The organism is Kocuria sp. APC 4018 (genome assembly GCF_030407675.1).
GTDB lineage: Bacteria > Actinomycetota > Actinomycetes > Actinomycetales > Micrococcaceae > Kocuria > Kocuria rhizophila.
Genome location: NZ_JASDCY010000016.1, coordinates 1 through 48,283 on the forward strand (window position 1 = coordinate 1; position 48,283 = coordinate 48,283).

The 48,283-nt window shown below is 70.6% G+C and carries 45 protein-coding genes; 17 read left to right on the forward strand and 28 right to left on the reverse strand.

The genetic code is table 11. The features are described 5' to 3' along the window. Window positions 1–295 precede the first annotated feature (295 nt). Both QL985_RS04640 and QL985_RS04645 read left to right on the forward strand, forming a co-directional pair. A complete protein-coding gene (locus QL985_RS04640; RefSeq protein ID WP_158217867.1) occupies window positions 296–469 on the forward strand; it encodes a hypothetical protein in 174 nt (57 codons plus the stop codon). Window positions 470–591: 122 nt separating this feature from the next. Then, window positions 592–1,320, forward strand: coding sequence for a hypothetical protein (locus QL985_RS04645; RefSeq protein ID WP_191873221.1), 729 nt, complete (start codon window positions 592–594; stop codon window positions 1,318–1,320). Between the two features lie 103 nt (window positions 1,321–1,423). On the opposite strand, the gene QL985_RS04650 is transcribed toward QL985_RS04645, so the two are convergent. The 8 genes from QL985_RS04650 to QL985_RS04685 all read right to left on the reverse strand — a co-directional run bounded on the left by QL985_RS04650 (window position 1,424) and on the right by QL985_RS04685 (window position 11,203). Then, window positions 1,424–3,454 (reverse strand): ATP-binding cassette domain-containing protein, encoded by a 2,031-nt coding sequence (locus QL985_RS04650; RefSeq protein WP_259906255.1) that lies wholly within the window; start codon window positions 3,452–3,454, stop codon window positions 1,424–1,426. A 32-nt stretch (window positions 3,455–3,486) separates the two neighbouring features. Continuing rightward, on the reverse strand, window positions 3,487–4,503 hold the full coding sequence (locus QL985_RS04655) for an ABC transporter permease (protein WP_235586562.1): 1,017 nt from the start codon (window positions 4,501–4,503) through the stop codon (window positions 3,487–3,489). Next, window positions 4,500–5,456: an ABC transporter permease gene (locus QL985_RS04660; protein ID WP_019310593.1), complete on the reverse strand. Its 957-nt coding sequence runs from the start codon at window positions 5,454–5,456 to the stop codon at window positions 4,500–4,502. The genes QL985_RS04655 and QL985_RS04660 overlap by 4 nt, the downstream gene beginning before the upstream one ends. A gap of 4 nt (window positions 5,457–5,460) precedes the next feature. After that, window positions 5,461–7,119 (reverse strand): ABC transporter substrate-binding protein, encoded by a 1,659-nt coding sequence (locus QL985_RS04665; RefSeq protein ID WP_259906251.1) that lies wholly within the window; start codon window positions 7,117–7,119, stop codon window positions 5,461–5,463. 565 nt (window positions 7,120–7,684) lie between these two features. After that, window positions 7,685–8,581, reverse strand: coding sequence for a glycerophosphodiester phosphodiesterase family protein (locus QL985_RS04670; RefSeq protein WP_259906249.1), 897 nt, complete (start codon window positions 8,579–8,581; stop codon window positions 7,685–7,687). Beyond that, window positions 8,574–9,593 (reverse strand): HAD family hydrolase, encoded by a 1,020-nt coding sequence (locus tag QL985_RS04675; RefSeq protein WP_259906247.1) that lies wholly within the window; start codon window positions 9,591–9,593, stop codon window positions 8,574–8,576. The genes QL985_RS04670 and QL985_RS04675 overlap by 8 nt, the downstream gene beginning before the upstream one ends. A gap of 5 nt (window positions 9,594–9,598) precedes the next feature. Further along, the gene (locus QL985_RS04680; protein WP_259906246.1) at window positions 9,599–10,120 is read right to left on the reverse strand and encodes a YbhB/YbcL family Raf kinase inhibitor-like protein; all 522 of its coding nucleotides are present in this window, start codon (window positions 10,118–10,120) and stop codon (window positions 9,599–9,601) included. A gap of 150 nt (window positions 10,121–10,270) precedes the next feature. After that, window positions 10,271–11,203 (reverse strand): carbohydrate kinase, encoded by a 933-nt coding sequence (locus QL985_RS04685; RefSeq protein WP_259906245.1) that lies wholly within the window; start codon window positions 11,201–11,203, stop codon window positions 10,271–10,273. Window positions 11,204–11,426: 223 nt separating this feature from the next. Between QL985_RS04685 and QL985_RS04690 the strand changes: the two genes are divergently transcribed. After that, entirely contained in the window at window positions 11,427–12,842 is a 1,416-nt protein-coding gene (locus tag QL985_RS04690) for a glyceraldehyde-3-phosphate dehydrogenase (RefSeq protein ID WP_100205747.1), read from the forward strand. 181 nt (window positions 12,843–13,023) lie between these two features. On the opposite strand, the gene QL985_RS04695 is transcribed toward QL985_RS04690, so the two are convergent. The 3 genes from QL985_RS04695 to QL985_RS04705 form a co-directional block, all read right to left on the reverse strand. Next, a complete protein-coding gene (locus QL985_RS04695; RefSeq protein ID WP_039101006.1) occupies window positions 13,024–14,397 on the reverse strand; it encodes a M18 family aminopeptidase in 1,374 nt (457 codons plus the stop codon). A 1-nt stretch (window position 14,398) separates the two neighbouring features. After that, the gene (locus tag QL985_RS04700) at window positions 14,399–15,553 is read right to left on the reverse strand and encodes a type II CAAX endopeptidase family protein (protein WP_039101005.1); all 1,155 of its coding nucleotides are present in this window, start codon (window positions 15,551–15,553) and stop codon (window positions 14,399–14,401) included. A 313-nt stretch (window positions 15,554–15,866) separates the two neighbouring features. Further along, entirely contained in the window at window positions 15,867–16,601 is a 735-nt protein-coding gene (locus QL985_RS04705; protein ID WP_019310603.1) for a glutamine amidotransferase, read from the reverse strand. A 120-nt stretch (window positions 16,602–16,721) separates the two neighbouring features. Between QL985_RS04705 and rfbA the strand changes: the two genes are divergently transcribed. Then, a complete protein-coding gene (gene rfbA, locus QL985_RS04710) occupies window positions 16,722–17,612 on the forward strand; it encodes a glucose-1-phosphate thymidylyltransferase RfbA (protein WP_039101004.1) in 891 nt (296 codons plus the stop codon). Between the two features lie 232 nt (window positions 17,613–17,844). Here the strand turns inward: rfbA and QL985_RS04715 are convergent, their stop codons facing one another. Next, complete coding sequence (locus tag QL985_RS04715; RefSeq protein WP_144802791.1) at window positions 17,845–18,606, reverse strand: IclR family transcriptional regulator; 762 nt, start codon at window positions 18,604–18,606, stop codon at window positions 17,845–17,847. A gap of 218 nt (window positions 18,607–18,824) precedes the next feature. Here QL985_RS04715 and aceB point away from each other — a divergent pair, with 218 nt between their 5' ends. Beyond that, window positions 18,825–20,432 carry a malate synthase A gene (gene aceB / locus QL985_RS04720; protein WP_144802794.1) on the forward strand — a complete coding sequence of 536 codons (1,608 nt, stop codon included), beginning with the start codon at window positions 18,825–18,827 and terminating at the stop codon, window positions 20,430–20,432. A gap of 87 nt (window positions 20,433–20,519) precedes the next feature. Here aceB and QL985_RS04725 read toward each other — a convergent pair whose 3' ends face one another. The 3 genes from QL985_RS04725 to QL985_RS04735 all read right to left on the reverse strand — a co-directional run bounded on the left by QL985_RS04725 (window position 20,520) and on the right by QL985_RS04735 (window position 22,640). Next, a complete protein-coding gene (locus QL985_RS04725; RefSeq protein WP_039101085.1) occupies window positions 20,520–21,080 on the reverse strand; it encodes a GNAT family protein in 561 nt (186 codons plus the stop codon). A gap of 92 nt (window positions 21,081–21,172) precedes the next feature. Beyond that, a complete protein-coding gene (locus QL985_RS04730) occupies window positions 21,173–22,219 on the reverse strand; it encodes an NAD(P)-dependent alcohol dehydrogenase (protein ID WP_144802798.1) in 1,047 nt (348 codons plus the stop codon). A 121-nt stretch (window positions 22,220–22,340) separates the two neighbouring features. Continuing rightward, window positions 22,341–22,640 (reverse strand): metalloregulator ArsR/SmtB family transcription factor, encoded by a 300-nt coding sequence (locus tag QL985_RS04735; protein WP_052239242.1) that lies wholly within the window; start codon window positions 22,638–22,640, stop codon window positions 22,341–22,343. Window positions 22,641–22,715: 75 nt separating this feature from the next. Between QL985_RS04735 and QL985_RS04740 the strand changes: the two genes are divergently transcribed. The 6 genes from QL985_RS04740 (at window position 22,716) to allB (ending at window position 29,572) form a co-directional block, all read left to right on the forward strand. Beyond that, entirely contained in the window at window positions 22,716–24,008 is a 1,293-nt protein-coding gene (locus QL985_RS04740) for an FAD-dependent oxidoreductase (protein WP_039100999.1), read from the forward strand. Beyond that, window positions 23,998–25,062 carry an ACR3 family arsenite efflux transporter gene (gene arsB / locus QL985_RS04745; protein WP_052239241.1) on the forward strand — a complete coding sequence of 355 codons (1,065 nt, stop codon included), beginning with the start codon at window positions 23,998–24,000 and terminating at the stop codon, window positions 25,060–25,062. The genes QL985_RS04740 and arsB overlap by 11 nt, the downstream gene beginning before the upstream one ends. Then, window positions 25,059–25,472, forward strand: a complete 414-nt coding sequence (locus QL985_RS04750) for an arsenate reductase ArsC (RefSeq protein ID WP_019310611.1) — start codon at window positions 25,059–25,061, stop codon at window positions 25,470–25,472. The genes arsB and QL985_RS04750 overlap by 4 nt, the downstream gene beginning before the upstream one ends. Window positions 25,473–25,669: 197 nt before the next feature. After that, window positions 25,670–26,455 carry a TIM barrel protein gene (locus QL985_RS04755; RefSeq protein ID WP_019310612.1) on the forward strand — a complete coding sequence of 262 codons (786 nt, stop codon included), beginning with the start codon at window positions 25,670–25,672 and terminating at the stop codon, window positions 26,453–26,455. A gap of 193 nt (window positions 26,456–26,648) precedes the next feature. Next, window positions 26,649–27,779 carry a glycerate kinase gene (locus QL985_RS04760; protein WP_019310613.1) on the forward strand — a complete coding sequence of 377 codons (1,131 nt, stop codon included), beginning with the start codon at window positions 26,649–26,651 and terminating at the stop codon, window positions 27,777–27,779. A 473-nt stretch (window positions 27,780–28,252) separates the two neighbouring features. Beyond that, window positions 28,253–29,572 (forward strand): allantoinase AllB, encoded by a 1,320-nt coding sequence (allB, locus tag QL985_RS04765; RefSeq protein ID WP_029603401.1) that lies wholly within the window; start codon window positions 28,253–28,255, stop codon window positions 29,570–29,572. Between the two features lie 82 nt (window positions 29,573–29,654). On the opposite strand, the gene QL985_RS04770 is transcribed toward allB, so the two are convergent. Beyond that, window positions 29,655–30,212: a DUF664 domain-containing protein gene (locus QL985_RS04770; RefSeq protein ID WP_019310615.1), complete on the reverse strand. Its 558-nt coding sequence runs from the start codon at window positions 30,210–30,212 to the stop codon at window positions 29,655–29,657. 94 nt (window positions 30,213–30,306) lie between these two features. Between QL985_RS04770 and QL985_RS04775 the strand changes: the two genes are divergently transcribed. Beyond that, on the forward strand, window positions 30,307–31,263 hold the full coding sequence (locus tag QL985_RS04775; RefSeq protein WP_019310616.1) for a transcriptional regulator: 957 nt from the start codon (window positions 30,307–30,309) through the stop codon (window positions 31,261–31,263). A gap of 74 nt (window positions 31,264–31,337) precedes the next feature. Here the strand turns inward: QL985_RS04775 and QL985_RS04780 are convergent, their stop codons facing one another. Further along, window positions 31,338–31,718, reverse strand: a complete 381-nt coding sequence (locus tag QL985_RS04780) for a VOC family protein (RefSeq protein WP_029603403.1) — start codon at window positions 31,716–31,718, stop codon at window positions 31,338–31,340. Between the two features lie 284 nt (window positions 31,719–32,002). Here QL985_RS04780 and QL985_RS04785 point away from each other — a divergent pair, with 284 nt between their 5' ends. Together QL985_RS04785 and QL985_RS04790 are read left to right on the forward strand one after the other, a co-directional pair. Then, window positions 32,003–32,209, forward strand: a complete 207-nt coding sequence (locus QL985_RS04785; RefSeq protein ID WP_124109525.1) for a hypothetical protein — start codon at window positions 32,003–32,005, stop codon at window positions 32,207–32,209. A gap of 88 nt (window positions 32,210–32,297) precedes the next feature. Then, window positions 32,298–33,149 carry a class I SAM-dependent methyltransferase gene (locus tag QL985_RS04790; protein WP_019310619.1) on the forward strand — a complete coding sequence of 284 codons (852 nt, stop codon included), beginning with the start codon at window positions 32,298–32,300 and terminating at the stop codon, window positions 33,147–33,149. A gap of 26 nt (window positions 33,150–33,175) precedes the next feature. Here QL985_RS04790 and QL985_RS04795 read toward each other — a convergent pair whose 3' ends face one another. The 3 genes from QL985_RS04795 to QL985_RS04805 all read right to left on the reverse strand — a co-directional run bounded on the left by QL985_RS04795 (window position 33,176) and on the right by QL985_RS04805 (window position 36,983). Next, on the reverse strand, window positions 33,176–34,015 hold the full coding sequence (locus QL985_RS04795) for a nucleotidyl transferase AbiEii/AbiGii toxin family protein (RefSeq protein ID WP_223110546.1): 840 nt from the start codon (window positions 34,013–34,015) through the stop codon (window positions 33,176–33,178). An 80-nt stretch (window positions 34,016–34,095) separates the two neighbouring features. Next, complete coding sequence (locus tag QL985_RS04800; RefSeq protein ID WP_019310621.1) at window positions 34,096–34,830, reverse strand: type IV toxin-antitoxin system AbiEi family antitoxin domain-containing protein; 735 nt, start codon at window positions 34,828–34,830, stop codon at window positions 34,096–34,098. A gap of 218 nt (window positions 34,831–35,048) precedes the next feature. Continuing rightward, the gene (locus QL985_RS04805; RefSeq protein WP_019310622.1) at window positions 35,049–36,983 is read right to left on the reverse strand and encodes a primary-amine oxidase; all 1,935 of its coding nucleotides are present in this window, start codon (window positions 36,981–36,983) and stop codon (window positions 35,049–35,051) included. 210 nt (window positions 36,984–37,193) lie between these two features. On the opposite strand from QL985_RS04805, the gene QL985_RS04810 reads away from it, so the two are divergent. Both QL985_RS04810 and QL985_RS04815 read left to right on the forward strand, forming a co-directional pair. Beyond that, on the forward strand, window positions 37,194–37,823 hold the full coding sequence (locus tag QL985_RS04810) for a TetR/AcrR family transcriptional regulator (RefSeq protein ID WP_039100963.1): 630 nt from the start codon (window positions 37,194–37,196) through the stop codon (window positions 37,821–37,823). A gap of 9 nt (window positions 37,824–37,832) precedes the next feature. Then, window positions 37,833–38,789 (forward strand): hypothetical protein, encoded by a 957-nt coding sequence (locus QL985_RS04815; protein ID WP_019310624.1) that lies wholly within the window; start codon window positions 37,833–37,835, stop codon window positions 38,787–38,789. Window positions 38,790–38,896: 107 nt separating this feature from the next. Here QL985_RS04815 and QL985_RS04820 read toward each other — a convergent pair whose 3' ends face one another. Genes QL985_RS04820 through QL985_RS04835 form a run of 4 tightly spaced genes read right to left on the reverse strand, consistent with a single transcriptional unit; the run spans window position 38,897 to window position 42,888 of the window. Then, the gene (locus QL985_RS04820) at window positions 38,897–40,042 is read right to left on the reverse strand and encodes a glycine betaine ABC transporter substrate-binding protein (RefSeq protein ID WP_259906117.1); all 1,146 of its coding nucleotides are present in this window, start codon (window positions 40,040–40,042) and stop codon (window positions 38,897–38,899) included. Next, window positions 40,039–40,818: an ABC transporter permease gene (locus QL985_RS04825; protein WP_183085932.1), complete on the reverse strand. Its 780-nt coding sequence runs from the start codon at window positions 40,816–40,818 to the stop codon at window positions 40,039–40,041. Before QL985_RS04825 ends, QL985_RS04820 begins: the two co-directional genes overlap by 4 nt. Continuing rightward, window positions 40,815–42,254, reverse strand: coding sequence for an ABC transporter ATP-binding protein (locus tag QL985_RS04830; RefSeq protein ID WP_100205740.1), 1,440 nt, complete (start codon window positions 42,252–42,254; stop codon window positions 40,815–40,817). Before QL985_RS04830 ends, QL985_RS04825 begins: the two co-directional genes overlap by 4 nt. Beyond that, window positions 42,247–42,888 carry an ABC transporter permease gene (locus tag QL985_RS04835; RefSeq protein ID WP_019310628.1) on the reverse strand — a complete coding sequence of 214 codons (642 nt, stop codon included), beginning with the start codon at window positions 42,886–42,888 and terminating at the stop codon, window positions 42,247–42,249. The genes QL985_RS04830 and QL985_RS04835 overlap by 8 nt, the downstream gene beginning before the upstream one ends. Before the next feature lie 353 nt (window positions 42,889–43,241). On the opposite strand from QL985_RS04835, the gene QL985_RS04840 reads away from it, so the two are divergent. Continuing rightward, a complete protein-coding gene (locus QL985_RS04840; RefSeq protein WP_019310629.1) occupies window positions 43,242–43,796 on the forward strand; it encodes a type 1 glutamine amidotransferase domain-containing protein in 555 nt (184 codons plus the stop codon). An 87-nt stretch (window positions 43,797–43,883) separates the two neighbouring features. On the opposite strand, the gene QL985_RS04845 is transcribed toward QL985_RS04840, so the two are convergent. The 4 genes from QL985_RS04845 to QL985_RS04860 form a co-directional block, all read right to left on the reverse strand. Further along, complete coding sequence (locus QL985_RS04845; RefSeq protein ID WP_259906118.1) at window positions 43,884–44,978, reverse strand: alanine--glyoxylate aminotransferase family protein; 1,095 nt, start codon at window positions 44,976–44,978, stop codon at window positions 43,884–43,886. A 238-nt stretch (window positions 44,979–45,216) separates the two neighbouring features. Then, entirely contained in the window at window positions 45,217–46,410 is a 1,194-nt protein-coding gene (locus tag QL985_RS04850; protein WP_259906119.1) for a HipA domain-containing protein, read from the reverse strand. Beyond that, entirely contained in the window at window positions 46,407–46,604 is a 198-nt protein-coding gene (locus tag QL985_RS04855; RefSeq protein WP_019310632.1) for a helix-turn-helix transcriptional regulator, read from the reverse strand. The genes QL985_RS04850 and QL985_RS04855 overlap by 4 nt, the downstream gene beginning before the upstream one ends. 129 nt (window positions 46,605–46,733) lie before the next feature. Continuing rightward, window positions 46,734–47,957 carry an MFS transporter gene (locus QL985_RS04860; RefSeq protein WP_259906120.1) on the reverse strand — a complete coding sequence of 408 codons (1,224 nt, stop codon included), beginning with the start codon at window positions 47,955–47,957 and terminating at the stop codon, window positions 46,734–46,736. Between the last annotated feature and the right edge of the window lie 326 nt (window positions 47,958–48,283).

Below are 48,283 nucleotides of genomic sequence, written 5' to 3' on the forward strand. Positions count from 1 at the left end.
GAGCGGGAGCGTCTGAGGAGAGGATCTGACGGCGGATCGCGCCGAAACCCCGTCAGAACCTCTCCTCACGCGTTTCCTTCGGTGGAACACGGAAAGGCCCTCCATGAGCGACGAGTATCCTCCCCGGCGTGTGCTGGCCCATTTCCACGCGGCCGCCCGAGACGGTCAACGGGACGACAGTGCTCCCCACGTCTTCGGAGCCTGGGCCTCCGGGACCAGCCTGGCGGTGGTCTATGCCCATCCAGACTGCTGGGGGCGAGTCCTCGGACTTCTCCGAGCGTGGCCTCCCCACTACATGGACGACGATCCAGCCACCAACGGTGGGGGCATCTACACCGAGATCATGGAACCTCCGGGGCGGGCCGTTGACGACGCCTGCCAGGACGAGCACGGGATCTGGTGGATGGGGGATCTGCCGGACCGGAGCACCCCGACGGTGCCCGATGCCTCAGCTTTCGGGTGGCGCTGATCCCCTGAGGTACCGGGGGGCCCTGACTGTCGGGGCACAGCTTTCTGCGGCCGCGGTCTCTTGACGGTCTCGAACAACCCGTTGCTCTTGCCCCCTGCCCCTCGGCCGGACATGATCGGCCCATGGCCACGCTTGCAGTGCACTACGACCTCGACGCCGCGCAGCTCCCTGATCTTCCGGGCGACGACGACATGACGGGGCTGATGATCGACCACACCGAGCTGCTCGGGTGGAATCAGGGTTTCGATCCGGAGGACCGGGACTCCTGGACGTGTCAGGTCAACGAGGTGACCCGGGTCAGCAGTGCCACCGGGCTCACGTACTCGATCCAGGTGAGCCTTCCCCACGACCGGTCGGTCCGTGCCCCGTGGGCGGGCATCGCCACGTGCGCGGACACGTTGCTGGGGCGGTGGGACCTCGGAGACCCTGCGGGGTTCTCGTTCGCATTCGATGCGGCGGACACGGCGCTCCGGCAACCCACGGGTCCTGAGTTCTTCGACCATGTGCCCGCCTCACCGGAGGTCTCCGTGGGCGTCAGTCTCTTCGCGGCGCTGGAGCGGCCCGGCGGCGTCGATCTGCTCGGCACCCTGCTGGCCGAGGCGCGCGACCTGATGATCGGGCCGTCCTCACCGCAACGAACAGGGGTGACGCTGGAAACGGGCGCCGCACCGCTCCCCGAGTTCCAGGGCACCCCCTGGAAGCACGTGGCAACCGTGGACACCCGGCTCCGAGAATGGAGCCCGCTTGTGGTCGGAGCACTGGCCAGCACGGTCATGTTCACAGCGCAGGAGCTGCGAGTGCCGGGCCCCCTGATGGTGCACCTGCACAGGAGCATCACCCCCACGGCGTGAGGTTCCGCCGCTCGGGGAGGCGGCAGCGTGTGACGAGAGGATCTGACCCCGGATCGCGCCGAAACCCCGTCAGAACCTCTCCCCACGCGTCACGGGCGTCGGGTCAGCTCGCGTCCTCCAGCGTGGGCACGTGGCGCAGCAGTGCCTTGGTGTAGTCGTGCTCCGGGTGGCGCAGCACCGTGTCCGTGGGCCCGTAGTCCACCAGCTTGCCCTTCTCCAGCACCGCCAGCTTGTGCGAGATGTGCCGGGCCAGCGCGATGTTGTGGGTCACGAACAGCATGGCCAGCCCGCGCTCGTGCTGCAGCTCGCGCAGCAGCTCGATCACGGAGGCCTGCACGGACACGTCCAGCGCGGAGGTGATCTCGTCGCACACCAGCAGCGAGGGTGCGTTCACGAGCGCCCGCGCCACCGCGGCGCGCTGCCGCTCACCGCCCGAAAGCTCACCGGGCCGGCGGTCGATGTAGCTGCGCCCGAGCCGCACCGCGTCCAGCGCGTCCGCGACGGCCTCCCGCCGCTGCGCCCGGGACATCCCGCCCGTCATCTGCAGCGGAACCTGCAGCGAGTCGCCGATGCTGCGCCGTGGGTTCAGGGACGAGAACGGCGACTGGAACACGTACTGGATCCGCCGGCGCTGCTCGCTGGTGCGGCGCCGGGTGCTCGGTGCCAGCACCTCCCCGTCCAGCAGCACCTCCCCGGTGTAGCCGTCGTTGAGACCGGCCACGCTGCGGGACAGCGTGGTCTTCCCGGACCCCGACTCCCCGAGCAGCATGGTGGTCTGCCCGGCCTCCAGGTCCAGGTTGATCCCGTCCAGGATCACCGCGGACCCGTACGCCATCCGCAGGTTCCGCACGCTCACCACGGGTGCGTCCTGCCCACTCCCGCCGACGACGCCGCCCGCGCCCCGTGCGCGCACCACCGCACCGGTTCGGGGGTGGCCGGCACTGGCCGTCGCCGCGGGCGTCGACCCGGCAGCCGGTTCGTGCCCACCGCTCGCACGGGACTCGGGAGGTACCGCGGCCGCGGACCCGCTGTGGTCGTCGGACGCCCGGTCGGCACCCCGCAGGGAAGCCGCCGTACTGTACGGCTCCTCCGGTGCACCCGCCCGGTCCGAGGCGGGGCGGGACCCGGCCGGAGCCGGGGCATCCGGGGGCGCCGCGGCGTCGTCGTCCGCAGTGGGGGTGGGAGTGCCGGGTGCGGACGCAGCGGCCTGACCGGGAGCGGCCCTGCCGCGGTCCCACGGGGCACGCACCGAGGCCTCCGGGCTCACCGCGGGGCCACCACCCATGTCCCGGGCGCCGCGCATGTCCGGCACGGCGTCCAGGAGAGTGCGCGTGTACGGGTGCTCGGGGCGGTGGAGGACGCGCTCGGCGGGGCCGTGCTCCACGATCTGGCCGTGGAGCATGACCGCCACGTCGTTGGCCACCTGCGCCACCACGGCGAGGTCGTGGGTGATGTAGAGCCCCGCGACGTCGTGCTTGGTGGTCAGCTGGTAGATGGTCTTGAGCACGAGGTCCTGCGTGGCCACGTCCAGGCCCGTGGTGGGCTCGTCCAGGATGATCACGGCGGGACGGCACGCGAACGCCATGGCGATGCCGATGCGCTGCTGCTGACCGCCCGAGAGCTCGTGCGGGAACCGGCGCTGGTAGGCGCGGTCACCCGGCAGACCCACCTCGGAGAGCACCTCGCTCACGCGGGCGTTGCGCTCGTCGGCGTTGCGGCCGAACTCGTGGGCGCGCAGCACTTCGTGGATCTGCTCGCCCACGCGCAGGGAGCCGTTCAGGGACAGCGCAGGATCCTGCGGGACGTAGGCGATCGTGCCGCCGCGCAGCCGCCGCATCTTCTTCTCGGACAGCGTGAGCAGGTCCACGGCGTTGCGGTGGAAGCGCGAGGCACCTTCCTCGAGCCGCACCGTGCCGCCGCGCAGCTCCAGACCGGAGCGGAGGTGGTTCATGCACGCGAGCGCGGCGGTGGTCTTGCCGGACCCGGACTCGCCCACGAGCGCGAGGATCCGGCCCGGGTGCAGGGTGAAACTGACGTCGTCCAGGATGAGGTCCCCGCCGGTGACCCCGAGGTCCAGGTGGGACATGGTGATCGCGGTGTCCACGGTGGCACGGGGAACGGTGGTGTCGCGCATCCGGTTCCGTGCGTTGTGCTCCGACCTTCTCATCAGGCGCCCTTCTTCGCGGTGGTGCGGACACGGCCCGCGGAGGCAGTGGCCACGGCGTCGGCCAGCAGGTTGGTGCCCACGGTGAGCACGGCGATCGCGATCACGGGCAGGAGCACTCCCCACGGCTGCAGGGACAGCGCGATCCGGTTCTCGTTGATCATCAGGCCCCAGTCCGGGGTGGGTGGCTGCATGCCGAGTCCCAGGAACGACAGGGAGGCCACCGCACCGATGGAGTACGTGAGCCGCAGCCCCACCTCCACCATGAGCGGACCCATGATGTTGGGGACCACGTCGCGGCCCAGGATCTTCCACTGCGGCACCGCGTACATCTGCGAGGCGAGCACGTAGTCCTCCGCCACCACGCCGGCGGTGGCGGAGCGGATCACGCGGGCCACGCGCGGCGCGTGGGTGATGCCGATGACGAGCACCAGCACCCACCCCTGCGGTCCCAGCACCGTGATGGCCAGCAGCGCGAACACGAGCTGCGGGATGGCCAGCAGCACGTCCCCGGAGCGCATGATCACGGCGTCCAGCCAGCCGCGGCGGAACGCGGCGAGCATGCCCAGCACCGCGCCGATTCCCACGCCCAGCACGGTGGCCAGCGCCGAGTACAGCAGCAGCCGCCAGCCGCCCTCCAGGAACCGGGAGAGCACGTCCCGGCCCAGGTTGTCGGTGCCGAACACACCGGGCTGGAACGGCTTGCCCGCGAACGAGTTGGGGCCGTACCCGGTCCACGCGGGCACCACGAAGGGCCCGAGCAGCGCCACGAGCAGCACGAGGCCCGTGAGCAGGAAGCCCAGCTTGGCCGTGGGCTGCTGCGCCACACGGCGCGCGAAGGACACGGGCCGCGCGTCCCCGCGGGACTCGGAGTGCCCGAAGTCCGCAGCCGCACCGCCGTCCGGTGCGCCGGCGCCCCCGGGCGTCACGGCAGGGTCTGCGGCCACGGCGACGTCGTTCGCGGCCGTGGTGCCGCCGGTCTCCTGGGGCGGGACACCCGCCCTGTTCTGCGCGCTCATGAGCGGGACTCCGTCCGCAGCTTGGGGTTGGCGAGGATGCCGATGACGTCCGCGATGAGGTTCACGACCACGTAGAACGCGGCGATGATCATGGACAGGGCCTGGACCACCTGGACGTCGCGGTTGTTCACGGCGTCCACCATGGCCTGGCCCAGTCCGGGGAAGCGGAAGAGGTACTCGACCACCACGATGCCCCCGGCCAGCCACGCGAGCTGCATGGCCACCACCTGGGCCACGGGGCCGATCGCGTGGGGCAGGGCGTGCTTGAAGATCACCTGGCGCTCCGGCAGGCCCTTGAGCCGGGCCATCTCCACGTACCCGGAGTCCAGGACGTCGATCATGGTGGTGCGGGTCATGCGGATCATGTACGGCACCACCACGAGCACCAGGGTCAGGGACGGCAGGACCAGCTGCAGCGGGTAGTCCCACACCTGCATCCCCGGGGCCGCCATGGTCACGGAGGGCAGCAGGGTGAACACCGTGGTGGAGAGCAGGGTGGTGAGGATGACACCGATCACGAACTCCGGCAGCGCCGCGAGCACCAGGGAGAAGCCGGTGAGCGCCTGGTCCGAGGCCCGGCCCTCGCGCATCGCGGACCACGTGCCGAGCAGCAGGCCCACGGGGATCGCGATCACGGCGGCGATGACCATGAGCACCATGGAGGCGGAGACCTTGCTGGCGAGCAGCTCGTTCACCGAACCGCCCGTGGCAGCCGAGGTTCCGAGGTCTCCCACGAACAGCCCGCCCAGCCACGTGAGGTAGCGGGTGTACCACGGGTCGTTGAGCTGCAGCTGCTCGCGCAGCGCGGCCAGCCGCTCCGGGGTGGCCTGCTGACCCAGGATCGCCTGTGCGGGATCACCGGGGAGCATGAGGGTGAACGCGAACACCAGCAGGGACACGGCCAGCAGCACGAAGACCGAGACTGCCAGCCGTTTGAGGATCATGGCGGCCATGCGATCACTTCCTTTCCTGGTCGATCCACAGGTGGCGCATGTGGAACCCGCACACCGGCATGCCGATGCGGTGCGCGAACCCACCGCCCACGTAGTTCTGGTAGGCGTCCGCCTGGTTGAAGAACCCCCAGGCGATGTACCCGCCCTCGTCGTGCAGCTGCTTCTGGGCCTTGGCGATCAGCTGGTTGCGCTTCTTCTCGTCCATGGTGGCGCGCGCCTTCGCGTAGAGCTCCGTGAACCCGGGGTCCGCCCAGTGGGTCTCGTTGAACGGGGCCTTCTCCACGGTGCCCTGGGCCGTCTGCGAGAGGAAGTTGCGGGTGTACCAGAAGTCCTGGGAGAAGGGGTACTGCAGGTACCCGTCGCCGAAGAACGTGGTGCTGTCCACGCGGCGCAGCGTGACGGTGATCCCGGCGTCCGCGGCCTGCTCCACGAAGACCTGGGCGGCCTCCACGGCGCCGGACTGGATGGGCGCGGTGACGAGCTCGACATCCAGCCCGTCCGGGTGCCCGGCGTCCGCGAGCAGCTTCCTGGCCTTCGCGATGTCCCGGGTGCGCTGCTCGAGTTTGGGCGTCCCGGGGTCGAACGGGGCGTACATGTCGTTGGCCACGGTGCCGTGGCCGGAGAACACCTGCTCCACCATCTGCTCACGGTCCACCACCAGCCGGAACGCCTGCCGGACGCGGGGGTCGTCGAACGGTGCGACGTCCACACGCATGGTGAACGGCAGCCAGTTGCCGGTCTCGGAGAGCACGGTGTGCAGCCGCGGGTCCGTGTTGACCACATCCACCAGTGCGAGCGGCAGCTGGCCCACCACGTCCACCTGCGTGGAGAGCAGCGCGTTGACCAGGGCGTCCGGGTCGTTGAAGTTCAGCAGGTGGATCTCGTCCACGTACGGCGGCTCGGTCCAGTAGTCGGCGTTGCGCTTGAGCACGGTGAGCTGCCCCGGCTCGAAGTCCCCCAGGGTGAACGGCCCCGTGCCCACCGGCTTGTCGGGGTCGTAGTCCGCGGGCACGATGCCCATGGAGTTCTGGGACAGGGAGTCCAGCAGGGTGGAGTCCGGCTGCTCCAGCTCGAAGCGCACCGTGCGCTCGCCCACGGCCACCACGCGCTTGAGCTCCGCGAGCGAGGACGCGCCGGTCTTGGGGTCCTTCGGATCGGTGATCCGCTCGAACGTGGCGACCACGTCCTGCGGGGTCAGCGGACGGCCGTCGTGGAAGCGCACGCCCTCGCGCAGCCGGAACTCCCACGTCCGCCCGCCCTTGAGCGGACGCGCGGACTCGGCGAGACCGGGCACGGTCTTGTAGTCGGGGTCGAACTCGTAGAGACGGTCGTACAGCCCCATCACGCGGCCGCCGTCCGCGGTGACCACCGGGGCGTGGGCGTCCAGGCTGTCGGACGCGCCGCCGCCGGTCATCCCGATCCGCAGGATGCCCCCGCGCTGCGGTTCTCCCGAGGCCTGGGCCACGGCCGCTCCGGGCTGCCCCTCGCCGCTGCCACAGCCCGCCAGGGCCAACGACGCCGCCGCGGCGCCCAGTCCCATGAACCCGCGCCGGCTCAGCCCGGAGCGGACGCCGTGGTGCGGCCCGTCCGGTCCTGGACGGTGCACGCGGCTCTCGGGATCAGGTCCTCCGGAGGGGAGCGCGGACGGTGGCACAGGGTTCATGGTTCCTCGCAGGCTGAGTGGTCGCGGGCGGGATGGTCGCGGGCACGCGGAACGACGCGCGGCGTCGCAGGCAGTGCGGACGCGCACCCGCGGGCACGGGCGGCGTCGAGGCGGCGTGGGCCCAGCTACGGGATCTTGCTCAGGCGCGGGGCCACCACACGGTGGCCCTGCAGGGGCGTCTGAACGGTGAGCCGACGGCGGTAGATGACCGACTGCTCGGGGTGCGCGGGCCTGCTCGGCGGCGACGCGGACGCGGCGGCCAGTTGGCAGGCCCGGGTGCGGACGAGGGCAGGAAGAACGGCCGTGCAGTGCATGCGGCCTCCCTCGGCTCGTCGGACGGGCACCGGGACCGGTGAGGCGATTCCGAGATCGCCCGTGGCCCCGATCACCCCCAAGCTACCGCGCCGCGGGGCTCGACGGGGTGAGGCGGGCCGGTCCGCGGCCCTCGCGTCGAACCAGGCGAGACCCGCTCCACCCTTGCAAGGGCCCGCCGGACGCCTCCGCCGGGACGCGTGACGCACCCCGTCCGAGGAGGGCCCACGCGCGGGCGTGTCGGAGGCGGACGTCAGAGCTGCGCGTCCGGCGGCCACTGGCCGCGTTCCTCCAGCACCGCCCGCAGCAGGTCCGCCCGGTCCGTGATGAGCCCGTCCACGCCCATGTCCAGCAGCCGGTGCATGTCCGCGGTGTCGTTGACCGTCCACACCTGCACGGCGAGCCCCTCCCGGTGGGCGAACTCCAGGAACCGCGCAGACACGATCCGCACGGTGACCTTCCTCCCCAGGGGCAGGTCCAGGGTGTGGTGCTCGGGCAGCTGCAGGGTGTCGAACGGCGCCACCGCCCGGGCCCACGCGCGACGGTGTCCCGCCCACAGTGCCGCGGCGATCTTCGGGGAGAGCCGGTCCGTGAGCGGTGCCACCGCGGACACCGCGAGGAACCCGGCGGTGCCGAGCGTTCCGGCGGAGGTCCGAACACGGCGGCCGGTGAGGTGCGCGATCCGGGCGAGCGTGCGGCGTCGTCGTGACTCGGAGAACGAGGTGACACGCACCCGCTCCGCCGCACCCTCCCGGGCGACCACCTCGGGCAGCGCGGCCACGGAGGCCTCGTCCTTGACGTCGATGTTCAGGCACGCGTCCGGCAGCTCGCGCAGCAGCTCGGCGAGGGTGGGGATCCCGTGCTCCCCGCCCACCCGCAGCTCGCGCAGCTGCTCCCACGTGAACTCGTTGACGTCCCCGTCCGTGCCCGTGACCCGCTCCAGCGTGGGGTCGTGGAACGCCACCACCACGCCGTCGCTCGTGGTGTGCACGTCCGTCTCCAGCCACACGAAGCCCAGCTCCGCGGCGGCCCGGAAGGCGGCCATCGTGTTCTCGTGCCCGTCCGGGGAGAACCCGCGGTGGGCGAGCGCGGCGGGGTTCCGGTCGGCGCGAGCATCGGCGCCGGACGGCGTGCGCGGGGTCTCAGGCATGGTCCTCCTCGGTGGCGGGCGCACCGGAGCGCCCGGGGCGGGCAGCGGGATCGGGGTGTGCGAGGTGTCCGGAAAGCCCGGCGTGCACCGAGGGCCCCGGTTGCCCGCCCGCGGCCTCCTGGCCGGAGGTCTCGGGCTGGGCGGCGTGGTTGCCGGACGCGGCCGCGGCGTCGTGCTCCTCCCCCGCCAGGTACCGCTCGATCACGTGCGCCACGCCGTCCTCGGTGAAGGCCGGTGCGGTGCGCTCCACGGCGGCGACGACGCCCGGGTGCCCGTCCGCCATGGCGTAGCCCCGCCCGGCCCAGGTGAGCATCTCGAGGTCGTTGGGCATGTCCCCGAACGCCATCACCTCGTGGCGGGAGATCCCCAGCTCGGCGGCGAAGTGCTCGAGGGTGCGGGCCTTGGTGAGCCCGCGCTGGCCCATCTCCACGAGCGGGGCGGCGGCCACCGAGTGGGTGACCGCGAGCCTGCCCGCCACCACGTCGCGGACGGCCTCGAAGTAGGCTTCCGGCTCGGCACCGTCCAGCTTGGCGAGCAGCTTGACCACCTGGGCGCCGGCGCGCAGGGTCTCGGTCACTGGTGCCTCGGTGACGTCCCGGATCTCCATCCGGTCCGTGCGCGCCCATCCGTGGTCCGTGTGCACGGCGTCCAGGGTCTCCGCGGCGAACAGCGAGTCCGGGAACGCCCGGCGCACGTCCTCGATCACCGGCAGCGCCTCGGACACGTCGAAGCCGTTGGCGTGCAGCACACGCTCCGTGCCGGGATCGAAGACCACGGCGCCGTTGGAGCAGATCACCACGCCCACGTCGTCGAGCTGCTCGTGCAGGGGGTCCAGCCACCGTTTGGGGCGCCCGGTCACGAACACCACCTGGATCCCGGCGTCCCGAGCCGCGGCGATGGCCTCCAGGGTGCGGGGGCGGAAGCGGAAGTCCGGGCCCAGGACGGTCCCGTCCAGATCGCTCGCGATCAGCCGGACGGGCGCCCGCCCCGGATCCTGCACGTGCTCCGCCACCGCGACTACTTCACTTCGTACGTGGGCGTGAGGAACGCGCGCCCCAGGGCGTGGGAGGACAGGGTGAAGTTCACCACGGCGGGGCTCGCGCTCTCGTCCACCTCGAGCTCGGGGACGTCCACGGCGGTCACGCAGATGATGTAGCGGTGCGGGCCGTGGCCCTCGGGCGGTGCGGCACCCAGGTACTCGTCCGTGCCGCCGTCGTTGCGGTGCTTCACGGCACCCTTCGGCGGGCTCGACGCCGCCCCGGTGGCCAGTTCGGTGACGTCCGCCGGGATGTTGGACAGGCACCAGTGCCAGAACCCGCTGGGGGTGGGGGCGTCCGGGTCGAACATGGTCACCACGTAGGACTGCGTGCCCTCCGGAGCACCGGACCACGACAGCTGCGGGGAGACGTCCTCTCCTCCGGCGCCCATGATCCCGGAGACCTGGGGCGTGGCCACGGGCTCGCCGTCGGTCACGTCCGTGGAGGTCAGGGTGAAGGTCGGCAGCTCGGGGAGATCGGCGTAGGGATGACGGTCGTACATGACGGTGTTCCTCTCATCTCGCGGGGTGGTGGTGTCCGGACTTTGCTGTCCGTGGGGTTCTGCGGTCCATCCAGCCACGGCGGGTGGCCCTGCACAGACGCTCCTGCCGGGCGCAGTGGATTCTGTCCGGGCGGGAGCGGTGGCGAGCTGTCAGCCGCTCGGCGGCAGGTCCTCTCGGGTGGGCAGCTGCGCCCCGGAACGGGAGACCGTGACGCCCGCGGCCGCGGCGGCGTAGACCAGCAGCGCGGTCACCTCGTCCGCACCGAGCTGCTCGAGCGACGACGCCCCGGAGGCCCCCAGGATCTCGCGGTCCGCGAGTCCGCTCAGCAGCGCGGCCATGAAGGAGTCCCCCGCGCCCACGGTGTCCGCCACGGTGACCTTGGCAGCCGGGACGGTCACGCCGTCGTGCCCCGTGCCGCGGCTGAGTGCCCACGGTCCCATGGCGCCGCGCGTGACCACCACGAGGCGGACGCCGGCGGCCAGCCACGCGCGGGCGGAGTCCTCCACGGTGCGGTGCGGGTAGAGCCACAGCATGTCCTCGTCCGAGGCCTTGACCACGTGGGCGAGTCCCACGATCTGCTCCGCCCGGGCGCGGGCGTCCGAGGAGTCGGGGATGATCGAGGGCCGGCAGTTGGGGTCGTAGGAGATCAGCGCGTGGCGGTGTGCGCGCTCCAGCGCCTGCCGCACCACGGCGGCCCCCGGCTCCAGCATGGCGCCGATCGACCCCACGTGCAGCAGGTCCGTGTCCGCGAGCAGCTCGTCGATCCGGCCCGGGGAGACGTCCAGGGACCAGTCCAGCTGGAAGTCGTAGTCCGCCGCGCCGTTCTCGTCCAGCACGGCCTGGGCCACGGAGGTGGGGCGGTCATCCGCCTCGAAGGGCAGCCGCACCCCGTTGCCGCGCAGGTGCTCGACCACCTGGTGGCCGTACTCGTCCTGGCCGTAGCGGCCCAGGAACTGCACCTGGTGACCCAGCCGGGCCAGGCCCACGGCCACGTTCATGGGGCTTCCACCCACGTGGGCCCGGGGTTGTTCGCCGCTGCGGGACACCACGTCCACGAGGGCCTCACCAATCACGGTCAACATGGCTCCACGGTAGCAAAGCGGCCGCAGCCCGCCCCGAGCGCGCAACCGGAGCGGGCGGCGTCGTCATCCGTGGGCACAGACCACGAGGGGGCGCGGGGGCACGTAAACTGGGGCCGACGAGCAGCGCCGCTCACGGGGCGCTCCATCACGCCGGCTCGCGCACCGCCGCGCGACACCAACACGGCCCGCACGAGGACGTCCGGGCCGAGGAAGAAGGATGCTCATGAGCGCCACGTGGTCAGAACGAGAGGCCCTCGCCGAGCAGCTGGTCCCCCTGGTGGGGCAGCTGCACCGCAACAACAAGGTGGTCACCACCGTCTTCGGCCGGTCCCTGGTGCACAAGTCCGTCACGGACATCATCAAGGTCCACCGCTTCGCCCGCCGCATCATGGGTGAGGAGATGCCCCTGGAGAAGACCGTGGAGATCGTCACGGCACTGGGTGCGCTGAACCTGGGCGTGTGCAACGTGGACGTGGCCAAGCTCTACCAGGGCTTCACCGAGTCCGGCTCCACGGACCTGGACGGCTACCTGCGCGAGGCGCTCGCCCCGGCCGTGGACCAGCACGGCAGCAACGACGCCGAGACCCGGGACGTGGTGCTGTACGGCTTCGGGCGCATCGGCCGCCTGCTCGCCCGCATCCTCCTCAACCGCAACGACGGCACCGGCCTGAACCTGCGTGCCGTGGTGGTGCGCAAGAAGCCCGGCAACGACCTCGTCAAGCGCGCGTCCCTGCTGCGCCGCGACTCCGTGCACGGCTCCTTCGACGGCACCATCACCGTGGATGAAGAGAACAACGTGATCACCGCCAACGGCGTGGCGATCCAGTTCATCTACGCGAACTCCCCCGAGGAGATCGACTACACCGCCTACGGCATCCACGACGCCCTCGTGGTGGACAACACCGGCGTGTGGCGTGACGAGGAGGGCCTCTCCCAGCACCTGCGCTCCAAGGGCGTGGGCAAGGTGCTGCTCACCGCCCCCGGCAAGGGCGACATGAAGAACATCGTGTGCGGCGTGAACGACCAGGACATCGACCCGGAGGACACCATCATCTCCGCGGCGTCCTGCACCACCAACGCCATCACCCCGGTGATCAAGGTCCTCAACGACGAGTACGGGATCGTCCAGGGCCACGTGGAGACGGTGCACTCCTACACCAACGACCAGAACCTGATCGACAACTGGCACAAGGGCGACCGCCGCGGCCGCTCCGCCGCGCTGAACATGGTGATCACCGAGACCGGTGCCGCCAAGGCCGTGGCCAAGGCGCTGCCCGTGATGAAGGGCAAGCTCACCGGCAACGCCATCCGCGTGCCCACCCCGGACGTCTCCATGGCTATCCTCAACCTCCAGCTGGAGAACGCCCCGGAGTCCGCCGAGCAGGTGAACATGTTCCTCAAGGACATCTCCCTGAACTCGGCCATGCGCAAGCAGATCGACTACGTGGACTCCCCGGACGTGGTCTCCACGGACCTCGTGGGCTCGCGCCGCGCGGGCGTGGTGGACGGGCTGGCCACCATCGTGAACAACAACTCGCTGGTGCTCTACGTCTGGTACGACAACGAGTTCGGCTACTCCTGCCAGGTGGTGCGCGTGATGGCCCGCATGGCGGACATCTCCATGCTGCAGCTGCCGTAACCCGCTCCTGCATCCCGGGGCGTCACGCCCCTGCTGACGACGCCGCCCGGTGGCCTTCTGCGCGAAGGCCACCGGGCGGCGTCGTGCGTGGGAGGGGTGCGTGCACGCCTCTGCGTGCGGCGTCGCGGGCGGAGGGGCGTGCGCGGCTGCGCCTCGCGTGTGCGGCGGGGCGGCGCGGGGCTCAGGCCAGCCAGAAACCCCCGATGGCGCGGTGCAGCGCGAACAGGTCCGCGGTGTGCACGAGCTCGCGGGCCGAGTGCATGGACAGCAGACCCACCCCCACGTCCAGGGTGCGGATGCCCAGGCGGGTGGCGGTGATGGGGCCGATGGTGGACCCGCACGGCACACCGTTGTTGGAGACGAACTCCTGGTACGGGACGCCGGCGCGTTCGCACGCCTCCGCCCACACCGCGGCACCCACGGCGTCCGTGGTGTAGCGCTGCTGCGCGTTGATCTTGAGCAGCGGGCCACGGCCGGGCTCCGGGGTGTTCACCGGGTCGTGGTGGCCCTGGTAGTTGGGGTGCACCAGGTGGCCCGCGTCCGAGGACAGGCACACCGAGTGGGCGAGCGCGCGGCGGTGGTCGTCGGTGGAGTCCCCGCGGGCGGCGCCGATGCGCACGAGCACGTCCTCGAGGAACGGACCGGCCGCACCGGAGCGGGTCGCGGAGCCCACCTCCTCGTGGTCGAACGCGGCGAACACGCTCACGTGCTCCGCGGACTCCAGCTCCTCCGCATGCTCCACCAGGGACCGCAGCCCCGCGTGGACGGTGGTGAGGTTGTCCAGGCGGCCGCTGGCCAGCAGGTTCTGCTGGGCGCCGATGAGCTCGGGGGCCTGAGTGTCCGCCACGGTGATGTCGTAGCCCAGGATGTCGGCGGGGTCCACGGCGGGCACCTCCGCCGTGGGCGTCCCGGCGCCGCCGGCGGCCGGGGCGTGGACGGCATCCGCCAGCACCGCGAGGACGTCCGCGTCCTGGGCGTCCCCCACACCCCACACGGGCTGGGTGTGGCGCTGCCGGTCCAGGCTCAGGGCGTCGTTGGCGGAGCGGTCCAGGTGGATGGCCAGCTGCGGGATGCGGGCCACGGGCCCGGTGCTCGTGAGCACGGAGCGCGGTGCCCCGTCCGCGCCGCGCACCACCAGCCGGCCCGCGAAGCGCAGGTCCCGGTCCAGCCACGAGTTCAGCAGCGCACCGCCGTAGACCTCCACGCCGGCCTGGTACCACCGGTGGGTCACCGTGGTGGGGCGGGGCTTGAGCTTGAAGCCAGGGGAATCGGTGTGGGCACCCAGGATGCGGTAGCCCGCCCCCGGCGCGGCACCGGACGGGAGCACCCAGGCGATCAGGGCGCCGTCGCGCACCGTGTACCAGCGGCCCGCGCCGATCTGCCACGGCTGGGCCTCGTCCAGGGCGGTGAACCCGGCGTCGTCGAGTGCCGCAGCCGCGGTGGCCACGGCGTGGTACGAGCTGGGGGACGCCGTCACGAACCGCCCGAGGTCGCGGGCGAACTCTGCGTGGGCAGGGGTGTCCGGGGCCGCGTGCGCCCGGTCGGAAGCGTGCATGTCAGTACTGTCCGTCATGGGGCCCAGTGTATGTGGGCTGCATCTCACCGGCGCCGCGGGTGTCCAGGACACCCACGTAGCGGCCCTGGCCGTCCCGCACCACGTAGGGGCCGTACTGCGGGGGCAGGCTCAGGTAGGTCTGCGTGGCGGAGTCGTAGGGGTAGGCGGCCAGCCCGGAGCGGTCCGCCGCGATCGCCGCGGGCCGCACGGCCGGCAGCCGGGGCGGGGCCGGGGGCTGCGGGAGCACCACGGTGCGGGTGACCGCGACCTCCGGGTGGCGCTTCACGAGCCAGAACACCAGGGCGATGAAGGCGCCGTTGAGGATCACCTCGGTGACCAGGTCCGTGGGCGCCCCGCTGGTCTCGTTCATGTCCACGAGACCGAGCATGGCGAACAGCGAGACGGTCATGTTATTAACGGCGTGCAGGGCGATGCCCGCCTCGAGCCCGCCGGTGCGCCACGTGACGATGCCCATGGACACCGCCATGATCGCCACTGAGAGCAGACCCCACACGTCGTACACGTGCCCGGCCACGAACAGCGGGACGGGCAGCAGGATGGCCCACGCGGGGTGCTTGAGCCAGCGGCCCACCATCTGGGCCAGGTACCCGCGGAAGACCACTTCCTCCGCCGTGCACTGCAGAGGCACCACGATCAGCGTGGTGGCCAGCAGCCAGCCGAAGCCCGGTGCCAGCTGCACGGAGGTGGGGGTCCCGCCCGTGGCGAGGTCCAGGCCGATGCCCGCCAGGTTGACCACCGCGTAGACACCCACAGCCACCAGGAAGCACAGGAGCAGCCACTTCCACCGGATGCGGCCGGTGACCGAGAAGATCAGTCCGAGGGGCCGGGGCCCGAGCACGAGCCGGGCCAGCAGGGCGCTGGGCAGCAGCAGCGCCACGGACGCGAAGAGCATGAAATACACGACCGGGTCCAGCTGGTTGGCGGCCAGCACGTCTTCGGTCAGGGTCTCGGGGAACGCGAGCGCCAGCACGATCCCGAACAGGATGCTCAGGACCATGAAGATGCCGAAGAGGATCAGCCCCTCCACCAGCGGCATCCACCAGCGGTGGTGGGGGTCCGTGCGGGCCAGGCGGTGGTAGAAGTACGTGCGGGTCCGGGGAGCCGGCTGCACTCCGCCCGTCACAGACCCGCCCATGGGAGCACCGGGCCACGTCTCGCCCGGGGCCGGTGTGCTCGGGGTGCTTGTCGGGGAGGGAACAGGACGGGACCACGGTGCGCTGGGGTGACTCATTCCCCCACGGTATCGGTCCGGGGCCCGGTGCGCCGGATTGTGCAGGGCGCCCGCCGTGCGCTCGTCCTCGCGGCAGCCCGTGGGCGCCCCCGGGGCCCCGTGGAACGGCCCACCCAGGTGGCTCGCGCGACCTCCTGCCGCGAGCGCCGTCGTTCGAGGGCAACCCGCGGCGACGCACGCCCCCCACCTGACGTGCACGCGGCACCCGCGGCCGGTGTCAGCGGGCGTAGCGCTCCACGAACGCGCTGAGCACCTTGGGCGCCTGGTCCACGGCGGGCCCGTGGGTGATCCGCTCGATCACGGTCTCCAGCTCGTCCGGCTTGAAGTAGCCCAGGTCCTTGTACACGCGGATGCGGTTCACGAGCCCCTCCACGTCCAGCTCCGGGTGGAACTGCGTGGCGTAGAGGTTCTCCTTGATGCGGTACATCTGGACCTGGCACACCGAGCCCTCGGCCAGCAGCACGGCGTTCGGGGGCATCACGCGGGTGCCTTCCTTGTGCCCCACGTAGGCGCTGAACTCCCGGGGCATGTCCGCGAGGAGCGGATCCGCCTCCCCCGCCTCCGTGAGGGTCACGGTGATGGGACCCACCTCCTCCGGACGGGTCCGGTCCACCACGGCGCCCTGGTGGATGCCGAGGGTCCCCACGCCGTAGCACGCCCCCAGGAACGGGTAGTCACGGGCCACCACCTCGTCCAGCAAGCCGCTGATCCAGGTCTCCGCGAGCCGCTGCACGCGGGACTTCTGCTCCGCGGGGTCCGAGGAGTTGAACGGCGAGCCGCCCACGATGATCCCGCTGTAACGGTCCAGGTCCAGCGTGGGGAAATTCCCCTGCTCCAGGCGGATGCGTTCCAGCTGCGAGGTACTCAGCCCTCCGAAGCGCGCCACGGCCTCGTACTCCTCGTCCGCCAGGACGTCGTCATCACGGGTGGCCAGCAGCACGAACGGTTTCATGCCCTCATGCTAGCCACGGCCGCAGGCCTCGCCGCACACCGGCGGCTCGGGCACCTGGGACGATCCCCACACAGGCCATGCGTCCCATGCACTCGAATGAGTCCCTGCCATGATGGGGACATGAAGGGCATCATCCTCGCGGGCGGCACGGGCTCCCGTCTGCACCCCGTGACCCTGGGCGTGAGCAAGCAGCTCGTGCCGGTCTACGACAAGCCGATGATCTACTACCCGCTCTCCACGCTACTGCTCGCGGGCATCCGGGAGATCCTGGTGATCACCACCCCGCACGACGCCGAGCAGTTCCGTCGCCTGCTCGGGGACGGCTCCCGCTTCGGCGCGGTGATCTCCTACGCCCAGCAGGAGTCCCCGGACGGGCTCGCCCAGGCGTTCCTGCTGGGGGCCGAGCACATCGGGGACGACAGCGTGTGCCTCGTCCTGGGCGACAACATCTTCTACGGTCCGGGACTCGGCACCCAGCTGCGCCGCTTCCACGACCTCCAGGGCGCCGCGATCTTCGGGTACCGGGTGGCGGATCCCAGCGCGTACGGCGTGGTGGAGTTCGACGCCGCCGGGCAGGCCGTGTCCATCGAGGAGAAGCCCGAGCACCCCCGCAGCCCGTACGCCGTCCCGGGGCTCTACTTCTACGACCGGCGCGCCGTCGAGTTCGCCCGCTCGCTCACGCCCTCACCGCGCGGCGAGCTGGAGATCACGGACCTCAACCGGATGTACATGGACCGGGGCGAGCTCGCGGTGCACGTGCTGCCGCGCGGCACCGCGTGGCTGGACACCGGCACGTTCGACTCCCTCGCGGACGCCACAAACTTCATCCGCACCGTCCAGGCGCGCCAGGGCACCTCGATCGGCTGCCCCGAGGAGGTGGCGTGGCGCATGGGCCTGATCTCCGACGCCCAGCTGCGCGACTGCGCCACCGAGCTGCACAAGAGCGGCTACGGCGCGTACCTCGAGTCCCTTCTCACGGAGCACGACGCCGCCCTGCCGCAGCGCAACTGACCCCGCGCCCTCGCGCTCTGCCCCGTCTGCGGACAACGCAGCGCAGGAGACGCGGACGGGCACGGCTGCGTCGTCAGGCGTCGGCGTGTCGGCGAGCGCGGCGACCTCGTCCGGCGCGGGAACCAACGGTGGTTGCGGCGGGACCATCCGGCGCCGGGCCCACGGCTCGCGCGTCCGACCTGCCGGGTGCCGGAACGCGGCAGGACGGCTGGGCACGGCGGCGTCGTCCGCCTCAGCCCACCCGGGAGAGCTGCCCGGACAGCTGCGCCGCGGCCTCGCGCAGCAGCGGGACCGCCCGCTCCCCGAACTCCCAGTCCACGCGCGTGGTGGGCCCGGACACCGAGATCGCGGTGGGGGTGGGGGTGTCCGGGACGAGCACGGAGAAGCAGCGGACGCCGATCTCCTGCTCCTCGTCGTCCACGGCGTAGCCGCGTTCGCGGATCAGCTCCAGGTCTGCCAGCAGCTCCTCCACCGTCCCCAGGCTCTTCTCCGTGGGGGTGGGCATGCCCATGGACGTGACGATCGAGACCACCTGGTGCTCGGGCAGGGTGGCCAGGATGGCCTTGCCCACGCCGGTGCCGTGCAGGTGCGCGCGACGGCCCACCTCGGTGAACATGCGCATGGAGTGGGAGGACTGCGCCTGCCCCACGTACACGACCATCCGCCCGTCCAGCACGGCCATGTTGGCGGACTCCCCCAGCTGGTCCACGAGCCCCTGCAGCACGGGCTGCGCGTAGGTGCCCAGCGCGAGCCCGGCGGCATTGCCCAACCGGATGAGTCCCGGGCCCAGCGCGTAGCTACGGTTGGGCAGCTGACGCACGTGGCCCAGGGGGATCAGCGTGCGCAGCAGCCGGTGGATGGTGGGCAGCGGCAGCTGCGCCCTGGACGCCAGCTCGCTCAGCGAGATCTCTCCCCCGGCGGCGGTGATGATGTCGAGCAGGCCGAAGACCCGTTCGACGGACTGCACTCCGCCCGTACTCCTGGCCTCTGGCATCCGTGTACTCCTCTGGTGGTTGATGGTGGCGTGCGGGGCTCGCTGCCGTCCGGTCCCGCCGCGGCGGGACCGGACGGGTGTGGCCCGGGCCGTGCCATCCCGGTGACGCCCTGCGTGTGGCCCGCGTCTCAGCGGGACCTTGTCCTGGGTCACATCCTATGTCTAAACTCGTGGTAATGGAATAACTTTTCCACAATACGGATACTTGGAGGCACTCCATGAGCATCACCCACACCACCCCGCAGAACGTGGCCGCGGCGGACGAGATCCTCTCGGACGAGGCCCTCGCGTTCGTGGAGGCGCTGCACGAGAAGTTCGCGGACCGCCGTGAGGAGCTGCTCGGCCAGCGCGAGACCGCCCGTGCGCAGGCCGCCGAGACCGGCACCATGGACTTCCTCCCCGAGACCCGCGAGGTCCGGGAGGGCGACTGGAAGGTCGCCCCGGCGCCCGAGGCACTGCAGGACCGGCGCGTGGAGATGACCGGGCCGGCGTCGCCCGCCAAGATGGCCATCAACGCGCTGAACTCCGGCGCCAAGGTGTGGCTCGCGGATCTCGAGGATGCCGCGTCCCCCAGCTGGGCCAACCAGGTGGATGCGATCGCCAACCTGCGCGACGCCGCCCGCGGCACCCTGGGCTTCACCTCCCCGGAGGGCAAGGAGTACAAGCTCCGCGAGGACGTGCCCCTGGCTGTGGTGGTCATGCGCCCGCGCGGCTGGCACCTGCCCGAGTACAACATCACGGTCAACGGGAAGACCGGCTCCGGTTCCCTCACGGACTTCGGGCTGCTCTTCTTCCACACGGCGAAGCAGCTGATCGAGAACGGTCAGGGCCCCTACTACTACCTCCCCAAGATGGAGTCCTACCTTGAGGCGCGGCTGTGGAACGACGCGTTCACGTTCGCGGAGGAGTACTTGGGCATCGAGCACGGCACCGTCCGCGCCACCGTGCTGATCGAGACCATCCCCGCCGCGTTCCAGATGGACGAGATCCTCTACGAGCTGCGGGACCACGCCTCCGGGCTCAACGCCGGGCGCTGGGACTACCTGTTCTCCATCATCAAGTACTTCCGCGACGCCGGGGAGAAGTTCATCCTGGCGGACCGCTCCGCCGTGACCATGACCGCTCCCCTGATGCGCGCGTACACGGACCTGCTGGTGCAGACGTGCCACAAGCGCGGTGCCTTCGCGATGGGCGGCATGGCCGCGTTCATCCCCTCCCGCAAGGACGAGGAGATCAACAAGGCCGCGTTCGAGAAGGTCCGCAACGACAAGACCCGCGAGGCCGGGGACGGCTTCGACGGCTCGTGGGTGGCCCACCCGGACCTCGTGCCCGTGTGCCAGGAGGTCTTCGACGGCGTGCTCGGGGAGAAGCCGAACCAGGTGGACCGCCAGCGCCCCGAGGTGGACGTGACCGCCGAGATGCTGCTGGACGTGCCCTCCGCCGGTGACCAGCGCACCGAGAAGGAGCTCAACGCCAACCTGTACGTGGCCATCCGCTACGTGGCGGTGTGGCTGTCCGGCAGCGGCGCGGTGGCCATCCACAACCTCATGGAGGACGCCGCCACCGCGGAGATCTCCCGCTCGCAGATCTGGCAGCAGATCAAGAACGGCGTGGTCTACACGGACACCGGCAGCACCGCCACGCGCGAGCTCGTCTCCGACGCCCTCGACAAGCAGCTCGAGGTGCTGCGCGGGGAGATCGACCAGGAGAACTACGAGAAGTGGTTCGTGCCCGCTGGGCGGCTCATCTCGGACATGGTGCTCAGGGAGGACTACCCGGCCTTCCTCACGCTGTCCGCCTACGACCTGATGGAGAGCACCAGGTAGGCCGTCCCCAGCGCCTGCCCCGTCCGGCCCCCGCGGTTGCCGCCTCGTGCGGTACCTCGGGGGCCGGAGGTCTGTCCGTCCGCTCGCTCAGCCGTGGTGCTCCTCCGCGAGCATGGCGTACCCGTAGCCGTCGTGCCACTGACCATCCCGGTGCATGCAGTCCCTGACCGTGTGGATTTCTCGGCGCATCCCCACCTTCTCCATGACCTTCCAGGAGCCGGTGTTCTCCGCGAAGCAGCCGGCCTCCACCCGGTGGACACCCATGTCGAACGCGATGGCCAGGCCTTCGCGCACGAGTTCCGTGGCCACGCCACGGCCCTGGGCCCAGGGTGCCACCACCCAGCCGAGCTCCACCTGCTGCCCCCGGGCCTGCTCGGTGACGTCCGCCTGGGACCACGCGTCCTGGAGCTTGACCATGAGGTAGGCCGCGAGCCGCCCGTAACAGTGGGCCATCAGGTGGGTGGTGGCCAGGGCGTCCCAGTCCGCCCGGAACTCCTGGCGTGAGGCGTAGAGCCTAGTGGTCCAGCGGTTCAGCTCCTGGTTGCTCTTGAGGGCCCACAGCGTGTCCGCATCCTCCGGGGTCAGGCGACACACGGTGAGCCGTTCGGTGCGGCGGGGCCAGGAGAGGTCGTTCAGGGTTCGGGGCATGGGCTCAGGGTAGTGGAGCGCGGTGAGACGCACGACGGTGCCCTGGACCGCGAAGGTCCGGGGCACCGTCGTCGGCGTGCCTGGGTCTTGCCTCAGATGGTCTTCGCGTCGATCACGAAGCGGTAGCGCACGTCCGAGTCCACCACGCGGTCGTAGGCGTCGTTGAGGTCCTCGGCGTTGATCAGCTCGATCTCTGCGGTGACCCCGTGCTCACCGCAGAAGTCGAGCATCTCCTGGGTCTCGCGGATGCCGCCGATGTTGGAGCCCGTGAGGGACTTGCGTCCGCTGACCAGCAGCGGGGCCTTCACCTCGAGGGTCTCGGTGGGCAGACCCAGCAGCACCATGGCACCGTGCGGGCGCAGGGTGGCCATGAATTCCTGGACGTCCACGTGCGCCGAGACGGTGTTGATGATGACGTCGAACTCACCCTTGTGCTGCGACAGCGCCTCGGGGTCCTCCGTGCGGGCGATCCAGTCGGTGGCGCCGAAGCGTCGGCCGTCCTCCTCCTTGGAGCGGGTCTGGCTGATCACGGTCACCTCCGCACCCATGGCGGCGGCGAGCTTCACGGCCACGTGGCCGAGTCCGCCCATGCCCACCACGGCCACCTTGGAGCCCTCGGTGACACCCCACGTGCGCAGCGGGGAGTACGTGGTGATGCCCGCGCACAGCAGCGGCGTGGTGGCCGCCGGATCCAGGTTCTCGGGGATGTACAGGGCGAAGGCCTCGGACACGATGATCTCGGTGGAGTAGCCGCCGTCGGTTTGCTCCCCCGTGAAACGGTCCTTGCCGCGGTAGGTGCCCACGGCCTTCGGGCAGTTGTTCTCCTCACCCTTGAGGCACCACTCGCACTCGCGGCAGGAGTCCACCAGGCACCCCACGCCCGCGCGCTCCCCCACGCTGAACGTGGTGACCTCCGAGCCGACCTCCGTGACGCGGCCGATGATCTCGTGCCCGGGGACCAGCGGGAAGTCGATGGGCCCCCACTCCTCGCGCACGGTGTGGATGTCCGAGTGGCAGATCCCGGCGAACTCGATCTCGATGCGGATGTCGTCCGGGCGCAGGTCCCGGCGCTCGATGGTGCCCTTCTCGAGCGGAGCACCGGAGGCGACGGCCTGATAGGCAGCAACGTTGGTAGTCATGGGATGTGACTGTAGACCTGTACCCCCGGTCAGGTCATTTCGGGGGAAAGTGGTTCGATGCCGATCCGCACCCGCTCGGGGCGTTCAAGGGCGCCACGACGGACGAGGGCGGGGCACGGCTCTACACCACTGAATCGACGGCCAGCTCGAACACACCCTCCTGCGCGGTGTAGTGCACCCACGTGCCCTGCCGGCGCGAGCTGACGAGCCCGGCCTCCCGGAGCTTGCGCAGGTGGTGCGAAATGGTCGCCTGGGACAGATCGAAGTCCGGGAGATCGCACACGCAGATGCTCCCGGGCAGAGCCTTTCGGATCGCGAGGTACAGGCGCAGGCGCACTGGGTCCGCCAGGGCCTTGAACACGGCGGCCGAGCCCTCGACGCCGTCGGACGCGTTGTCGATGTGCAGCTCAGCCGAGGTCATGCGCCTATTTTGACAACTGTCTATGCATGGGACAACCTGAGGTTGTATTGATTTCTATCAAATCAAGGAGGATGCGTGGATCCGTCACTCCCTCCCGTTGCCGTCCTCGGCGCGGGCCCCATCGGTCTGGCCTGTGCAGCGGAGCTGCGGCACCGCGGTCAGGAGGTCATCGTGTTCGAGCGCGGGGACGACGCCGCCACCAGCGTCCGCGAGTGGTCGCACGTCCGCATGTTCTCCCCCTGGCGGGAGCTCACCTCACCCACCGCCGTCCGCCTCATCGGACCCGCGTGGCGCGAGCCCCGAGAGGGCTTCTACCCGACGGGTGCCCAGTGGCTGGAGCAGTACCTCCTGCCTCTGGCGGAGGCGCTCGGGGACGTGATCCGATACGAGCACGAGGTCGTCGGCGTCTCCCGCCTGGACAGAGACCGCATGGTCGACTCCGGCCGCGACGACGTTCCGTACATCGTGCACACACGCACGCGCGATGGGCGCATCGAGCGGCATCTCGCGCGCGCGGTGGTGGACACGACCGGCACCTGGAACCAGCCGAGCCCTCTCGGATCGGAGGGGTACCCCGTGGACGGCGAGCGGCGGTACGCCGATCGCATCTACTACGGCATTCCACGTGTAGAAGAGGGCGGCTACGCCGGGGAGCACGTCGCTGTGGTCGGGACGGGCGCCTCCGCGCTGACCACTCTGATCGCACTGACCCGCCCCGGACACGACGCCGCAGCACATGTCACCTGGGTGGTCCGGCGCCCCAGCGCAGAAACCGCGTTCGGGGGAGGCGACGACGACGAGCTGCCGGCTCGCGGGGAACTCGGCAAGCGGGTGCGCCGTGCCGTGAACGACGGACGCATCAGCCTTGTGACGGGCTTCCGTACTGCACGCCTCGTGGAGGACGGCGGCACCCTCACGCTGGAGTCGTCCGGAGGGCGTGAGATCACCGGCGTCACACGGATCGTGTGCGCCACGGGCTTCCGCCCGGACTTCTCCTTCTTGAGCGAGGCGCGTCTGAACCTGGATGCCTCACTCCAGGCGCCGGCCCGACTTGCCGAAGACATCGACCCGACCTGGCACTCGTGCGGATCCGTCACCCCGCACGGCTACGACGTGCTCGAACAGACGGACAAAAACCTCTTCATCGCGGGCATCAAGTCCTACGGGGGCGCCCCCTCGTTCCTGGCCATGACCGGGGTGGAGCAGGTGCGTTCGATTGCCGCCTACCTCGCCGGCGACCTCGACGCCGCCCGTCGCGTGGAGCTCGTCCTGCCCGCCACCGGCGTCTGCGGCGGCGCCGGCACATTCGACGACGAGCCCGCTCCTACCACCTCGTGCTGCACCACAGGAGACGATGATGAGAACTGACACACCACCGGCCGCCCGCCTCTCCACCCTCGACCGGTTTCTTCCCGTGTGGATCATTGCGGCCATGGTTGCCGGACTCGCGCTGGGCCGTCTGGTGCCGGGACTGGGAGAGGCACTGGGCGCCGTCGAGATCCAGGGGGTCTCGCTGCCGATCGCGATCGGTCTGCTCGTGATGATGTACCCGGTGCTCGCCAAGGTGCGCTACGACCGCCTGGACACCGTGACCGGTGACAAGCGCATGCTCGGGGCGTCTCTCCTGCTCAACTGGGTCGTCGGTCCCGCGCTGATGTTCGCCCTCGCCTGGATCTTCCTGCCCGACCTCCCGGAGTACCGGACGGGTCTCATCATCGTGGGACTGGCGCGCTGCATCGCCATGGTCATCATCTGGAACGACCTCGCGTGCGGCGACCGTGAGGCGGCAGCCGTGCTCGTGGCCCTCAACTCGATCTTCCAGATCGTGGCGTTCGGCTTCCTCGGGTGGTTCTACCTGGAGGTGCTGCCGGGGTGGCTCGGGCTGGAGCAGGCGTCACTGGACGTCTCCCCGTGGCGGATCGCGGCGTCCGTGCTCGTGTTCCTGGGGGTCCCGCTCGTGGCTGGATACCTCTCGCGGCTCATCGGCGAGAAGAAGTGGGGCCGGGAGGCCTACGAGTCCTCGTTCCTGCCCAAGGTCGGCCCGTGGGCTCTGTACGGCCTGCTGTTCACCATCGTGATCCTGTTCGCCCTGCAGGGTGAGCAGATCACCTCACACCCGCTCGACGTGGTGCGGATCGCCCTTCCCCTGCTCGCCTACTTCCTGCTGATGTGGGGTGGCGGCTTCCTGCTGGGGCGTGCGCTGGGCTTTTCCTACGAGCGGACCACCACCCTCGCCTTCACCGCCGCCGGCAACAACTTCGAGCTGGCCATCGCGGTGGCCATCGCCACGTTTGGTGTGACCAGCGGTCAGGCACTGGCCGGCGTCGTGGGGCCGCTCATCGAGGTGCCCGTCCTCGTCGGTCTCGTCTACGTGAGCCTGGCACTCCGCAAGCGCTACCCCCAGCAGGAGGTCCGCGCATGAGCCACCCGGATCCCAGCGTGTTGTTCGTGTGCGTCCACAACGCGGGGCGCTCCCAGATGGCGGCCGCCTACGTGCGGCACCTCTCGCGCGGTGCCGTGGAGGTCCGCTCTGCCGGTTCCGCGCCCGCCGCGTCCATCAACCCGGCGGTCCACGAGGCCATGCTCGAGGAGGGCATCGACCTCAGCGCTGAGAAGCCCACAGTGCTCACCCCGGACGCCGTGGAGGCCTCGGACGTGGTCATCACCATGGGGTGCGGGGACGCGTGCCCCTACTACCCCGGCAAGCGCTACGAGGACTGGGCGCTGCAGGACCCCGCGGGGCAGGGCGTTGACGCCGTGCGCCCCATCCGCGACGAGATCAGGCGGCGCGTGGTGGAGCTGCTGGGCTCGCTCGGCGTGCACGCGCGCTGACCACCGCTCGTCGGCAACGGCCCGCTCGGTCTCGCCCTGCGTCCGCCCGGGCGAGCGAGCGGGCCCGTCCTGCGAGTCCTGCGTAACCGGTCACCTGACCTGGTGGGCTGCCCCGGTGTGACGGTGTGGAGCCACCCCAGCACCCCACGCTCGCGTCACGGAAAGACGCCGCATCGGGGCGCTGGCAGGATGACTCCATGAACTACACCGTCAATGCCTCGATCGTCTTCGCGGACCTCCCCCTGCTCGACCGCGCGGCCGCGGTCGCCCGGCACGGTTTCACGCGCGCGGAGTTCTGGTGGCCGTTCGACTCCCCCACCCCACCTCAAGAGGAGGTGGACGCCTTCGTGGCCTCCCTGCGGGACGCGGGCGTCCAGCTCACCGGGCTGAACTTCTACGCCGGGGACATGCCCGCCGGCGAGCGCGGCGTGCTCTCCCACCCCTCCCGCACGGCGGAGTTCCGCGCGAACGTGGACTTGGTCGCGGAGATCGCCCGCGCCACGGGGTGCCGCCACTTCAATGCGCTGCACGGCAACCGCCTTTACGATCTCACCGCGGAGGAGCAGAGGACGACGGCGCTCACGAACCTCCGCCACGCCGCAGACCTTCTCGCTCCACTGGACGGCACGGTGGTGCTCGAACCGGTCTCCGGCGTCCCCGCCTACCCCCTCAGAACCGCGAAGGACGCGCTGGCCGTGGTCGACGCCGTGGGCCGGGAAAACGTGCGGCTGCTCGCGGACTTCTACCACCTGGCTGTCAACGGCGACGACGTTCCCGCCGTCATCGAGGCCCACGCCGCGGACTTCGGGCACGTCCAGATCGCGGACGCCCCCGGTCGCCACGAACCGGGCACCGGCGGGCTGCCGCTGCTCGACTGGGTGGCCCGGTCCCGTGAGCTCGGCTACAGCGGGGACGTCGCCCTCGAATACGTGTCGTCCCACGAGGACCCGTTCGCGTGGCTGCCGCGGTCGGAGCGGGCATGAGCGCGGCGTCACCGGTCACGTGCCTGGCCTCCCCGTGCACGTTCGAGCGCCCGCGCAGAGCGGTGCCAGCGCGCTCCCGACGGGCGGTGCGCGGAACGGGGCCCCGCGGCGTCGTCGTGCTGGAATGGCCCCGCGGGGCGCACACCACCGGGGCGCTCCGGCCGTGACCGAGACCGTTCCGCGAGGAGGCGCCGTGCGCATCGTGGTGGCACCCGACAAGTTCAAGGGCTCCGTGACCGCCCGCGAGGCCGCCGCGCACCTCGCGGCCGGGATCCGGGACGCCACCCCGGAGGCGGACGTGGTGGAGCTGCCCGTGGCCGACGGCGGCGAGGGCACGCTCGACGCCGCCCGGGAGGCCGGTTTCACGCGCCAGGACCTCACCGTCACGGGCCCCGCGGGCGATCCCGTGGCCGCGGCGTGGGCCCGGCGCGGGGACGAGGCCGTGGTCGAGATGGCGCTGGCCTCGGGCCTGGCCGCTCTGCCCCACCACGACGGCGAGCCCGTGCTGCAGGCCCGCACCGCCACGAGCCAGGGCACGGGCGAGCTGATCGCCGCCGCCCTGGACGCCGGGTGCACCCGCGTGGTCCTGGGCGTGGGCGGCAGCGCCACCACGGACGGCGGCGCCGGGATGCTCACCGCCCTGGGTCTGCGCCTGCTGGACGAGCACGGCGAGCCCCTCCTCCGCGGCGGCGCGGCTCTCGCGCACCTGCGCACCGTGGACGCCTCCCGGCTGCACCCCCGCGTGCGGGAGGCGCAGTTCGTGCTGGCCGCGGACGTGGACAACCCCCTGACGGGTCCGCGCGGCGCCGCTGCCGTCTTCGGCCCCCAGAAGGGCGCCTCGCCGCAGGACGTCACGGAGCTCGACGCCGCCCTGGGAACCTTCCGCGACCGGCTCACCGTCGCGCTCGGCGAGCCCGCCCGCGCCGCCGCCGATGCCCCGGGAGCGGGTGCCGCCGGTGGCGTGGGGTACGCGGCGCTCGCCGTGCTCGGGGCCGAGCGCAGGCCCGGCGTGGACGTGGTCCTGGACCTCGTGGACCTGGACGCCGCCGTGGCGGGCGCGGACCTTCTCGTCACGGGCGAGGGCAGCCTGGACGAGCAGAGCCTGGGCGGCAAGACCCCGCTGGGCGTGCTGCGCGTGGGCCGGCGCCACGGGGTCCCGGTGATCGCGGTGTGCGGTCGCACCACGCTGTCCCCGGAGGCGCTGGCCGAAGCGGGCTTCGCCGCCGTCCACGAGCTGCGCGCCCTCGCCCCGGACACGAACACCTCCATGCGCGAGGCCCCGCGCCTGCTGCGTGAGGTGGGTCACCGCCTACGCTCGCAGTAGCACCCGTACGCCCACCCACTTCTGCCGCATCACCGGCACGCCCCACCGAAAGGACCACCGACATGAACGCCTCACCCCAGCGCGGTTCCCGCAAGTCCTCGCACGACGACGCCGCGGCCCCGGACAGCGCGCCGCAGCGGCCCGAGGACGCGGTCGCCACGGACCACGCCCGGAACGACGAGCAGGCCACGGTGGACGTGCGCGCGAAGGTGGAGCGGGCGGCGTCGTCCCCGGAGCGTGACGAGTCTCCCGAGGAGGTTGCGGAGCATAACTCGAACCTCGCGGAGACCCCCGAGAACCGCGCCGAACGGGGTGGTGAGCGTGCCGCGCAGATCGCGCTGGCCGCCGAGGTCAACGGTGCGGAGCACGTGCGCGAACTGATCCGGGAGTACCGAGCCGAGCACCATCTCACGGGGGCGGACGAGTCCGCGGAGGCCCGGGGCACCGGACGGCGGGACGGCGAGTTCGACCTCGTGGTCCGCGGCCACCGGGTGATGTGCGGGGACCACTTCGTGCCCCGGGAGGTGGGCGTGCGGAACGGGAAGATCGCCGCGATCGAGCCGCTCGGCGCCGGTCTGCAGGGCGCGCGGGTCGTGGAGCTCGCCGAGGACGAGACGCTGCTGCCCGGCCTCGTGGACACCCACGTGCACGTGAACGAGCCCGGGCGCACCGAGTGGGAGGGCTTCGCCACCGCCACCCGGGCGGCCGCGGCGGGCGGTGTGACCACCATCGTGGACATGCCCCTGAACTCCGTGCCCGCCACCGTGAACACGGCCGCACTCGAGTACAAGCGGCTGTTCGCCCAGCAGAACGCGTTCGTGGACATCGGCTTCTGGGGCGGCGCCGTGCCCGGCAACAAGTCCGATCTGCGCCCCCTCCACGACGACGGCGTGTTCGGCTTCAAGTGCTTCCTGCTGCACTCCGGTGTGGACGAGTTCCCGCACCTGGAGGCGGACGAGATGGAGGAGGCGCTCGCCGAGATCAAGACCTTCGACTCGCTGCTGATCGTGCACGCGGAGGACTCCCGCACCATCGACAAGGCCCCGCAGCCCAAAGGCAACGTGTACGAGAACTTCCTGAAGTCCCGCCCGCGCGGTGCGGAGAACATCGCGATCGCGGAGGTCATCGAGCGCACCCGCTGGACCGGGGCCCGCTCGCACATCCTGCACCTGTCTTCCTCGGACGCAATCCCCATGATCCGCTCCGCCAAGAACGACGGCCTGGACATCACCGTGGAGACCTGCCCGCACTACCTCACGCTGCTCTCCGAGGAGATCCCGGACGGCGCCACCGCGTTCAAGTGCTGCCCGCCGGTGCGCGAGGTCTCCAACCGGGAGAAGCTGTGGGAGGGGCTGATCGACGGCACCATCGACTACATCGTCTCGGACCACTCCCCCTCCACACTGGACCTCAAGGACCTGGGCAACGGGGACTTCGGGGTGGCGTGGGGCGGCGTCTCGTCGTTGCAGCTGGGCCTGTCCCTGATCTGGACCGAGGCGCGACGCCGCGGGGTCGGGCTCGAGCGCGTGGTGCGGTGGATGTCCACGCGCCCGGCCGAGCGCGTGGGCCTGCGCGGCAAGGGCAAGCTGTCCCTGGGCTACGACGCGGACATGGCGGTCTTCGCCGCGGACGAGAGCTACGTGGTAGACGCCCAGCGCCTGAACCACAAGAACCCCATCACCCCGGACCAGGGCAAGGTGCTCTCCGGGAAGGTTCGTCGCACGTTCGTGGGCGGGCACGAGGTGGACTACGAGACGCCCACGGGCCGTCTTCTGAGCCGCGGCCAGGCCTGACGACGACGCCGTGCCCCGCCTTCGCGGGGCACGGCGTCGTCTGCCCGTCGTCCAGGTCCGGGCGTTCGGGACGACGGCGCTGTCAGACTTTCCAGGGGGTCACGAAGTCGTTCGCGGGTCGTCCTTCGACCGCCGCGAGCAGTTCAGCGGCCTGGGCGCCGTCGATCTCCTCACGGATGATGTCGGCGTGTCCCGCGTGCCGGGCGAACTCCTCCACGTGGTGCACGTAGAGGTACCGCAGTTTCGCCGGGCGGGCTTCGTCCATGCCCACCCAGGGCATGGGGCCCACGGGCAGTTCTGCTTCGAGATCCCCTTCACGGCACATCTCCATGTACTGGCCGCGGACCGCGTCGAAGGTCTCCAGCAGCGTCGCGATGTCCTCATCATCCGACGCTGTGAAGCTCGCGAAGAACGCCTCGAACGGCTGGTCGTGCTCGTGGTGTCCAGCTCCGGAGAGTGACTGCTTCATGCAGAAGATGATGTGTTTGGTGATCCCGCTGATGCTCAAAGCGCTGCGCAGGGGAGCGCAGCGTGCCTGGGCATCGTCGAGCCCGTAGGAACTCGCGCGAATCGCATCGAGCTGAACGTCCAGGTATTTGCAGAGAGTGGTGCGTTCGTCGTCGATCTGGGGCAGGTACACGGTGATGTCCTCTCAAGGTCAGCGGGTGCTGTCAGGAACATGACACCTGGGCATGCGGACAGCTCCAGTCCGCTGTGTCCGAGAGAATGCAGACATGGCCGACACCACTCAGCGCGTCCTGCGCCTGCTCGGGCTGCTGGAAGCGCGCACCACCTGGCAGGCGCACGAGCTCGCCGCCCGCATGGACGTCACGGAGCGCACCGTGCGCCGGGACGTCACCAGATTGCGGCAGCTGGGCTATCCGGTGGAGGCCGCGCGGGGGTTGGACGGCGGGTACCGCATGGGTGCCGGGCGCCGCCTTCCTCCTCTGCTGCTCGACGACGACGAAGCCATCGCGCTGGTTGCCTGCCTCCGGATGGGCGCGCTCTCGGGAGCTGACGAGGTGGGAGAAGCAGCACTGCGTGCGCTGACGAAGCTCGACCAGGTTTTGCCCCCAAGACTGCGCGCCCTCGCCTCGGCCGTCGACCGGGCCACCCGCGCCATCCCGGGCAACCGCCCACCCGTGGACCTCGCAGTTCTGCAACGGCTCGCCACGTCGCAGCGCGACCGCGCGCTGGTACGTTTCGACTACTGCAAGGCCACGGGTGAGACGAGCGCACGGGAAGTGGAGCCGGCGCGTCTCCTGACGCAGGGCGAGCACTGGTACCTGCAAGGTTTCGACCGCGGCCGGGACGACTGGCGGGTGTTCCGTCTGGACCGGATGACCGACCTCCGCAGCACCACCTGGCGCTTCGACCCACGGGAGACACCTCCACCGGAGTTCCAGCAGGATCTCCCCCACCGCTACCCCTGTCGTGTCCGTGTGGCAATGGGAATCGACGTGGAGAAGGTCCGTGCCCGGGTCCCGGCGCCCTACCGGGCCGACCTCGAATCCACTCCCCACGGCTGCCGGTTCCTGGTGGGTGCACCCGACTGGGACGACCTCGCCTGGCACATGCTGTGGATCAGTCGCGATCTCAAAACTCCCCTGACAGTTCTCGACGGTCCAGGAGCAGACCCGTTCCGAGAGGCTATGGCCCGCATTTCGGACCTGGCGCGCAGCACACGCTGAGGAGTCCCGGCCAGGGCCGATCGCCGCAGGCCATGAGAGACCGATGGTTCGGAGTCCTCCGTTTGAACTCCAGGTCAATCAGGACGGACAGCACTCAGGCAGAAGAGGTGCCCGACCGGATCGAGCATGACCCTCCACTGTTCGGGGAAAGGCTGGAAATCGGCTTCGCGGGCCCCGATCTTGAGGGCCGCCGCCACATCGGCGTCAAGGTCGTCAGCCGCGAGGTCCAGGTGCATCTGTTGGAACTGAGGCCCCTGCGGCCATGTCGGCGGTTCGTACTCGTTCACCCGCATCAGCGTCAGCATGGGGCCTGCTCCGCTCAGGCAGATGACACCCCGGTCAGGGGTGGCGAAGGCTTCCTCGAGTCCGAGCAGGCTCTTGTAGAAGGGGGCAAGGTCGTCGGGGCTGGGGCAGTCGATGGAGATCGACGCGAGGGGCGCCACACGAGTAGTCATGCACTGACGGTAGAAGATGTCACCGACAACGGCAGTCCACTGTGTCAACGGTGGATCTCACTGATGAAAACTCTCAGGTTGTCCCGTGGTCCGTTGTGATGGTGCTGATCCGCTGGGCAAGCCGGGTTTGCTGCTACCTGGCCGTGCGACAGTCCCCGTCTGCCCTGCTTCCCCCGGGGAAGCTGGCGATTCCACCGGAACTGTGTCTTGCGGCAGCCGTCCTCCTCCGCCAGGATCAGCGGAAAGGAACCGCCCCGCCGGGGCACCAGGGGGAGGGAATGGTCATGACCGAGAAGAAGACCGCCAGGGTGCAGTACGGGGTCAAAATGTTCGTCTACATCGGAGCCGCCTTGGCGATTCTGGCCAGCATCGTGGCCATCACTCTGAAGCTCTCGGCGGGGACCACGTCCGGCCTGTTCTACTCGTACTCCACGATCGCCATCGCGGTGCTCCTCATCATCTTCGTGAGGAGCAGTCCCCAGGCCAAGTGACGACCCCGGACTCCAGCGCCACCACGGGCTCGTCTCACCAGGTGATCCTGTCTTTTCCTGAGCTTTGCCCGCGCCTTACGGTGCCCTCATGACCACCTCGCCCAGCTCGGGAGCAACCCCTCGCTACAGCCACGGCCACCAGCCTGCGGTCCTCGCCTCCCACGGCACCCGGACGGCAGCGAACAGCTGCGCCTATTTCCTCGACCGGCTGCGTCCCGGGATGCGGGTTCTCGACCTGGGGTGCGGCCCCGGCTCGATCACCCTGGACCTGGCGGAAATCGTGGGCCCCGCCGGGGAGGTGGTCGGCGTGGATTTCTCCGAGGAGGCCGTCGCCGCGGCACGTGAGAACGCGCGGACGCGGGCGGACACGACCGCCACGTTCCTCGCCTCGGACTTCTTCACCGTGGACGTCGAGCCCGGTTCGTTCGACGTGGTCCACGCCCACCAGGTGCTCCAGCACGTTCCCGACCCGGTGGCGGCACTGGACGCGATGGCGGGCTACTGCGCCGAGGACGGGATCATCGCATGCCGCGACGCCGACTACGGGGTCATGGTCTGGTACCCCGAGAACGCGGGCCTCGACCGGTGGCGGGAGACGTACTGCGCGAGCTCCCGGGCTCTGGGCGGCGAACCGGATGCCGGGCGGCGGCTCCGGGCCTGGGCAAACGAGGCGGGGCTCGACGTCGAGACCGCCCAGTCCTCTACGTGGACCTACGCGACCCCCGAGACGACCCGCTGGTGGGGCGGCTCCCAGGCCGAACGCGTCCGCACCTCCGGTTTCGCCGTCCGGGCGCGAGAGCAGGGTCTCTCCCTCGCCGAGGTCGAGCAGATCGCCGTGGCCTGGCAGGACTGGGGCCGGTCCCCCGACGCCTGGTTCTGCATGCCCCACGGCGAGCTCATTGCGCGCCCCAACCTTGCAGCCCATCAGGGAAAGGCTTAATTGACCTCAGCCCCCGCCGACGGGACTCACTCCCTCTCCCAGGCAAGTCTCTCCGGGGACCACAGACAGTCCTCGGCAGAGCCATCAAGCACCGGATCGAGGAACGCGGTGGTGAGCTCAACAGCGGCATCGAAGGTGAGGAAGTCCCCACACGCTGGAACACGCCTCGCTACGGGCGGATACAGGCGGTCCCACGATTTCGGTGGGGCGAAGAACGGTGCTCCGGAGAGTCCGCGGTGTTCCCATTCGGCCGCAATGGCTTGTGAGAGTTCAATGCCGTTGACGTGCTGGGTCCGTGCGAGCACTACCAGGTCGACCAGATCTCGCACTCGGGTCGAAGACTGGTCCCCGGCGGAGCCGTACATGCTCTGCGTAGCGCAGAGCTTGTCAGCGATGTGGTCGACCACGGGGTAGAGACTGACACGGGTTGGCGGGACGGCGGGAACGAGACCTGGACGGGTACGGACCTCTGGCGAGGCAGTCATCAGGGAACCTGTCACCACATCCACGCTGAAACTGTGGCGCCGCGTCACACCACAGTAGGCGTCGAGCGATACCTTGCAGCCGGCGATGCCCGGTTGCAGAACACCCCCGGACGCTGCGCGGACCCCGGTCACGGCGAATCGGAAATGGTCACCCAGATCAATGGCGACTGCCGCCCGCAGCGCCGATACGGCATCCTCAGGGTCAGCCAATTCCGCCAGGAGGTCGACGTCCTTGGTCGTGCGCGCATCATGCACCCGAACGAGCACGGCGTTGCCTCCTTCGAGCACCCACCTCGCAGAGGGCGAAACGAACACCCGGGCGAGAAAACGATCGACGACGAACCGTCTGATGACGGCCTCAACCGGAACCCCAGAGGTCATGGACTCCGTCTTGGCATGGGCTCTGGCTGCAGCCCAGAGTGCATTGCCATCCCGATAGGGAAACCCCTCCGTCATTTCCGTCATTGCGAGATGCCGGTCGAGTCAGCGCCCGGGGGCAACGAATACCTATTGATCTCGCTCATTGCAGGTGCAGCGCTCGAGAGCAGCGCCCACTCGAAGTTCAGACCTGCCCCGTCGAGCAGGTCACCGAGCAGTGCGGCCCCGCTCGTCTGGCCGTTCCTCCGGGCCAGCGGTTCCAGCGCCACCTCCAACTCGTGAGGCGTGGCGAGATCCCTCCTCACCGCCTCGCCGACGATGTCGGCAACATGGGAGGGTTCGTGCCCGTCGCGCAGGAGGTCTGCGACGGTTCGAGCTGGTGTGGTCACCGGCAGACCACTGACAAGGGTCACGTCATCGGCGGCGAGCGCGGCGCGATGCAGTCGGATGCCCCGCCTGCTCTGCTTCCTGCCGGGAACCGAGAGTTCCGGCTCGTCATCCAGGAGATCTCCCATCCCGTGCAGTGCCGCCGCCGAGGTGTGCGACAGCACCCCGGAGGCAACGGGATCCACCAGTCGTTCTTCGGCGAACCGCCCGGCATCGAGCGACAGCCACGCAACCCGCATCGGAGTCCTTTCATCCACCGCCGCCGGGATGCCGTAGATGCCCCTGTCGAGCCGCTCGATGACACCGGCGGCTGCAAGGCGGCCCAGGTGCAGCCGACTGATGCCCTCGCTCGCTGCCTGTGCGGTGGTGAGCAACCCCCACTGGCGTGCCGCCAGCTGCGACACCTGCGACACCACCTCAAGGAGCTTCATACCTGCAATTGTATCTGTTTAGAGATACAAGTGAAGCACTTTTGACCACTGCAGCTGCCCCGGTCACCCAATTCGCGACGTTCCCACGACGGCGCCGTGCCCCGCCCCGCGAAGGCCGGGCACGGCGTCGTCGTCGCCCGGAGACGGACGAGGCGCCCACCCCGTGGAGGGTGGGCGCCTCGCTCACGCGCTACCGGAAAAAGCCGGCGCGGGTGGTCCTACGACTCGCAACAGGAGGACTGCTCCTGCTCGCCCTCGCAGCAGTGGCCCTTCTTCGGGGCGGGGACGTCCAGCACCGGGGAGCGGTCGAAGAAGCCCTCCGGGCGCAGCTTGAAGCCCACGGTGTCCACGGGCATGATCGGCCAGTCCTCCACGCGCGGGAAGTGGGTGAGCCCGAAGGTGTGCCACACCACGATGTCCGTGCCGTCCACCGAGCGGTCCTGGGCGGTCCACTCCGGCAGGCCGCCGTTACCGGCGTGCTGGTTGGGGAAGTCGCCGGTGGGGTACCGCTCGGACTCCTCGTACGGGGTGACCCACAGGGCCTTGGTGGCGAACGCGGCGCGGCGGTGGATCGAGGAGTCCTCCGAGGCCAGCATGGTGGGCAGCCCCTCCGGGTGCAGCTTGTAGCCCACGGGGTGGCCCAGCCGGTTGGTGTGCTCGGTGCTGGAGACCACCCACGTGCGCGCCCGGGACATGTCCGCGTCCCGCATGGCGGCCTTCTCCGTCTCCAGCACGGTGCGCCTGCGGGTGAACGCGTTGCCGCGGGAGTTGTCGTCGGAGATGGGCACGCGCACCGCGTCCTCCTCCTCCACGCGGCAGGGCCCGCCGTCGAGCGCGAAGTCCAGGCGCGCGGAGAACAGGTGCTGGTGGAACGGCGCACCCAGCCCCGGGGCAATTTCCGAGGCGAAGTCCGAGGAGCCGTTGGGCAGGGCGGAGGTGAAGACCACGCCGGTGGCCTTGGCCTCGAACTCGATGGTGCCGTCCAGGTAGAGGTACCAGTAGAAGCCGTAGTCGTAGTTGCCCACGGTGGTGAAGAAGGAGATCACCAGGCGGCGGTTGCGGCGGGTGTACGCCACCCCGCTCCACAGGTCCGTGTGCTTGGAGAGGATGGACCAGTCCTCCTCGTGCATGCAGATGCCGTTGGTGATCTCCCGCGGTTCGCCGCGCCCGGTCACAACCACCGGGGACAGGTAGGTGATGTCACCCAGGCAGTCGCAGCCGAGCTCCAGGGAGTTGGCCCACTGCCCCACCAGGTACTCGCCGGTGTCGAAGTAGTTCTGCCAGGACCGCACCGGGGAGGGGTCCCCGTAGGGCACCATCATCTCCGCGATGGCGGCGCGGTCCAGGATCCGGCGCTTCTGGCCCTGGTCCTCGAACGCGATGTTGTGCAGCACGAGCCCCTCGCGCATGTCGAAGCCCACGTCCAGGCTCCACTTCTCCCACTCCACGTGGTTGCCGCCGGTCACGGTGAAGGACGGCCCCTCGGGCTGGGTGATCTCGATCGGCTTCTGGGTGGTGCGCGTGGGTCCGGTGAGCTCGGGATCCGTGTAGTTGCCGTGCTCCTGCGGCACCGGGACCACCTCCAGGTCCAGCACCTGGTCCACGGCCTGGTTGGTCACGTCCACGTAGGCCACGAGCCCGTCGATCGGGTGCGCCCACGCCGAGTCCTCCTCGTGCTCCTGCAGGAACGCGAGCCCACGCAGCATGCGCCGGCCCTTCTCCTCCGGGTACTCGAACACCCCGGCGGACAGCGGCGCCACCCGCACCTTCTCCACGGGCAGGTTGCGCTTCTGCAGCGCGGCCAGCCAGCGCTCGTCCGTGGAGAGGATCTGCTCCACCATCTCGAACTCCTCCTCGAGCACCGGCAGCTCCCCGGTCTCGGAGGTGTCCAGCTCGGTCACGCTCTCCACGCGGCGGGCGGTCGCGGAGACGACGACGTCCTTGGCGGGTCCCCCGGCGACGTCGAGCAGGAACACGCGGAACCTGCGGTCCGCCGGCGCGTCCGCGGGTGTGCCCCGGGCGGGCTCGACGAGGCCCAGGTACGCCATGCGCGCCGTCTCGGGGAAGTGCCCGGCCTCTTCCAGGACCTCGCGCACCACCCGGATCTCCTCGAGGCTTTGCAGGGCGTAGGGGCTGGTGGTCTCGTGGGACATGACGGATCCTTTCGTGGCGCCGACACCGCGGCGGGCCGTGACCCGCAGAATGTGTCCCGGATCACTTTTGTTCTACGCTTGTAGAGACTAGGGCGGCCCCCGCCCCGTGACAACCCCCTGACGACCGACGACGCCGCCCGGGCACCGGCCCCACCGCGCCACCGGCGTCGCCCGCAACCCGAGCACCCCCGACCCCCAGGAGGTCCGCAGATGCCCCGAGTGGTGGACCACACCGCCCGCCAGCAGGAGATCGTGCGCGCCGTGCGGCGCGTGCTCGCCCGGGAGGGCTCCTCGGGGATGACCATGCGCCAGGTTGCCGCGGAGGCCGGGTACGCGAACGGCGCCCTCAAGCCGTACTTCGCGTCCAAGGCGGATCTCATCGAGGCCACCTACACCCACGTGTTCGAGCGCACCAACGAGCGCGTGACCCGTGCGGTGGTGGGACGCTCCGGCCTGGCCGCCCTGGAGGTGTTCTGCCGCGAGGTCATGCCCCTGGACGCGGACCGGCTGGACGAGGCCCGCGTGGTCATGACCTTCTGGCAGGAGGCCACCCACGACCCCGTGCGGGCGGAGCACAACCGGCGGTTCATGGCGCAGTGGCGCGAGTCCGTCACCGGGTGGCTGACCGAGGCCCGCGGCGCCGGGGAGCTCGCGGAGGACGTGGACCTCACCCTGTGGGGAGATACCTTGCTGACCTTCCTCCTGGGCACCCAGGTCACCGCCGCGCTCGGCCTGCCGATCGCCTCCCCCGACCTCCTGGAGGCCCAGCTGCAGGGGGTACTCGCTCCCGTGCGCGCCCGTGGCCCAGAGCACGCCGGCGCGCCGTCCCCGCTCGCGTAACCTGCTGGGATGCGTTCCCCTCGCCCGCTTCCCGCGCGCCCCGACGACCACGACGACGGCCCTCCGGCCGGCAGCCGCTACCAGCGCCTTGACAGCGCCGCCGTCCGCGGTTCCGCGGCCACCCTGCAGCGCCGGATCTACGCGCGCTTCCCCCGCCGCAGCCTGTGGGAGGTGGGCGGTGAGCTGATCGCCCTGGTGGACGAGGTGGTCGAGGGCGGCGGCATCAGCCGACGCCGGATCCGCTCGGCCCGGCTGCTCTCGCGGCTCGGCGTGCTGGTGGTGCTGCTGGTCTTCGGCACGGCCATCGCCCTGGCCGCCGCGAGCCTCTGGTCCAACCCCGACGCCCTGGGCCCCGTGGACTGGCTGCCCCTGCTGGAGACCGTGGTCAACGACCTCGTCTTCGCGGGCATCGCCATCTTCTTCCTGCTGGCCGTGCCCCAGCGCATGGAGCGCGCCCGGGTGCTGCGCGTGCTGCACCGGCTGCGCTCGCTGGCCCACGTGATCGACATGCACCAGCTCGTCAAGGTCCCCGAGCGCCTGCCGACCGCCCGTCCGGAGGCCGGGGGCACGACGTCGCCCGCGCACCCCCGCGGCCCAGGTGCCGGTTCCGCGCGGGGCGGCGGAGCGGCGTCGTCGGAGGCGGCGGTGGGTGACGCCCACGGCCGCGGCGCGGGTCCGAGCGGTGACGACGTGCCGCCGGTGGCTGCGGACGGGACCGACGCGGCATCGTCGCCAACGACGGATGAGCGCGGCGGAGAACTGTGGATGACCCGCTCCGAGATGACGCAGTACCTGGACTACTGCACCGAGATGCTCTCCCTGGTGGGCAAGACTGCGGCGCTGTTCGCGGAGGACACCACGGACGGGGACGTGCTGGATGCGGTGGAGGGCATCGAGACCCTCACCTCGGACATGGCGCGGAAGGTGTGGCAGAAGATCGCGATCATCCAGGAGCAGGCGGGCTGATCGCCCGGGATGCGGCCCGCCCGCTCCTGCGGCACGTCAGCCCGGTGGGCCGGCCGCGTGGCGCCGGGCGGACCGGTACGCCGTCGGCGACGCGCACCCCGGGAGGGTCAGGACGCCGGGGTGATGAGCCCCTGCTCCACCATCCAGTCGTAGGCCACGTCCCCCGGCTCCTCGCCGCCCTGGTCCACGCGGGCGTTGAGCTCGCGCATGGTTTCGTCCGTGAGCAGCGGGGAGAGCTGCGCGAACACGTCCTCCAGCTCCGGGTACTGCTCCAGGGTCTCGGTGCTGAACACCGGCGCGGCGTTGTAGGCGGGGAAGAACCCGCGGTCGTCCTCCAGCAGCGTGAGGTCCAGGGTGTCGATGCGTCCGTCCGTGGTGAAGGCCTCGCCGAAGTTGCAGTCCCCGGCGTCCGTGGCGGTGTAGACGGCGCCGGTGTCGTAGACCCCGATGTTTTCGTCCGGCACCCCGTCCGCCGCGCCGCGGTCCAGCCCGTACGCCTCCAGCATGGGGTTCAGCCCGTCCGGGCGGGAGTTGAACTCCGCCTCCACGCAGAACGTGCGCTCGCTCACGGGGAGCTCGGCCACGTCCGAGAACGTCTTGATGTCACCCAGCTCCGCCACGGCCTCGCTGCGCACCGCGAACCGGTAGGTGTTGTTCAGCGGGGCCGGTTCCGCCCACGTGAGCCCGTTCTCCAGGTCCGCGTCCCGCACCGCCTCGTACTGCTTCTGCTGGTCCGCGATCCCCTTCTCGTGGTTGAGGTAGGTGATCCACGCGGTGCCCGTGTACTCGTAGGTCATGTCCGCCTCCCCGGAGAGCATGACCTCGCGGGTGGGCTGGCTGCCGGGGATGTTGGTGAGGTCCGTGACCTCGAACCCGGCGGCCTGCGCGGCGAGCACGGCCATCTTGCCCAGGATGAGCTGCTCCGTGAAGTTCTTGCCCGCCACCTTGAGGTGCGCGTCCTCCGGCAGCCCCTCGATCGGCTGGATGGTGCCCGGTCCGGCCGCGGGCACGTAGGACGAGGCCGGCTGCAGTCCGCAGCCCGCCAGCAGCAGGACCCCGGCCACGGCGGCCACACCCGAGGCGGCACGTCGCCCCCGGCGGCGCGAGCGGTGCCGCCCACCGGGGGACGCCGGGGCCGCGGTGTTCCGGTGCGCGGCGTCGTCGCCGTCCGGGGCGGGAGCGGCCGGGCCCGACGACGCCGCGCCGCCCGGCCACCCGCAGCCGTGGACTTCCGATGCGTGCGTCATGGTCACAGTCCCTTCGGTCGGGCCACGTGCTCGACCACGCGGCCGAGCCAGTCGACGACGATGGCGAGCAGTGCCACCAGCAGCGATCCCACCACGAGGACCTTGGTCAGGTTGAGGTTCACACCGGTGGTGATGAGGATGCCCAGCCCGCCGCCGTTGATGAACGTGGCCAGCGTGGCCGTGCCGACCAGCAGCACGAGCGCCGTGCGGATCCCGGCGAGCATCACGGGGACGGCCAGGGGAAGCTCCACCCGGAACAGCACCGCGGCGGCGCTCATGCCCATGCCCCGCCCGGCCTCCACGAGCCGCTGGTCCACCTGCTGCAGCCCCACCATGGTGTTGCGCAGCACCGGGAGCACGGCGTAGGCCACCAGGGCGATGACGGCCGCGGTGAAACCGAAGCCCACGATGAAGGCCAGCAGCACGATCAGACCGATCGCGGGAGCGGCCTGCCCGATGTTCGCGACCACCATGACCGGCCCGGAGAGCCGCCGGAACGGGCGCCGGCTCAGCAGGATGCCCAGCGGGATGGCGATCACCAGCACGATGGCCGCGGCCACCACCGTGAGCTGCAGGTGCTCCACGGTGTAGTCCCAGAGGTTTGCCGGGGCCAGAGTGGTCCGCTCCGTCTCGCTCAGGTCGCCGAAGGCCAGGTAGGACCACAGGCCCACGATCGCCAGGAGCACCACGACCAGCTGGATCCACAGTGCGCGCATGCCCCCGCTCGTGAGGGTCTCGGCCTCGGCCCGGGCGGCATCGGGGGCCTGAGTCGTGGCGCTCATGCCCGCCCGCCCCGGACCTCGGGAGCGGCACCCTGCTCGGGCCCTGCGGGGCCTCCGTGCGCCGGGTCTCCGTGGCCGGGGGACGGCGTGGCGCTCACCGAGGGGTCCGCGTCGCTGCCCTCGGCGGTCGCCTCGCCCTCCCCGGCGGGAGCTCTGCCGTGCCCGACGGGTGCTTCGCCCGGTGCCGCGGCGTGAGATCCGGCGGCTGCGGGCTCGGAGGTGGAGGCGGTGAACTGCGCCGTGTTCGCTCCCTCGGGGCTCTCGGAGTCCTTTCGGGCCGCGGACTGGGATGCGGAGATCGCGTCCATGATGGTCGCGATGGTCACCAGGCCCACCAGGCGGCCCCGGCGGTCCACCACGAGCGCACTGCCCGTGCTGCCCATGAGCATCGCATCCAGGGCGTCGTGGAGCGTGGACTGCGCCGTCACCAGGGGGAGGGTGGGGTCCGCCGCGGCGGGCAAGGTCCGCAACCGCTCCACCTGCCGGCGGGACAACCACTGCACGGGCCGTCCGGAGGAATCCGTGAGCACCACGTTCTCCTCTCCCGCGGCCACCATGCCCGCCAGCACGTCAGCGGGTGCGGTGTCCGCCGCGGCCACGTGGGCGTCTGCCAGCTCCACCTCACCCACCCTGCTCAGGGTGAGCTGCTTGAGGCCCGCGCCGGAACCGATGAAGCTCTCCACGAAGTCGTCCGCGGGATTGGCCAGGATCCGCTCCGGGGAGTCGTACTGCACGAGCCGTGCCCCCTCGTCGAACACGGCAATCCAGTCCCCGAGCTTCACGGCCTCGTCGAAGTCGTGGGTCACGCACACGATGGTCTTCTGCAGCTCGGCCTGGATGTTGAGCAGCTCGTTCTGCAGCCGCTGACGGGTGATGGGGTCCACGGCTCCGAAGGGCTCGTCCATGAGCAGCACGGGCGGGTCCGCCGCGAGCGCCCGGGCCACTCCCACACGCTGCTGCTGGCCGCCGGAGAGCTCCTTGGGGTAGCGGTCCCGGTAGGTGTCCGGGTCCAGGGAGACGAGTTCGAGCAGCTCGTCCACGCGGCGCGCGATGCGCTTTCTGTCCCACTTCAGCATCTTGGGGACCAGGGCGATGTTCGCCCCCACCGTCATGTGCGGGAACAGCCCACCGGCCTGGATGACGTAGCCGATGTTGCGGCGCAGCTTGTCACCGTCCATGCCCGTGACGTCGTCCCCGTTGATCACGATGCTGCCGCTCGAGGGCTCGATGAGCCTGTTGATCATCTTCAGCGTGGTGGTTTTGCCGCACCCGGAGGGGCCCACGAGCATGACCACGCTGCCGGCCGGGATCTCCAGGGTGAGACCACCCACCGCGGGCTTCTTCTGGCCCGGGTACCGCTTGGTGACCTGCTGCAGAAGGATGGCGGCACCGCTCACGGACTGCTCGCCGGTTGCTGCTGCTGACTGTTCAGACACGGATACCTCGCGGAGTGGTGAGTCGACCGATGAGCACGAGCGCCAGGTCGAGGATGACGGCCAGGACGATCACACCCACCACGCCCACGACGACCGACTCGAAGGCATTGGCACCTCCCAGCCGGGACAGGCCCGAGAAGATGAATCCGCCCAGTCCCGGGCCGAGGGTGTAGGCGGCCACGGCGGCAATGCCCATGACCATCTGCGCGGAGACCCGGATGCCCGCCATGATCACCGGCCAGGCCATGGGGATCTCCACGGTGAGCAGGGTGCGCAGCTGGCTCATGCCGATCCCGCGCGCGGATTCCCGCACGGCGCCGGGGATCCCGCTGAGTCCCACCACGGCGTTGCGCAGGATGGGCAGGGTGGCGAAGAACGTCACCACGATCACGGCCGGGGTGACGCCGAAGCCGAACGGTGCGATGAGCAGCCCGATGAGCGCGAAGGACGGGATGGTGAGCCCCACGGCGGAGACCCCGTTGGCGATCCCCGAGGCCGTGGAGCTGCGGTAGACCAGCGCGGCGATGACCACCGCCAGCACCGTGGCCAGCACCAGGCACTGGACCACCAGGCTGAAGTGCTGCCAGGACGCGAAGAGGATCTCCTCGCGTCTCTGGGTGATGAAGTCCCACATGGGTGTACCGGCTCCTCGGATCGGCGCGGAACCGGCGTTCGACGCAGCGGGCCGTGGCCCCGCCGCGGACTGCCGGCTCGGTGCCGGCAGGAGCCGTCTCTCGCTCTTCGATCGTAGGTGCATTCGCATCTTTCGGGACCACGCCGCGCCGCACCCCGCGGGTTCGGCCCGCACCCGGCGCGACTCCAGCGTGGTTCTCCGAGCCACCGTGCCCCCGCGCCTCCGCACCGGGGCCGAGCCGAGCGGCGTCGTGCGCGTCCCGCTGTCAGCGGAACCCGCCGCCACGATCTTGCAGGCTTCGGGAGCGCGGTGCCACAGTAGAAGTCATCACCCGATAGAAAGGACCCTTAGCAATGTCTGACCTGTCCGGAAAGAAGATCCTCCTCCTCGTGAACAACCAGGGCGTGGAGCAGGACGAGCTGAAGGTGCCCGCCGACAAGCTGCGCGCCGACGGCGCGGAGGTCACGGTGGCCGCCCCCGAGTCCGGCGAGGTGAAGTCCCTCGTGGGCGACTGGGACCTCGGCGAGACCTTCCCCGTGGACGCGACCATCTCCTCCGTGGACGATGCCGCGTACGACCTCCTGCTGCTGCCCGGCGGCACCCTGAGCGCGGACTCCTTGCGCCTGGACGAGGACGCGCAGAAGATCGCCAAGGCCTTCGCCTCCTCCGGGCGCCCGGTGGCCTCCATCTGCCACGGCCCGTGGCTGCTCGTGGAGTCCGGCCTGGTGGACGGCAAGACCCTGACCTCCTACCAGTCGGTCAAGACGGACATCGTCAACGCCGGCGGCAGCTGGGTGGACGAGCAGGTGAAGGTGTGCCCCGCCAACGGCTGGACGCTCATCACCTCCCGCAACCCCGGTGACCTGGACGCGTTCGTGGGCGCCATCGAGGACCAGCTCACCGCCTGATCCGCGCCCCTTCACACCGCACGACGACGGCGGGCTCCACCTTCCCGGTGGGGCCCGCCGTTCGCGTGGGTCAGGTGGTTGCGAGGGTCAGCGGCCCAGCACGTTCCTCAGCGCACCCAGGATCAGGGTCACAGACTCCAGGGACGCGTTCGGGCCCATGAGCCCGATGCGCCACACGGTGCTCGCGTACTCCTTCACGCCGGGGCCGATCTCGATGTTGTAGGTCTCCAGCAGCTCCTTGCGGACCGCGGCGGAGTCCACGCCCTCCGGGACCTTTACGGTGGTCAGCTCCGGCAGGCGGTGGCCCTCACGGGCGAAGAGCTCCAGGCCCATCTCCTGCAACCCGTCCTGCAGCGCACGGCCCGCGGCCTCGTGACGCTCGCGGACGGCGTCGAGACCTTCGGCCAGCACGCGGCGCAGACCGGCCTCCAGGGAGGCGACCATCGCGACCGGCGCGGTGTGGTGGTAGGTGCGGGTGGCCCCGGAGGCCTCCCCCACGTAGCCGCCCAGCATCCCGAGGTCCAGGTACCACGAGCGGGGCTTGTCCACGCGGCGCTCCCACGCCCGGTCCGACACCGTGAACGGCGCCAGGCCGGGGGCCACGCCCAGGCACTTCTGGGTGCCCGCGTAGCCGATGTCGATGCCCCACTCGTCCGCCTTCAGCTCGATCCCGCCGATGGACGTCACGGCGTCCACGAGGAGCAGGGCGTCACCCTTGAGCGCGCCGAGGGCGGCGATGTCCGAGCGGACACCCGTGGAGGTCTCCGCGTGCACCGCCGCGATGATCTTCGGGGACGGGTGCGCCGCGGCCACCTTCTCAGGATCCACGGGCTCGCCGAACGGGAAGTCCACACGGGTCACCTCGGCACCGCAGCGGGCGGCGACGTCGCACATGCGCTCCCCGAACAGGCCGTTGACCGCGATCACCACGGGGTCCCCCGGGTTCACGAAGTTCACAAATGCCGCCTCCATGCCCGCGGAGCCGGTGGCGGACAGCGGCAGGGTGCGGCGGTTCTCGGTGCCCCACACCTTCCGCAGCCCGTCGCACGCGCTGTCCATGACCGCGAGGAACTGCGGGTCCAGGTGGCCCAGCAGCGGGCGCGCGAGCGCCTCGGTGGCCTCCGGGTACGGGTTGGTGGGGCCGGGACCGAACAGGTGGCGGACGGTCATGATCTCGCTCATGGAAGGGTCTCCTGACTGCGCCGGCCTCGCTCGAGTTCTCGCGAGGCGGTGTCCGCGGGAGAACCGGCGGACGGCGGCGCGCTGTGGTGTGCGGGGCCACCTCCAGAGTAGAGCCAGATCACAGCCCACGCGATGACCGGCCGTTTCCCGCCCCGGCCACTCGCTCGCGCTTCTGCGGTCGAACCGCTTCACCCCGGCGCTCTCGTGCCGTGCTTTCCGCCCGACGACGCCGCGGGGCTCAGCCGGCCAGCTCGGCCCGCCGCTGGCGCAGCTCCCGTTCCGCGAATCGCAGGGGGGACCCGTGGAACGGCAGGGCCTCGAGGTCGACGGTGCTCGCGGCTTTCAGCGCCAGCGCGTTCGCCGAGTGGGCCGCGCGCTCCGGCAGCCCGATGGCACGGGCGAAGGCGGCCCAGTGACGCGCCCGAAGGTTCTCTACCCGCCCGTCCACGGGCAGCGCCTGCGTCCTGTCGTCGTAGAGGAGCGTGCAGGGCACGTCGTAGACGGGGGCCACCTCGAACCGTCCGCCGGTGCCCGCAAGCACCGAGACGTTCTTCGCGTGGAGATCGCCGTTGCCGGTCAGCCACGAGAACACGAACTGGAGGTAGAGGTTCCTGGTGGCCACCAGGGGAGCCGCCGTCGTATCCGCGAGCGAGCGCACCACCTCCTCCGAGGTGAGGGTGTACTTCGCCGCCGGAGCCAGCCCGATGACCTGGCACGCGTCCTCCGCGGCGATGCGGGACCAGCTGCCGTCGCGGAATGTCCGGTCGAACCGCTCCACCATCAGCCCGGCAACGCCATGACGGTCCACCACGGTCTGCGCCGGGGCCACCGGGATCCTGAGGTGCCTCGCGGCGGTGAGGTGCAGTGCCTCGTTGGCGACGAGATGGGGGTGGTCCGGGGGATCCAGTTTGAGGATGTAGCGTTTCTCCGCCGCGGCCACGGGGGCGGTGAGCATCGACGCGCTGGCCTTCTCCTGGACCCCCGGCAGGGCGTGGAGGTCCAGAGCGGTGGCGAGTCGTGAGAAGTCGACGTCCTGCAGGTGAGCCGTGTCGACCAGTGGGTCGGGCTCGGCCGGAGGGGTTCCCGCGGGAACCACCTGGACGTCCCCCGGGGCATCGGCCCCCACGGCCATGAGCAGGGAGAGCTCGTCGTCAGGACTCGTCTTGATCGCGTTGCGCAGGACGGTCAGACGGTGACCCTCCGGCAGCAGACCCGCGAAGAACGAGGGCACCCCGCCCGATGCCGTGGTCACGGGAGTGTCCAGAACGGGCAGCGTCGTCGCCACCGGAGGGCCTCCCAGCGAGCGGTACTGCTCGTCGTAGGTGAACACGGTGCTCGCGGCGTCACCCCGTTCCAGTCGTGCCGCCAGCCGTCCGGCCTTGTAGACATCCGCTGCGGCGACCGAGCGCAGGCGCTGCACGTCCGCCGTCATGCCACGCTCACCCGCAGACCAAGCACGCCGGCGGTGGCGACGAGGGCGGCCACCGTGGGGTTGCCCCGTCCCGTCTCGATGGCGCGCACCGTCCTCTCGGAGACGCCCGAGAGGTCCGCGAGGTCTTTCTGGGTGAGACCCGCCTCCCGGCGTGCCCGCCGGATGGCCTCGCCCGGTTCCACGATCCCCTGCATCAGTCTCTCCCTCCGGCAAGAAATTGCCGATATCGGTTCATAAAACCTCATTGTGCCGCCGAACCCCGAGAACCGGCAAGATGTTGCCTTTCTGGGCTCCACGGCGTCGTCGAACTCACCCAAGGCGGATTATCGGCAGGATGCTGCCGCTCTGGGCAGGAAGCTCAGCGCGAGAACCACGGCCGCCACGATGAGCCCCAGGATGCACAGCACCGCGCCGTTCCACCCCGCGGCGGTGAAGGGGACGCCCACCGCGTAGCCGAGCACCGACGATCCCCCGTAGTAGAACAGCGTGTACAGCGAGGACGCCTGCGCCCGACCCTCCGTGGCGAGGGCGGGGACCCACCCGTTGGCCACGGAGTGCGCCGCGAAGAACCCGGCCGTGAACACGAGCAGCCCCGCCACGACCACCGGCAGCCACGGCACGGCGGTGAGCAGCAGTCCGCCGAGCATCACCAGGGCGGAGTCGAGCAGCACGGGCTTCCGACCGAATCGCCCCGCGAGGCCCCCGGCCCGGGCGGAGGACCACGTGCCGGAGAGGTAGGCCAGGAACAGCACCGAGATCACGCTCTGCGGCACGTTGTACGGGGCCTCGCCCAGGTGGAAGCCGATGTAGTTGTAGACGGCCACGAACCCACCCATGAGCAGGAAGCCCTGCAGGTAGAGGGTCAGCAGGCGGGGGTCCTTGAGGTTGGTCCACAGGTGGTCCAGCAGTCCGTGCTCGCCCGTGATCTTGACGGGTTGGGCCGTGAAACCGCGCTGCCGTGGGGCGAGCAGGATGAAGACGACGGCGGCGGCCGCCGCGATCAGGGCAACCACCGACGTGCCCACGCGCCAGCCGAAGAAGTCCGCGAGGGGTGCGGCCACGATCCTGCCGGAGAGCCCGCCGAGGCTCGTTCCGGAGATGTAGGTGCCCGCCGCCGCTGCTCCGTGGCGCGAGCTGACCTCCTCCGCGAGGTAGGCCATGGCCACCGCCGGGATGCCACCCAGGGCCACGCCCTCCACGAAGCGCAGGGCCACGAGGGACTCGAACGTGGGCATGAGCCCCACGAGCACACCGAGCACCGTGGCCGCGCTCACCGCGGCGACCATCGTGCGACGTCGCCCCCACCGGTCGGAGACCAGGGACCACGGGATCACACCCACCGCCAGGCCCATGGTGGCGGCGGAGACGGCGAGTGCCGACTGGGCGGCGTCCACGTGGAGGTCCTCGGCGAGGATGGGGAGCACGCCCTGCACGGAGTACAGCTGCGCGAACGTGGCCACCCCCGCGCACAGCAGCGCCACGAGGATCCGCCGGTACCCCGAGCTGCCCTTCTCGTAGCCCTCCCACGCTGTGCGCGACGATCCCATGCTCGAAGCCACCTTCTGCTCGCCGACGATCCTCTGCCCCGGGCACCACGTGGACGTCCGTGCTCCGCGCGGCCCCCGCCAGGCTACGCCCGGACGACGCCGCCCGGGTCAAGGAGGCGACCGTGCGGCGTCGCCCGCACGGCCCCCGAGCACGACGGCGCCCGCACCCTCCCGTGGTGGGTTCTAGCGATCCCCGCAACACCCTGAATTTCAGGGAGTTGCGGGGATCGTGTTGTCAGATGAGTTGAAGGTGGCGTTTTTCCAGGCGCTGGAACGTGGGGATGGCAGCATCACAGTGGCTGCTCGCGATGTTGGTGTGAACCGGA

Excerpts from the sequence above, each read along its gene's own strand:
- QL985_RS04680 (WP_259906246.1), bottom strand. The coding sequence starts at position 10,120 with ATGTACGACCGTCATCCCTACGCCGATCTCCCCGAGCTGCCGACCTTC.
- QL985_RS04695 (WP_039101006.1), bottom strand. The coding sequence starts at position 14,397 with ATGCACGCTTCCGACCGGGCGCACGCGGCCCCGGACACCCCTGCCCAC.
- QL985_RS04790 (WP_019310619.1), top strand. The coding sequence starts at position 32,298 with ATGACCACCTCGCCCAGCTCGGGAGCAACCCCTCGCTACAGCCACGGC.
- QL985_RS04815 (WP_019310624.1), top strand. The coding sequence starts at position 37,833 with ATGCGTTCCCCTCGCCCGCTTCCCGCGCGCCCCGACGACCACGACGAC.
- QL985_RS04835 (WP_019310628.1), bottom strand. The coding sequence starts at position 42,888 with ATGTGGGACTTCATCACCCAGAGACGCGAGGAGATCCTCTTCGCGTCC.
- QL985_RS04845 (WP_259906118.1), bottom strand. The coding sequence starts at position 44,978 with ATGAGCGAGATCATGACCGTCCGCCACCTGTTCGGTCCCGGCCCCACC.
- QL985_RS04855 (WP_019310632.1), bottom strand. The coding sequence starts at position 46,604 with ATGCAGGGGATCGTGGAACCGGGCGAGGCCATCCGGCGGGCACGCCGG.
- QL985_RS04810 (WP_039100963.1), top strand. The coding sequence starts at position 37,194 with ATGCCCCGAGTGGTGGACCACACCGCCCGCCAGCAGGAGATCGTGCGC.
- QL985_RS04670 (WP_259906249.1), bottom strand. The coding sequence starts at position 8,581 with ATGCCTGAGACCCCGCGCACGCCGTCCGGCGCCGATGCTCGCGCCGAC.
- QL985_RS04665 (WP_259906251.1), bottom strand. The coding sequence starts at position 7,119 with ATGAACCCTGTGCCACCGTCCGCGCTCCCCTCCGGAGGACCTGATCCC.
- QL985_RS04715 (WP_144802791.1), bottom strand. The coding sequence starts at position 18,606 with ATGCCAGAGGCCAGGAGTACGGGCGGAGTGCAGTCCGTCGAACGGGTC.
- QL985_RS04735 (WP_052239242.1), bottom strand. The coding sequence starts at position 22,640 with ATGACCTCGGCTGAGCTGCACATCGACAACGCGTCCGACGGCGTCGAG.
- QL985_RS04705 (WP_019310603.1), bottom strand. The coding sequence starts at position 16,601 with ATGAAACCGTTCGTGCTGCTGGCCACCCGTGATGACGACGTCCTGGCG.
- QL985_RS04690 (WP_100205747.1), top strand. The coding sequence starts at position 11,427 with ATGAGCGCCACGTGGTCAGAACGAGAGGCCCTCGCCGAGCAGCTGGTC.
- QL985_RS04730 (WP_144802798.1), bottom strand. The coding sequence starts at position 22,219 with ATGACTACCAACGTTGCTGCCTATCAGGCCGTCGCCTCCGGTGCTCCG.
- QL985_RS04650 (WP_259906255.1), bottom strand. The coding sequence starts at position 3,454 with ATGCGCGACACCACCGTTCCCCGTGCCACCGTGGACACCGCGATCACC.
- QL985_RS04860 (WP_259906120.1), bottom strand. The coding sequence starts at position 47,957 with ATGGGATCGTCGCGCACAGCGTGGGAGGGCTACGAGAAGGGCAGCTCG.
- QL985_RS04660 (WP_019310593.1), bottom strand. The coding sequence starts at position 5,456 with ATGGCCGCCATGATCCTCAAACGGCTGGCAGTCTCGGTCTTCGTGCTG.
- QL985_RS04805 (WP_019310622.1), bottom strand. The coding sequence starts at position 36,983 with ATGTCCCACGAGACCACCAGCCCCTACGCCCTGCAAAGCCTCGAGGAG.
- QL985_RS04850 (WP_259906119.1), bottom strand. The coding sequence starts at position 46,410 with ATGACGGCGGACGTGCAGCGCCTGCGCTCGGTCGCCGCAGCGGATGTC.
- QL985_RS04725 (WP_039101085.1), bottom strand. The coding sequence starts at position 21,080 with ATGCCCCGAACCCTGAACGACCTCTCCTGGCCCCGCCGCACCGAACGG.
- QL985_RS04750 (WP_019310611.1), top strand. The coding sequence starts at position 25,059 with ATGAGCCACCCGGATCCCAGCGTGTTGTTCGTGTGCGTCCACAACGCG.
- QL985_RS04645 (WP_191873221.1), top strand. The coding sequence starts at position 592 with ATGGCCACGCTTGCAGTGCACTACGACCTCGACGCCGCGCAGCTCCCT.
- aceB (WP_144802794.1), top strand. The coding sequence starts at position 18,825 with ATGAGCATCACCCACACCACCCCGCAGAACGTGGCCGCGGCGGACGAG.
- QL985_RS04755 (WP_019310612.1), top strand. The coding sequence starts at position 25,670 with ATGAACTACACCGTCAATGCCTCGATCGTCTTCGCGGACCTCCCCCTG.
- QL985_RS04785 (WP_124109525.1), top strand. The coding sequence starts at position 32,003 with ATGACCGAGAAGAAGACCGCCAGGGTGCAGTACGGGGTCAAAATGTTC.
- rfbA (WP_039101004.1), top strand. The coding sequence starts at position 16,722 with ATGAAGGGCATCATCCTCGCGGGCGGCACGGGCTCCCGTCTGCACCCC.
- QL985_RS04640 (WP_158217867.1), top strand. The coding sequence starts at position 296 with ATGGACGACGATCCAGCCACCAACGGTGGGGGCATCTACACCGAGATC.
- QL985_RS04795 (WP_223110546.1), bottom strand. The coding sequence starts at position 34,015 with ATGACCTCTGGGGTTCCGGTTGAGGCCGTCATCAGACGGTTCGTCGTC.
- QL985_RS04685 (WP_259906245.1), bottom strand. The coding sequence starts at position 11,203 with ATGTTGACCGTGATTGGTGAGGCCCTCGTGGACGTGGTGTCCCGCAGC.
- QL985_RS04780 (WP_029603403.1), bottom strand. The coding sequence starts at position 31,718 with ATGACTACTCGTGTGGCGCCCCTCGCGTCGATCTCCATCGACTGCCCC.
- QL985_RS04700 (WP_039101005.1), bottom strand. The coding sequence starts at position 15,553 with ATGGGCGGGTCTGTGACGGGCGGAGTGCAGCCGGCTCCCCGGACCCGC.
- QL985_RS04840 (WP_019310629.1), top strand. The coding sequence starts at position 43,242 with ATGTCTGACCTGTCCGGAAAGAAGATCCTCCTCCTCGTGAACAACCAG.
- QL985_RS04775 (WP_019310616.1), top strand. The coding sequence starts at position 30,307 with ATGGCCGACACCACTCAGCGCGTCCTGCGCCTGCTCGGGCTGCTGGAA.
- QL985_RS04655 (WP_235586562.1), bottom strand. The coding sequence starts at position 4,503 with ATGAGCGCGCAGAACAGGGCGGGTGTCCCGCCCCAGGAGACCGGCGGC.
- arsB (WP_052239241.1), top strand. The coding sequence starts at position 23,998 with ATGAGAACTGACACACCACCGGCCGCCCGCCTCTCCACCCTCGACCGG.
- QL985_RS04825 (WP_183085932.1), bottom strand. The coding sequence starts at position 40,818 with ATGAGCGCCACGACTCAGGCCCCCGATGCCGCCCGGGCCGAGGCCGAG.
- QL985_RS04800 (WP_019310621.1), bottom strand. The coding sequence starts at position 34,830 with ATGAAGCTCCTTGAGGTGGTGTCGCAGGTGTCGCAGCTGGCGGCACGC.